We start from the raw sequence: 57671 nt of genomic DNA, 5'->3' as shown, positions 1-57671 counted from the left end.
TTTGTTGGGTTTCAACCGGCGTATCTAAAAGCGTAAAAATCTTATCGGAAGCGGCTTTGCCGTTCATCGCCACGTGGAAGAACGAACCGAGCAAACGCAGCGGAATGAAAAATTCAGAAGCCAACAAGATAAACAAAATCACGCCGAAAATGCTGATTTGTGCCTCTTTATATTGCAAAAGTGCAGTCAAAATCCCGACGGCTGCACCACCGTAAGCGAGCAAATCCATCAGCGACACGGAGTTAAGCTGCATGGTCAGCACTTTCATGGTAATGGTGCGGAATTGTTCCGCTTCGGCATCCATTTGTTTGGCTTTGTAGCCGTCATCTTGATAGATTTTTAACGTCACTAAACCTTGTAAATTATCCAAAAAGCTACTGCCTAAACCCACGTAAATCGCCCAATATTTCGCCAAAAGTTTTTTGGCAATTTTATTCACTGCGATAATGGACATGGGAATTAACGGCACGCACACAAGCAAAATTAATGCGGTTGGCGCGTTAAAAAAGACGAGAAAAAAGAATAATGTGAGCGGCGCAAGTAGGCTGTAAAACAGTTGCGGAAGGTAACGCCCGAAATAAATTTCCAACTGTTCCACCCCTTCTGAAGCCACTTGAATAATGGATGAGGTGGATTGTTGATTCACTTGATTGAGTGGCATTCCGGCCAGTTTACGATAAATCAAACTACGCAATTCGTGCTTCACGCGGGTGCTGGCAAAATAAGAGGCTTGTACTGATTTCTTGCCGGCAAAGGCACGTAAGGCAAGAGCGGCAATTAAAATCCCCCCAAAACCGACCGCACTTGGCGCTGTCAGTTCACGCAAAAACGCGGCTTGCAACACATAAGCAAACGCCACCGCACTCACGATACCGCCTACCAACGCCAGCCAATTCCATAGCACCGTGCACGCAATCCATTTTTTGCTGTCGGCAACAGTGTTGATGAGACGTTTGTCGATCATCATATTGATTACTCCTGAAATAAAAAGAAGTACGCGTTAAATGCGTACTTTTGCAAAATCATGTCATTGCAACAAAGCAGATATTACACTCTCGAAATAGCACCGCATTGAAGCAGCTTCCAATGCGGTGCTGTAACGCAAGTCTAATTAGAATCGGATTTCTATAGATGCCGAGAAATTACGACCCGGTGCATAGAAACGTTCTAAGCCTTGGTTGCCGTAGCGATAATCTACCGTATTAATCGTGCTGCGGTAGTTAATGCCGCGTAAGCTGTCCCAAGTATGGTATTTTTTATCAAAGAGGTTATATACACCGGCACGCAACGTCACATTTTTAACCGGACGGTAGTAACCAAACATATCAAAGACCCAATAGGATTTATTTAACCAACGGTATTCTCGGTGTGTTACTACTTCATCCCATCGTTCGCAAAGATCAGTGAACCAGTTATTTTGCGTACATACGCTGTCTCTTTCGGTAATTTTTGCGTCGCCGCCTTTTTTACCCCGTTGATAAGTTAAGCGGGAAAAGATCCCCCATTTTTCATTCGGTTCCTCATAATCCAAACCAAAAACTAACTTAAGCGGTTGAATAGAAAGCAGGCTGTCATTGTTTGAGAGCTTACCCTTGGCGTAACCAATCGCACCGGACAATTTAAACCCTTCCGGCAACGGTGTGACTTCATTTAAGTTCAGACTGCCTTTGACTTCCAAACCATAAATACGGGCGCTGTCTAAATTAACCATTTGTTGGAATGGTGCAGGGCTCCATTTATGGCAGTAAAGGCCATCATAAAGATCTGAACATTGAGGGTTGAAATACATATCGGTGGTTTCTTGTTCAAATAAGAAATTGCGATATTTGGTGTAATACACATTCGCATCCAGTGTACCTAGATCATGCTTAGCCTGTGTATATAAGGTGTGACTGATACTGCGTTCTGCTTTTAAATTTGGATTCGCTTTCCAGTTACCGGCCGGATTATCATAAGTGAAAAAGACTTCCGTTGCGGTCGGCACACGATAGCCTGTGCCTAATTGATAGCCTACTTTCCAAGTTGGGTTAACCTGTGCATCAAGCCCGATAAAGCCGTTCCAATTAACAAAAGTCGTGTCTTTCGGTTTGTTCCGCTCTTCCGCCCGCAAACAAGCCGGTGTACAAGGAACACCATCTTCATAAGGCTGCGGTTTTAATTTTTCATGATCGTAACGAACACCGATAAATGACGAAAAAATCTCATTCCAAAACGTATCATTTTTTAAACTAAAGCCGTATTGAGCAGTTTTTACCGGACGCTGAATCGTATAAATACGCTCGCTACTCACCGAACCGTTTGGATTTAATACCTTATCATTATTGATATTTTTAAAATCACGTTGCGCAATATAGGCTCTAAACGACAAGAGATGTTCCCCGCCAATCAGGGTAAACGGCTGCGAATCAATTCTTAATGTCGCCCGTTTATATTCGGTTTTCATGTTGCGGTTATCCACATGAAACAACGAGCCTTTCACATAATTAGGATTGCGCCATGAACCGATATTTTCATAATCTCCTTTATAATTTATCGCGCCGTTTTCAATTTTTTGATAGTCAAAATCGGTACGAACTAAACCGATGACAGGATTATTCTCCGCTTTCCATTCATAGAACAGATTACCGTTAAAGCGTCTTTCATAATCATCCGCCTCACGCCAACTAGTATTCATCGCATAAGAATACTCCCAAGTATAACGCTTTCCACGTTGGCCATTAACGGAAACACCCACTTTATGCTGCGGATTAATTTTCCAGGTTAATTTGGCTAAATAGCTGTGGTTTCGATGATTGGACGGATCCGGATAAATACGCGCTTCACCGATCTCGGCACGTCTGGCAATATCATAAGCAGAATCCCATCTGTTTCTAGGACGAAGCGTAATATCGCCACCTGCACTTTTAAATTCATGTCCACGACGATGGGAATACATTAATACCAAATCAAAATGTTCATTTGTTGCGCCAACGCCCGCCGTATTTACCCATTCACGATTTTTACCGGCGTAACCAGAACGTAACAAACCGCCCACTGAATTTCCCGGGAAAACTAAATCTTCTGCGTTCATCGTGCGATAATTCACGCCGCCACCCAAATAACCGCTCCCCATATTGACGGAATCGGAACCTTTGACAATATCAATGCTTTTCACCATTTCAGAATCAATACTCAAACGGGAATTATTGAAATTGCCGTAACGGGCATACAATGAATTTTCCTCAAAATCCGGTAACGATACGCCATCGACACTAATACCGACGCGATTGCCTTCCACACCACGCATGGAAAACCCTTTTAAACGGCGACCGTTATCCGCAATACCGACATCTGTCGTGTATTTCACCAGGTCTCTTGTGTCCCTGATCAGTTCTCGTTGAATATCCCGATTGGTTTTCCGAACGACGGAAGGTTTATCATTTTCCGGCGCAGAAGATTCAACTTTGATTTCATTTAATTGATCTTCAGCCCATGCTAAATTTACACTTGACAAACCCGTAGTTATAGCCAATAGGCTGTAGGCTGTACCCAGTAGTTTATTTTGTTTCATTACGACTTTCCTTAGATTAATTAAGCGGGCGAATTATAAAAAATTAATTTATATTAGAATAGATATAATTGAGAATTATTTTTATTTTGTGATTTTTATCAAAAAAAGACCGCACTTTAGCTCCCTAATTAGGGGTAAAGTGCGGTCATTTCTTACCATTATTTTTTTACTAAGCAAATAATGGCGAAATGGAAAAATGTTGGTTCTGTTCAACTTGCCATAAATCGTAATTATTTTGCATATTCAACCACAAATTTGGTGTTGTATTCGTTAATAACCGGCTAAAACGTAATGCCATTTCAGGTGTGATTGCCGCTTTTCCATTTAAAATACGAGAAAGCGTTACACGACTTACACCTAAACGTTTTGCCACATCTGTGATTTTATAGCCTTCAAGATATTCTTTTAATAATAAACCCGGATGCGGTGGATTGTGCATTCTCATTTCATCCTCCTAATGATAATCTTGATAATCAACAATTTCAGCATGACCATTTTCAAATTTAAAGGTTAATCGCCAATTTCCATTCACTTTTACAGACCAGTAATCCTCTAGATTTCCTTGTAATTTATGCAGATCCCAGCCTGGTACATTCATTGCAAAAGGATTCTCTGCGCTATTGAGCGTACCAAGTTGCAATCTTAATTTATTTGCATGCTTTGCTTGAATACCGGCAATAGAACCTGTTTCAAAAAATAGTTTTAATCCTTTATGTCTAAATGAAATTATCATGTTAATCTCTTTTTGTTAAGTCACACTATACAAAAAAGTCTATTTTTTGTAAATAGTAACGATACAAAAACCGCACTTTAGTTTCCCAAAGTGCGGTCATTTCTTACCCAATTCTTAGATTAAATATCTAAATTCGCTCTCAACGCATTAAGTTCGATAAACTCGCGGCGTGGTTCTACTTCATCACCCATTAAGGTGGTGAATAATTGATCGGCGGCAACGGCATCTTTGATGGACACTTTCAACATACGGCGGGCGTTTGGATCCATGGTGGTTTCCCAAAGTTGGTCAGCGTTCATTTCGCCTAATCCTTTATAACGTTGGATTTCCAAGCCGCGACGGGATTCTTTTACGAGCCATTCTACCGCTTGTTCAAAGGTGCGAACCGGCTGTACTTTTTCTCCGCGGGTGACGTATGCGCCTTCTTCCAATAAGCCGTTTAACTGCTTATTGAGTGAGACGATTTTGGCGTATTCGTTACCACTGACGAAATCAAAGTTGATGAAATAATCGTTGTCGATACCATGTTTACGCACGGTGATCACCGCTTCATGCACTTGGCGTTCTGCGTTGAATTGGGTGCGAACAGAATATTGATGCGCTTCGGTTTCTTTTGTTTCCAGTTGTTCTACAAAAGATTTTCCCCAATTTTCCACCGCACTTTGATCTTTCATCATCTCTGCCGAAAGCGGTGCTTGGTAAATTAAACCCTGCATCACCGGCGTTGGGTAATGACGGCTTAAACGACCGATCAATTTCAGCACCGCATTGAACTCCGCCACTAATTTTTCAAATACAAGGGCATTCATTGCCGGTGCGCTTTCGCTGATATGCAATTCCGCACCATCAAGAGCAAGAGTTAATTCATATTGCTCCATTTCGTCTGCATCTTTAATGTAACGCTCTTGTTTGCCTTTTTTCACTTTATAAAGCGGCGGTTGAGCAATATACACATAACCGCGCTCAATCAACTCCGGCATTTGACGATAGAAGAAGGTTAAAAGCAGCGTACGAATGTGCGAGCCGTCCACGTCCGCATCGGTCATGATGATGATGTGGTGATAACGCAATTTGTCCGGATTGTATTCGTCACGACCAATACCGCAACCCAGTGCGGTAATCAAAGTGCCCACTTCTTGCGAAGATAACATCTTGTCGAAACGTGCTTTTTCCACGTTTAAGATTTTCCCTTTCAAAGGCAAAATCGCTTGAGTTTTTCGATCTCGCCCCACTTTTGCCGAACCGCCCGCGGAGTCACCCTCCACCAAGTAAAGTTCGGAAAGTGCCGGGTCTTTTTCTTGGCAGTCGGCAAGTTTGCCCGGAAGGCCGGCAATATCCAATGCCCCTTTACGACGGGTCATTTCACGCGCCTTACGCGCCGCTTCTCGAGCACGCGCCGCCATAATAATTTGGTTTACGATGATTTTCGCGTCCGCCGGATTTTCTAATAAATATTCCTGCATCTTCTCATTCATCGCCGATTCCACCGCGCTTTTCACTTCGGAAGACACCAATTTGTCTTTGGTTTGCGAAGAGAATTTCGGATCCGGCACTTTTACCGAAATCACCGCCACCAAACCTTCGCGCGCGTCATCGCCTGAGGTGCTGACTTTTTCTTTTTTTAGCAAACCTTCGTTTTCCATATAGCTGTTTAAGCTACGGGTCAACGCACCGCGAAAGCCGGCTAAGTGCGTCCCGCCGTCGCGTTGCGGAATGTTGTTGGTGAAGCAGTAAACATTTTCGTTCACGCCGTCATTCCATTGCAACGCCACTTCCACGCCGATGCCGTCTTTTTCCGCCGAAAAATAGAACGGTTTCGGGTGAATCGGGTTTTTGTTTTTATTCAAATATTCCACGAAGGCTTGAATTCCGCCTTCATAGTGGAAATGATCTTCCGTGCCATCGCGTTTATCAACTAAACGAATGGATACGCCGGAGTTTAAGAAAGACAGTTCACGCAAGCGTTTTGCCAAAATTTTGTAATCAAAAGTGGTGATGGCAAAAATATCCGAACTTGGCCAGAAACGAACGGTAGTACCGGTTGCAGTCGTCTCGCCGATAATCGTCAGTGGCGCTTGCGGCTCACCTAAATGGTAGAACTGCTCATGCACATGACCTTGGCGACGAATCGTCAGCTGTAATTTATCGGAAAGCGCATTCACCACCGACACACCCACGCCGTGCAAACCGCCCGATACTTTATAAGAATTGTCGTCGAATTTACCGCCGGCGTGAAGCACGGTCATAATCACTTCCGCTGCAGAAACGCCTTCTTCCGGATGAATATCCACCGGAATGCCACGACCGTCGTCCTGCACGGAGACGGAATTATCGTCATGAATAGTGACGATAATATCGGAGCAATAACCTGCCAAGGCTTCATCAATGGCGTTATCCACCACCTCAAACACCATATGGTGCAAGCCGGTGCCGTCATCGGTATCGCCGATATACATGCCCGGACGTTTACGCACCGCATCAAGTCCTTTCAATACTTTAATGCTCGATGCACCATAGTTATCGTTGGTCGTTTCTGACATAAATTTTCTCGTTTTTTGTAAATAAAAATTGTGCGCGATTATAGCAAAAAATCAGCGCGGTGGCGACGGAATAAAAGCTAAGTAATATTCAGAAGGTTTATCGAACTCTCTAAATAGCACCGCATTGAAAGCGGCTCCAATGCGGTGCTATTTAGGATGTTCGATAAAGCGGAAATTATGCATAATTTTGAAAAAAAATGACCGCACCTTAACAAAAGTGCGGTCCATTTACAGCGTGTTTTTACGAATTACACATCATACGTGGTGGATGCGGTATTACCGCCGCGCCCTGTCCAGTTGGTGTGGAAGAATTCGCCACGTGGTTTGTCGGTGCGTTCGTAAGTGTGCGCGCCGAAGTAGTCACGTTGCGCTTGCAACAGATTTGCCGGTAAGCGGGCGGAAGTGTAGCCGTCTAAGAAGGTAATCGCAGACGCCATACATGGCATTGGAATGCCCACTTCGATAGATTTTGCCACCACTTTGCGCCATTCGCCCATAGCGTTTTCCAAAATGCCTTTGAAGTAGCTGTCAGAACCTAAGAAGATTAAATCCGGGTTCGCTTCATACGCATCACGAATGTTGCCTAAGAAACGGCTGCGAATAATACAGCCTTCGCGCCATAACAAGGCGGTGTTGCCGTAGTTGATGTTCCAGTTAAAGTTTTCAGACGCTTCACGAATCAACATAAAGCCTTGTGCGTAAGAAATGATTTTTGACGCCAACAAGGCTTTGCGCACTGCTTCAATCCATTCTTTTTTATCGCCTTCCACTTTTCCCACAGTTTTACCAAATAATTGGCTTGCGGCAACGCGTTGATCTTTAAAGGCGGACACGCAACGGGCGAACACAGACTCGGTGATTAAGGTCAACGGAATACCGAAATCAAGGGCATTGATCCCCGTCCATTTACCTGTGCCTTTTTGCCCTGCCGTATCTAAAATTTTATCTACTAAGCGGTTACCGTCTTCATCTTTATAGCCAAGAATATCGGCGGTGATGTCGATTAAGTAGCTGTCTAATTCGGTGTTGCGCCATGCTTTGAAAGTGGCTTCCAATTCATCGTCAGACAAGCCCACGCCTTCTTTTAAGAATTGGTAGGCTTCGCAAATTAATTGCATGTCGCCGTATTCGATGCCGTTATGCACCATTTTTACGAAATGGCCTGCGCCATCTTTGCCCACCCAATCACAGCAAGCCTCGCCTTTGTCGGTTTTGGCGGAAATTGCTTGTAATACTGGTTTCACGAATGGCCATGCTTCTTCGTTACCGCCTGGCATAATGGATGGCCCGCGGCGTGCGCCCTCTTCACCGCCGGAAACGCCGGTGCCGATAAAGCGAATGCCTTTTTCGCGTAATGCCGCCACACGACGGTTAGTGTCCGGATAGTTTGAGTTACCGCCATCAATAATGATGTCGCCTTCTTCTAAGTGCGGGAGTAATGCGTCAATGAATTGATCCACCACCTCACCCGCACGCACCATTAACATCACTTTGCGCGGTTTTTCTAATTTGCTCGCCAAATCTTCCAAAGAATAAGCGCCGATAATATTGGTGCCTTTTGCCGCCCCTTGTAAAAATTCATCTACTTTGGATGTGGTACGGTTATACGCCACCACTTTAAACCCGTGGTCGTTCATATTTAAAATGAGGTTCTGCCCCATCACGGCTAAGCCGATAACACCGATGTCGCCTTTTACTGACATTGTTTTCTCCTGTTTGTAGGGTACAAGTTGTTGTACTGATTTGAATATGTTGGTGCAACAAGTTGCACCACATGACCACACGCAAAAAGTGCGGTCGTTTTTTTAATTGTTTTTTATTGATGCTAGCGCGCGTCTCCCGACGCGTGCCTTACAAATTTAGTAAGTTATCAGCACGCGTCGGGAGACGCGCGCTATCTAAGGGTTAAAAGGAAAATTTAATTTTTTTATCTTCCGTTTCATATTTATCGTCATTCAAAGATCTGTATTCTAATTTTATATTCAGTCTTCCATTCCTAACCATATTTTCAAAAGAAGATCTACATTCAGTATAAATACCTTGATATATTTTTTGATACATATCACTATCGGAATATTTCTTTTCTATATTATAACTAATACTCTTTACTATATTAGAATTAATATATTGTGTTGGATAACTAATTAAAGCCAAATCTTCGCCATCTTTAATTGATGATTCTAAAATTGGAATATAATCGAAAGAAAAAAATAATCCACAGGCATTACCTTTATTCAACCCGATTTTTTTAAAATATTCTCTAAATACATCAGAGTTATCCCAAATTTGATTAAATGTTTCCGAATAAATCTTCAGTTCAGGTAAAAAAGTATCCCAAATATTATAATCTATATCCTTTAAATAAATCTTACTATCAGCTTTTATATAACCTCCAGTAATTATTGCTGGTCCTTTTCCTGTATTACGTATAACCAACCCAAAATGCCCATCGTTATAACTAACCCTTGATACTCCAATTTCAAGAAAAGGACGAAGATTAATTTCTCTATTTTTATTTTCAATACAATATGTAATACCCCAAGAAATAAAAGCACAAATAACACCAGTACTAAGAGTTGATAAGAATTCCTTACTGCAAAAAATATTTTTTATAGTTTTTAACATTTTATGTTCCCTCACAGTGGCACACGTTAAGAAACATGCGCTATCAGAAATCCATCTTCTTACTACCTAAATGTGCGGTCGAATTATGAGTTAAATTTTATACTATTTCTCATACTTATCTTGTGACACACTGTTTTCTTGTATTTGTTGCAATGAAAATTGGCGTTTTCCCACAATCTCTTCCACCTTATTCGCCGGCAAACCTGCTTGTAATAATTCTTGGCGTAAGCCATCAAGCGAACGTTGAAATGCTTCACGCGCATGCTGTACGCCATCCACAATAAATTGCGCGTTAAAATCATCTTTTAATTCATAGAATTGAATATTGGAGGCGCAGTGATAAAACCATTCAAAGCGCGCGGCGACCTCTTGCAATGCCAATGTGCCATGGGCTTGTTTAATGCCGACATCACTTAAATACACCGTACCTTGAATATTCGTAAAACCGTGTTTCTTTAAAATACGTTGAATATCCGTATAAGCATTACGCCAGCTTGGATTGTGATAATTTCTTTCCAAGCAGTGCGTATCCATATCAAAAACGATTAATGTACGATCCATTTTTCACCCTTATGATAGCGCACCTTCCCAACGTGTGCCTTTATCTACAAGCACAGGCTATAAGGCGTACTCTATCAGTAATCCATCTTCCTACTACACAAAAATGCGGTCACTTTTTCAAGCATTTTTTAACTCTTCGTCCACGCACTCATATGCTGCGTAAATCCAATATGCGGATAATAATCCACCGCTTGCGGAGCAGATAAAAGTACAATTTTGGCTTGTGGATATAACGCCTGTTTGGTGTGTTCAATTAACTGCACGCCGATACCTTGTTTTTGATATTGTTCGTCTACCGCCAAATCAGACAAATAACAACAATAGGCAAAATCCGTTACCGAACGGGCGACACCCACCAATAACTCACCATCCCAAGCTGTCACCAATAAATCGGCATGATGTAACATCGCCGCCACACGCTTTTCATCACCTAATGGACGACGTGCGCCTAAAGTGGTCTTATTGAGCAGTTCAATAAATTGTTCTACTGAAATAGGAAAGTTGGTTTTGTATTCGATCATATCGTGAAACCCGCTATGTCTGATATGCCATCCGTTATAGCAATTTTGCCGCCGCTTTATCCAAATACCATTCCGTCACGCCGTTTTTCGCATGAATTTTAGCTGGCGAATACGGGGGATCTTCTGCCGGAGTGGTTTAGATTTCTTTTAAGATTTCCGCTTTGCCTTCATATATTATCAAGTAGCTAATGCGTTTTTCCCGTTCTCAACGGCAATTATTACACCCGTTTAATTTCCACGTGAGATTTCTTAAACGCTAACGCAATAGTGGCAATTAACATCACACCCGCTACGGCAATATAAAGTGACTGTTTTTCCCAGCCCGCATCAAGCAACATTCCCGCAACAGTTGGAGCAAGAACCGAACCTGCACGCCCCGCACCGATTGCCCAGCCTACCCCGGTATTACGAATATCGGCATCGTAAGTCGCCGGATTAATGGTGTAAAGCCCGCTGATACAACCGTTGATTAATGCTCCGACAACTACGCCGAGCACCATTGCAACAGCTAAATTATGGCTGAGCAAAATAAACAGTACAATCGCTAGCGCAGATTTAATGGTAAATAAAATCAATACGTTACGTGCTGCCCAGCGACTTGCGATCAAACCATAAAGTAATGAGCCCGCCGCACCGCCAAGAGAAATCATCATACCCACATTAATGCTTTCCTCCACCGTCATCCCCGCTTCTTTTAACAATGCCGGCGTCCACGAACTGATAAAATAAAAACAGAACATAATGGCAAAAAACGACAGCCATAAAAGTAAGGTTGAGCGAAGATATTTGGAGCCAAACAATGCACTAATCGGTAGTTTATTTTGATTTTCCGCTCGTTTAACGACCAATTCCCATTCACCACCAAAGCCGAGTTTTTGAGCGATTCGATTTAAGCGTACGCGTGCATTTTGCGGCTGTTTGGCATTTAAATAATCAATAGATTCCGGCAACCAAAGCCATAAAATAATAAAAACCAATGCGGTCATCAGTGCGCCGGCAAAATAAACGGCATGCCAAGAATAAGTAGCTTGTAAAGATTTCGCCATCATCCCGCCGATCATTGCGCCGATTCCGAAACCTGCGGCATATACGCTAATCGCAAAACTACGCCATTTTTTAGAAGAATATTCGCTAGTGATAACATTGGTTCCCACCAAAATACCGCCTACACCTAAGCCTGTCATGACACGGGAAAAAGCCAACATTTCCGCATTGACTGAAAATCCTGAAACAGTTAAACCGATGGCGGAAAATGCAACCGAGAGTAAAAGAATCGGACGGCGACCAAACTTGTCGGCAAGCGGTGCTAATACCATCGAGCCAACAACCATACCGATTAAACCGGCGCTCACCAACATCCCAAATTCGGTTTTGCTCAAGCCGAAATCTTTGCTGATATTGGTCGCGGTAAACGCAATAGCCAACACGTCAAAACCGTCTAAAAAATTCATGACGGCCGCCATCAAAACAATCGCCCATTGGTAAATACCCATCGGGCTTTGATCGATTTTTTCTCTTAAATTCATTTAATTATGTTCTCTCTTAAAATCATATTTATGTGTTTTATTCTCGGGCAAAGCAATTATCATCTACGCTAACAATTTTGCCGCGTCTTTATCCAAATACCATTCCGTCACACCATTTTTCGCGTAAATTTTCGCAGCCGGATACGGCAGGTCTCGTGCCGGGGTGGTTTGAATTTCTTTGAGGATTTCCGCTTTGCCTTCGCCTGTCACCAAATAGGTAATGCGTTTGGCTTGTTCAATTAATTTGGCGGTTTTGGAAATGCGGAGCTGTCCGCTTTCCGGATGTTTGGCGATAACCGCAAGATTTTCATCCGCAAAATTGGTTTGATTCGGGAACAAGGAAGCTGTGTGCCCGTCTGCGCCCATGCCGAGGATAATCCAATCAAAAACGCCGTCAGAAATGACCGCACTTAATTCTTCTTCAAAGCGTTTAAGCTCTAAGTGCGGTTCATTTTCGCCACGAATTCGGTGAATGTTTTCAGCAGGCATTTGAATGTGATCGAACAAGAGTTTTTGCACTTCACCGTAATTACTTTCGGAATCAGATGGCGGCACCATGCGATCATCGCCCCACCAAAAATGGAGGTTTTTCCAGTTAATGGCATCCGCGTAAGGGGCTTGCGCCAAAGTTTTAAACAATAATTTCGGTGTAGAACCACCGGACAAGGAAATGTGTACGGGGTGATTTGCTTGGCTATAAATCACGAATTCTTGGGCAATTTTTTCCACCGCATGTTGAGCAGTAGGGAAAGTAATATAGTTCATTGTTTTTCCGTAGGGTGGGCTTTAGCCCACCCTTTTATTCTGTTAGAGGAACGGTGGGCTGAAGCCCACCCTACATGAGATTAACTAAATTAAACTTTTTTCTTCATCAAACCACTCGGTTTGCGCCATACTTTGCCTTCTTTGGCAATTAGTTTTTCCGCCGCAACAGGGCCCCAAGTGCCGGCTTCATATTCGTAAATTCGACCGCCTGCTTCTTTGTAATTCAAAATTGGTTGCACAAATTTCCATGCCGCGTGTACCGCATCAGTACGTGCAAAGAGTGTTGCATCGCCTTTCATCGCATCAAGTAATAAGCGCTCATAAGCCGTCAGGACTTGGTCATCGGCTAAATCAGCATAACGGAAATCCATTGAGACTTCTTTGGCTTCAAAGCCTGCACCTGGTTTTTTTAAGCCGAAACGCATTGAAATCGCTTCATCGGGTTGAATACGGATGATCAATTTATTCTCAGGCGCATTTTGACTGAATACCGGATGTGGTGTGGTTTTAAAGTGAATCACAATTTCCGTCACACGTGCCGGTAAGCGTTTACCGGTACGTACATAGAAAGGTACGCCCGCCCAACGCCAGTTTTCGATTTCACAACGTAAGGCCATAAAGGTTTCTGTGCGAGAGTTAGCAGGCACACCTTTTTCTTGTAGATAGCCTTTGACTTCTTTGCCATCAATTTCTGCTGCGGTGTATTGGCCAAGCACTAAGTTATGCTCAACGTCATCTTGCGTTAATGGACGTAGAGAATGCATGACTTTGGCCACTTCATCACGCATTGAGTTCGCATTGATGATTGCGGGCGGTTCCATGGCAACCATGGCTAAAACTTGTAATAAGTGGTTTTGGAACATGTCACGCATTGCACCGGAGCCATCATAATAGCCGCCACGTTCTTCTACACCAATGGCTTCAGCACCGGTAATTTCCACATAATCAATGAAATTACGATTCCAAAGTGACTCAACCCAACCATTAGAGAAGCGTAACACAAGCAAATTTTGCACGGTTTCTTTACCGAGATAATGGTCGATACGATAAATTTGGTGTTCCTTAAAGAAGCGGTGAATTTGAACGTCCAACGCTTCCGCCGTTTTGCGATCATAACCGAACGGTTTTTCCACAATGAGACGTTTCCAACCATGCTCTTCTTTGTTTAAACCATGCTCTGCCAAACATTCCGGAATCACGCCATAAAGGCTTGGCGGGGTGGATAAATAATACAGCGTATTGCCGCAAGTTTGGTGTTGGTCGTGCAATTCATCCAAACGCGGCACCAGTTTGCCGTAGTCGGAAGCATCAGAAGTATTGACGGCTTGATAATAAAGATGACGACAAAAATCCTCTAAGGTTTCCGGCGTGGTTTCTTCGGTGTTGAGTAGCGCTTCGCGCATTTTTTGACGGAAAGTTTCATCGTTCAAATCGGAGCGCGCCACTCCGAGTACACAGAAACGTTCATTCAAACGGCCGATTTTAAACAAATTGTAAAGCGCCGGAATAAGTTTGCGATGCGTTAAATCGCCGGAGGCACCAAAAATGACGATACAATTATTATCAGTTTGCATAATATTCCTTATAAATATCCGAGTAACGTGCAAAATAGTGCGCCATTCTAGCGAAAAAAACCAATCGAACCAATCAATTAAATTGAAAGACGACGCGCCAATCGCGCGATTTATCCGCCACCATCACGAAATGCGGATTAATTAGCGTTTCGCGTTGATTGTAAGTAAGCGGCGCAAAATGCGAATCAAAAATCGTGCCGCCCGTTTCAGCGAGCAACACTTCCGCACCGGCGGTATCCCACTCGCCGGTGCGGCCGAGGCGGACGTAACAATCTGCCACACCTTCCGCCACCAAGCCGCTTTTCAAACTACTGGAACCGAACACGATGAATTCGCACGGGAAATTCGGCGGTAACAGCGCACGCACTTTTTCTTGCGAAGTCGTCGCGCCGACCGCGATTTTCAAGGGTTCAATGCGGTGCTGATTTGAGGGTTCAATGCGGTGCTCATTTGAGACTTCAATGCGGTGCTGTTTTGAAAGTCCGCCGGTGAGCCTAACGACTTGTTCGCCTTGTTTTTTAAAGGCGCCGAAATCTTTCAGCGCATAATAAGTGGTGGATAAAATTGGGGCGTGGATAACGCTCAATGCCGGTTTATTTTTGCGTACCAAGGTCATTAGTACGGCGAATTGATCGGTGCGATCGATAAATTGTTGCGTGCCGTCGAGCGGATCAATCAACCAATATTCTTGCCAATATTGCCGCTCGGCAAACGGAATGCGGCAATTTTCTTCCGACAGCACCGGCACGTTGGGAAACAGTGCGCGTAATTTTTCCGTTAAGAATCGGCTGACGAATAAATCCGCTTCCGTCACCGGCGTGTTGTCTTCTTTAATGCGTACTTCAACTTGTTGCTGATAAAAACGCCGGAGGTGCTTACCCGCCTGATAAGCAATCAGTAGAACTTGGTTAAGCAGATGTTCGTTGAGCGGTAGCATAACGTTCTCCTTGAAGCGGATGGCGGGATATGCTCCCGTCAATGTGGTGCTATTTGGGCAGTACAATTCACGGTTATTTTCCTTGTACGGCAAAATTAATTTTCAACCGGTTTACGACCTATTCTTCGGCAACAACCACGGCATCACGAATAATGCGTAAAACAACATGCCGCAAACACCTAACAAACCGAGGGCTAAGCCACCTTCGCTAATCCATTGCCAAAATGTCGGTTCGTTTTCGTTAGCTACAAGCAAATAAAAATAGGACGCGAGGTTACAATAACAAATCGAAATTAATGATGTCGCCAACACAATGGATGTGATGTTATGGCGCACATAACGAAATTTGGCGGCAAACAACACGATTAAGAACGCAGGTACGGTGGCGAAAAAAAAGGCAACGATGAGATAATTGCCAAACGGTAAGGCGTTAAGATCAGCGTCTAAAAAATAGAGTAATGCGGTTGCCGATACTTGAACGATAAAAGGGAAAAGAATTAAGGCTTTTAAATAGGCTTTCATAAAAAAATAGGCTATTAGGGAAATAGCCTATTTTAAAATAATTTCACCGATTAGTCCGATTTTTTCGCGCGTAATACGCGAAAAGCGAAAATAGCAAGGCCCGCGATAAACACGATTAAACCTAACACTTCACCGATAGCGTCCCAGTTTTCAAGATTGAGCGAAAGCGGAGCCTCTGAACCTCCGGATGTCACGGAAGCGGCAATAATAAAGGCTAAAATAACTCCCATTAAGCTTTCCCCCACAATAAGTCCGGCCGAGAAAAGCGTACCGAAACGTTCAGCTTTGGCGCTAATGCGTTTATCACCGAGTTTAGCGATACGACGATTGATGAACCATGCCAAGAACGCGCCAATAATCAGCGGCATATTAATAGACGGCGGAAGATAAATACCGATTCCCACTGCAAGCACCGGTAAAGCGAACGTCTTGTCGCTGATTTTTTTCAAGAAGGCGTCGATTAAAATCAGCACCGCACCCAAGCCAACGCCGGTTAAAATATACGTCCATTCCAATTGATTGGTGAAAATACCCTGTGCAATCGTCGTCATAATAGTCGCTTGCGGTGCAGAAAGTGCTTGGCTTGGATCCATATCCGGACGAGGTAAGGCGCCACTGAAACCGTAAGCGTGATAAAGAATTTCCAGTACCGGTGCGATGACCAACGCGCCCACAAAGCAACCAATAATCAACGCGACTTGTTGACGCCATGGTGTGGCTTCTACCAATAAACCGGTTTTTAAATCCTGCAAGTTATCGTTAGAAATCGTTGCAGTCGTCAACACAATAGACGCGGTAAACAATGTTAATGCAGTTAAGAATTTTTGACCGTCCGGCGTTTCAAATAAACCGGCTGCATTTCCAATGGATACAAGCACTAATGAAATCACAATTACGGAAAGAATTCCGATACCGGAAATCGGACTGGATGAAGAACCAACCAAACCGGCCATATAACCGGAAGCCGCCGCTACGAAGAACCCGATAAATACCGCCAAGAATGTGCAAACCACCACTAATAAAATGGAAAGTTCCGGTGCAATCGGTGCCGCGGCGATGAAGTGATGTAAGGAAATTACAATCAACACGACGGTCGCGATTAAAATATAAATCATGCTTTTCGGCGAAAGGTCGATGTCAATGCGGTGCTCAGATTCGCCATGCTCCCCTTTGAGCATGCGGAAAGAGTACACCATGCCTTGTACCATCGGTTTCATTAACACTAATAATGTCCAAATCGCGGCAATTCCGATGGTTCCTACACCGATAAAGCGTACTTTGGTTTTCCACATCGCCATGGCGAAATCAACTAAACTCACTCCGACCGGCATATCTCCCGATGCAGTAAAAAACGGCACCGCTACCCCCCAAGTGAGGATTGTGCCAATTAATATTGCAATACCACCCACGATACCGATTAAATAACCCGCTCCCAATAATGCCAGAGAGAATCCCATAGGTAGCTGGAAAGCGGCCTTGCCGGCTTGAATCCAAGTGCTAGCGCTGTCGGACATAACGCGTAAACCGTTGGTTAAAAACGCGACCAGTGCGGCTAATGCGCCACCGTAAGCAATATCTTTCACGCCACTATCGCCGTTTTCATGGTTGCCGGCTTTTAAAATTTCGGCGGCTGCCACGCCTTCTGGATAAGGTAAATCGCTGTTTACCACCATGGCTCGGCGCAACGGAATGGTAAACAACACGCCCAAAGTACCGCCGGCGGCACAAATCAACATGGTTTGCCAAAACGGAAAATCATTCCAATACCCCATCATTAACAAGCCGGGTAACACGAAAATGACCGAAGAAAGCGTTCCGGCGGAAGACGCTTGGGTTTGCACCATATTGTTTTCTAAGATACTGGAGTCCTTGAAGAATTTCAGCACAGCCATGGAAATTACGGCGGCTGGAATAGAGGAGGCAAAAGTCATGCCGACTTTTAAGCCCAAATAGACGTTAGAGGCGGTAAAAATTACCGTAATCAACGCACCGAGAATAATCCCTCGAAACGTGAGCTCTTTTAGATTTGAGTGAGGCATAGTATTTCCTAGGTTTAATAAGTAAGAAAGCCGTCACCTTGTCAAAAAACTGACAGAAATTCAAGAAACCTTAAAAATTTGTTGAATTACATTAGAAAAAATTCAAAGAATGATGAAATGTTTTAGTGAAAAACTAGAGAATATCTATTTAAACGCTTAGCTAAGTGGTGGGCGATACCGGTCTCGAACCAGTGACCCCCTCCTTGTAAGGGAGGTGCTCTCCCAACTGAGCTAATCGCCCACTTAAGACAAGGCTTAAACAATAAAGAAAAAGTTTGTGCGGAAGGAACACTTTTGAAAAGTGGTGGGCGATACCGGTCTCGAACCAGTGACCCCCTCCTTGTAAGGGAGGTGCTCTCCCAACTGAGCTAATCGCCCGCTTGGTCAAACTTAACAACATTAAGATACTTTGAAAAAGTGGTGGGCGATACCGGTCTCGAACCAGTGACCCCCTCCTTGTAAGGGAGGTGCTCTCCCAACTGAGCTAATCGCCCTTAATGTTGTGGATGGGCATTATAGGGATAATGCGTATTCAGTCAATCGTTTTTTATTAAAAAAACGCTTAGTTGTTGCAAAAATAAGCATAAAATTCGCTTTTTATTTATAACCGCGCGCAGTCCTAATCGAATCGTAGTAAAATAGCGCGCAATATCTTGATTAATATATAGGTTATAAAAAATGAAATTAGATGCTCCTTTTGATTTGGATCCGAACGTGAAAGTGCGTACTCGTTTTGCACCAAGTCCGACCGGTTATTTACATGTAGGTGGCGCGCGCACTGCACTTTATTCTTGGTTATATGCCAAACATAATCACGGCGAATTCGTGTTGCGTATTGAAGATACCGATTTGGAGCGCTCTACGCCGGAAGCGACGCAAGCCATTTTAGAAGCCATGGAATGGTTGGATCTCAGCTGGGAACACGGCCCGTATTATCAAACCAAGCGTTTTGATCGTTACAATCAAGTGATTGATCAAATGATCGAACAAGGCTTGGCATACCGTTGTTACTGCACCAAAGAACGTTTAGACACATTACGTCATACACAAGAACAAAACAAAGAAAAACCACGTTATGACCGTCATTGTTTGCATGATCATGCCCATCATTCGGCTGATGAACCTCACGTGGTACGCTTTAAAAACCCGACGGAAGGTTCCGTGGTATTTGATGACGCGGTACGTGGACGCATTGAAATCAGCAACAGCGAATTGGATGATTTGATTATCCGCCGTACCGATGGTTCGCCGACCTACAATTTCTGCGTGGTAGTCGACGACTGGGACATGGGGATTACGCACGTGGTACGCGGTGAAGACCACATTAACAACACGCCGCGCCAAATTAACATCTTAAAAGCCCTCGGCGCGCCGATTCCGGTGTACGCCCACGTTTCCATGATTAACGGTGACGACGGGCAAAAACTTTCCAAACGTCACGGCGCAGTGAGTGTTATGCAATATCGCGACGAAGGCTATTTACCGGAAGCGCTTATCAATTATTTAGTGCGTTTGGGGTGGGGGCACGGTGATCAAGAAATCTTTACCCGTGAAGAAATGATCGAATTGTTTGATTTACATTCCGTCAGTAAATCCGCCAGCGCCTTCAACACCGAAAAATTATTATGGTTAAATCATCATTACATTCGTGAATTGCCGCGGGAGTATGTGGCAAAACACTTGGCGTGGCAATATCAGGATCTGGGTATTGACACCACAAACGGTCCGGCATTAACGGAAATCGTTAATATGCTAGCGGATCGTTGCAAAACCTTACGCGAAATGGCGCAGGCAAGCCGTTATTTCTTTGAAGAATTTGACACTTTCGATGAAGCTGCCGCGAAAAAACATTTCAAAGCCGGTGCCGTAGAAGCCCTAGAAAAAGTAAAAGAAAAACTGACCACACTTTCTAGCTGGGATTTGCATTCCACCCACGAAGCCATTGAGCAAACCGCCGCCGAATTGGAAGTTGGCATGGGAAAAGTAGGCATGCCGTTGCGTGTCGCCGTTACCGGTACGGGTCAATCACCGTCCATGGACGTCACCCTCGTAGGCATCGGGCGTGAACGCGTATTAAATCGCATTCAACATGCCATTGATTTTATTCAGGCGCAAAACGCTTAATATTTAATCTGATAACATTGAATTGAAAATTTAATATTGACAGACAAAGAGGCGGAATTTATCATAGCCACCACTTATGGGGATATAGCTCAGTTGGGAGAGCGCTTGAATGGCATTCAAGAGGTCGTCGGTTCGATCCCGATTATCTCCACCAATTTTACAAAGCAAGGTTAGTCGCCTTGCTTTTTTTACATTCAAATTATCCCTGCGATTTTTATGCAACAAGATTATTTAAGTCAGCAACGTTTTACCGATTTTCCTTTACACCCGATCGTGCAACAAACTTTACAAGCCAAAGGATTCGAGTTCTGTACACCAATTCAAGCGCTATCTTTACCCATCACATTGCAAGGCAAAGATGTTGCCGGTCAAGCACAAACCGGAACCGGCAAAACGATGGCGTTTTTAACCGCCACTTTCCATCATTTATTAAGCCATCAACAAGAAGATGCACATTATTCGCAACCGCGCGCATTAATTCTTGCACCGACCCGAGAATTGGCGGTGCAAATCGGCAACGATGCGGAGCCGCTTGCCAAAACCAGCGGATTGAGAACCGCATTGGCGTACGGTGGCGATGGCTACGACAAACAATTACAAGCCATTGAACGCGGTGTGGATATTTTAATCGGTACCACGGGACGCGTAATTGATTACGTAAAACAAGGTGTGATTCGTTTAGATCAAATTCAAGTCGTCGTATTGGACGAAGCGGATCGTATGTTTGACCTCGGTTTTATTCGCGATATTCGCTATCTGCTACGCAAATGTCCTTCGCCACAAAATCGCTTAACCATGCTTTTCTCCGCGACGCTTTCTTACAAAGTACGCGAGCTTGCCTTTGAAGACATGAACGCTCCGGAATATATCGAAATCGAACCGGAACAAAAAACCGGTCGCCGCATTAAAGAAGAGTTATTTTATCCGTCCAACCAAGACAAAATGGCGTTGTTGCTCACCTTAATGGAAGAGGAATGGCCGGAACGTTGTATCGTATTTGCCAACACTAAACATCGTTGTGAAGAAATTTGGGGCTACTTAGCAGCGGACGGCCATCGAGTCGGCTTGCTTACCGGCGATGTGGCGCAGAAAAAACGCCTTGCGCTACTAAAACAATTCACCGACGGTGATTTGGATATTTTAGTGGCGACGGATGTAGCGGCGCGAGGGTTACATATTCCTGCCGTAACTCACGTATTTAACTATGATTTACCGGACGATTGCGAAGATTATGTACACCGCATCGGGCGCACCGGTCGCGCCGGCGAAAGCGGCGTTTCTATCAGCTTCGCGTGCGAAGAATACGCTATGAATTTACCGGCAATTGAAGAATATATTGGCCATTCCATTCCGCTCAGCCAATACGCTCCCGACTCCTTATTAAGCTTACCGAAACCCTATCGTTTAAAACTGCGCACGAGTGATTCATCGCACACACCAACGAGAAATCGCGCTCGCCGCAGATAATTTCTAGGGTGAGATTTTTTCTCGCCCTATATTTTTTAATGAAATTCTCCTCTCTCCTCAGCACCGCATTGGAATGAAAATGCGGTTTTATCATTTGTTTTGCTTCAAGCGTAGAAAAAGAAAATGCGGTCAAAATTCATCGAATTTCAACCGCATTGAAGAGTAAAAAATAAAGGATTAAAGCGTAAATGTTAATTTCTCGTAAGCGCGATTGACTTTTTCTAACGCTTTCTCCACCGAAACGTCGCGCGCCAATAATACGCCTAAGCGACGATGGCCGTTAAGTTCACCTTTACCGAATAAACGAATATCGGTCTGCGACTCGGCGAGAACCTGGTCGAGGCAACCGAAACGAACGTTTTGCGATTTGCCTGCTACAACAACGGCTTTTGATGCCGCCGGACCAAATAAGGTTATTTCAGGAATCGGCAACCCCAAAATGGCACGGGCGTGCAAGGCGAATTCGGAGAGATCTTGAGAAATTAACGTCACCATGCCGGTATCATGCGGGCGAGGAGAAACTTCATTAAAAATTACTTCATCGCCGCATACAAACATTTCCACGCCGAAAATTCCTCTACCACCTAAAGCACCGGTAATTTTTTCCGCAACGGCTTGTGCTTTCTGCAATGCTACCTCCGACATTGCCTGCGGCTGCCAAGACTCGCGATAATCGCCGTCTTCTTGACGATGGCCGATTGGCGCAAGAAAAGCGGTGCCATTAATATGACGCACAGTTAACAGCGTGATTTCATAATCAAATTTCACGAAACCTTCTACAATCACCCGACCAGCGCCGGCGCGGCCGCCTTCTTGCGCGTAATCCCAAGCTTTTTGCAAATCGTCTTCGGATTTCAACACGCTTTGCCCATGACCGGATGAAGACATAATCGGTTTCACTACACAAGGAATACCAATTTTTGCTACCGCGCGTTGAAAATCGGCAAAGTTATCGACGAACTGATAAGGCGAAGTCGGTAAACCCAATTCTTCTGCAGCCAAACGTCGAATGCCTTCACGGTTCATAGTAAGTTGCGCGGCTTTTGCTGTCGGTACGACATTAAAACCAGCTTGCTCTAACTCCACTAAAGTTGTAGTAGCAATGGCTTCCACTTCCGGTACGATATAATCCGGTTTTTCTTGCTCCACTAGCGCTTTCAATGCGGTGCCGTCGAGCATAGACAACGTGTAAGCACGATGCGCGACTTGTTGCGCCGGCGCGTTTTCGTAACGATCTACGGCGATGACTTCTACGCCTAGGCGTTGCAGTTCAATCACCACTTCTTTGCCTAATTCGCCGGAACCCAAAATCATCACTTTGGTGGCGTTCTGGGTTAATGCGGTACCGAGAGTTGTCATATGACCTTCTTATTTTAATAATGATTCGTCTAGGGCAAGATCGGCATTTTTGTTTATGCCCACGCCGCGCGCAATGACATTTTTGGCGATTTCATGTGCTTCTTGCAAGGAATGTTCCGTGTAAGTACCGCATTGGTAAATATTAAGTTCAGGGATCGCCGCTTGATCTTTTACACCTAAAATATCGTGCATTGAAGCTAACCAAGCTTGCGCTACTTGTTGCTCGTTAGGCGTACCGATAAGCGACATATAAAAGCCGGTGCGACAACCCATCGGTGAGATATCGATAATTTCTACGCCGTCGCTATTTAAGTGATCGCGCATAAAGCCGGCGAATAAATGTTCAAGCGTGTGAATGCCTTTTGGCGGTAGAATTTCTTTGTTTGGAACACAAAAACGCAAGTCAAAAATCGTGAGGTCATCGCCTTTTGGTGTACGCATCGTTTTCGCCACGCGAACGGCCGGGGCGTTCATTTTAGTATGATCGACTTTAAAGCTATCAAGTAATGGCATAATTTTTTCCTTTTAAATCAGTGGGTTATAGAATACTTTAAAAAAATTAAAATTTTTTCTCTTTTCTTTGAACTTTCAAACTGCTGTTCGGTCTTATGGAACAAGCAACTTGCAGTTGTTTTATAAAATTGGTTCCTTAGGTTATTTGCTCCTCCTTGTTGAGGAGCTTTTTTTTGCGCGTATTTTATAATAAAAAAGGCGCACTGAGAAACAATAACGCCACATAACGAATGAATTTACCAAGAAAAATAAATAAACAACAGCGCGCCAAATCTAATCGCAGCCACCCTGCCAGTGCACAGATCAGATCGCCCAAAACAGGTAACCAACTCAACAATAATGCAACCAAACCGTAACGCCGAAGCAGCTCCTGTGCGACTTCAATGCGGTGCTGTTTAGGCTTCCAAACGGGTAACCAGCGCCCGACGGCATAGGTGGTTAAACTGCCTAAACCATTTCCAATAGTGGCGACCAAAATCAATCCGATAATATCTTCGCTAAATCCGTTTCCCGACGCCAATTTCGGTACGATGAGCGCAACAAATACGGCTTCCGAATTGCCCGGCAAAACCGTCGCACTTAATAATGCACTTGCGAACATTAACCATAAAGCATGATTTAGCCAAAAATCAGCCCAAAACCCGAAAGCAAGCCAATCCATTATCTTGCCGGAATAATTTCACGAGTGCGTACGTCGAATACATCCATTCCCGCACTCAACCCGGCCTCCACACCGAGATCGGCGTCTTCAAACACAATGCAACGGGTTGGTTCGGCCTGAATTAATGTAGCACAACGTAAAAATGTTTCCGGATGCGGTTTGTGTTCCATTACATCGTCGGCACTGACAACCGCATTAAAATAAGGCGCGATAGCGAGTTTATCCATTAACACATCAATCAAATAACGATGGGAGCCGGAACCCAGTGCAATTGGTTTTTGTTGATGAAAATGACGAACTACCTCAAAGGTCGGCAACAGCTTGGATTCGGTCGGAATTAATTGATAAGAAAGTGCACGTTTAGCCGCCACCACTTCGTCCAAACGCGCTTGCGGCATGCCGGCTTTTTGCATAATCGCTGCGGCAATGGTACGCACCGAAGCGCCGCCCAGTTGATACATAATTCGACTGTCAAACTCATAGCCAAATTGTTCGCCCACCATGCCCCACGCGCGCGCATGCACCGGCATGGTATCAATCAGCGTACCGTCCATATCAAAAATTAAGCCTTCGTAGCGATTAAACAGCGCGTTATCTATCATGTGTATTCCTTTTAAATTTTTTCTGTTTGTCACGATTTTGTGAACTTTGCTCTGTTTTACTCCGGCAAAGTACGTTAAATTGCGGAGCATATTTTAGAGGAATGGGAACCGAAATGCGACTGCTTGAGCAACTCGAACGTTGGAAGTTACGCGGCCAAATTAATCAGCCAATTATTGACATCGTGTTTATGTTACGTGAACGCCTTGAGAAACATTGGCGAGCAGATGTGCATTCGCCGTTGGTCAATATGTTGCTGTTCCACATCGCCTGCAGTTTAGGCCGCATCGGACGCGGAGGTTGCGCCTCGCCGTTGCATCAAGAAATGTTTAAAGAACTGCAAAGTGCGATTATTTTTCCAACGGTTTTTGCCATTCATCAAGATTTGCTCTCACTCATTCCTTTTGACATACCTCAAGCGGAACAAAGCTATTTCCTGGCGAACCTGTATTCGCTTTTGCTGGAACAGCCGCAAATTTCTAAATCTGACGACGGCCATCGGGTTAATTAAACAGCAACTCTAACGCCAATTCTTTTAATCCGTTACTTTCTTGACGCAATTCGTTGGAAACGAGCGGATTACGCTCCAGATAACCCGGGTCAAACGCCAGTATCCAAGCGCCTCCAATGCGGTCGTTTTTTAGAGAGAGATGTTGGATTTTCTCCGCAGCTTGACGAGATTTGTTCAAAATCACCGCAAGACGCAATAAGCGAATCAATGCCAGTACGTCTTGTTCGTCATAACGGGCGAATTTGATCAAATCGGCGGTTTTCAACGGGCCGATGTGTAGCCGTACCAATAAGGCGAGCAAGCGTTGTTGTTCGCGGTCAAAGCCCGGCAATTCCATATTTTGTAGAATGTACGCGGAATGTTTTTGCATATTTTTGTGATTAATCACGATACCCACTTCGTGTAAACGCGCTGCCCATAGCAAAATACTTTGCATTTCTTCGGCCAGTTCCGGTTTCACCCACTGATTATATTGGTGCGCCAGCAAATTCGCGCTACCGGCAATGCGGTGCGCTTGCTCGGTGTCGATATCGAACTGTTCCGTTAAACCCCAGGCAGTACGCGCGCGAATATCCGCCACTTGGAAATTTTTTTCGATGCTATAAATTACCCCTTCGCGTAACGCACCGTCGGAATAACGCATTTGATCAATATGAAACACATCGAACACCGCATTCAGAATCGCCAAACCGGGCACAAACACATCCGTGCGTTCGGGATTCAAACCGATAATATTTAATTTATCAAAATGTGATGCACATAAAGTTTGTTCGACCAAATCGTTCAAACGTGCTTTCGTGATAATGCCGTTCGGATCTAAAGTGGCCGCAATCACTTGATGCACGGTTTTTATCGTGCCGGAAGAACCTAATACCGATTGCCAACCGAGATTACGATATTCCCAACCTAAATCTTCGATTTTATTCACCGCACTTTGATAAGCTTCTTCAAAGTTTTGGCGCGAAATCACACCGTTTGGAAAATATTTCGCTGCAAAACTCACACAACCCATATGACGGCTTTCCGCCACAATCGGAGTGAAATCATCACCGATGATCATTTCCGTCGAGCCGCCGCCGATATCCACCACCAATTTTCGGCCTTTTTCCGGCTGCGTGTGGCACACGCCGGCATAGATGGTTTTAGCTTCCGTTTGACCGCTGATAATGTTAATCGGATAGGGAAACACTTTCGCCGCCTGACGCAAAAATTCATCGTTATTAACCGCTCTGCGTAAGGTATAAGTGCCGACCACGTTCACGTTTTCCGGCGCAAAACCTTGCAAACGCTCGGCAAACAACGCCAAGCAATTTACCCCGCGCGTAATCGCCTCTTGGCTTAACTGCGCATTTTCATCCAAGCCTTCGGCCAATTTCACTTTTTGTTTTAAGCGCGACAACACTTGAATGGAGCCGTTCATAATGCGCGCCACAATCATATGAAAGCTGTTCGAGCCAAGATCAATGGCAGCGATTTCACGCACATGGCTGCGCGAATGAGGCAACGCGTCCTGCTCAAAAAACGTTTCGTTATTCGTCATAAATTATTCCTAAAATTCAAACTGATAAAGTAAATCAAACACTTGATTAGTGCCGGAAACGGATTGGAAATAAAGCTGTGGCAACAAACGATAGCGCAAAGTCACCTCTGCCAAACCGTCAAATAAGCCAATGCCGTATTTAACTTGTAAGCGTTTGCCGATATTGCCACTCACCTGCACTTTGGAACTATCGCCCACACCGGCAGTGCCTAAATTTAAATCTTGAATGCCGAAGACTTCGCCGATACCGCCCACTAATTTACCGCTTTTCGCCAGGCCCATACCGAGCAATGCGGCGCCCACCGAGCCACCTGAACCGGCTTGACCAGCATCCTCAAGCGAACGACCGGTTAACAAATAAGAAAGCGCCTGATCTTGCGGCTTGCTCGGATTCGAGAAAACCGTAATTTCCGGATTGGTGGCTACCCCTACCACTTTTACGCCGGCGGTAATTTTGCTGTCTTCCATGGCTTCGGGATTACGAATTGCTTCAATATTAAGCATCGGCTGCGAAGCCAATCCGGTGAAATTAACTTGTCCTTTGCTAATTAACAAATCTTGCCCGAAAGACGCGTAACGCCCATTTTTCAAATCAATTTGACCATACAGCCCCAAACGCCCTTTTTCCTGTTTGACGGAAAGCAGGCCTTCCAAATGAGACTTAAAACCGTAAGCATCAAAATTCACATCATTGCCGATTTTAATTTTTAAATCGGAACGAATTTCCATGCCTGATTTAGTAGTAGAAGCAAATTCACGCTTGATTAATTCATCTTTACTTTTGCGCGGGCCATTTAAAATCACTTCATCTTCGCTCACCGCTTCCGCATTCTCCGGCAAAGTATCCACTTTAATGCGCGCCCAAGGAATATCGATGTTACCCGAAAGTTCTAACAATTTCGGCGTAGCTTTCGCCAACACATTGGCGGAAAAACGCAGTTTCCCCATGGAAGGCAAATCAAGCTTAAAGTTCTCGGTTTCCGCCCTCACCTCGCTGCGCCAGTCGGCGAGATTAGCCCAATCGGCACTGCCGTGAATATTCAAACGGCTGTCCTGCGTTCGGAGATGTCCTTGCAACGTAGAATGAGTGCCGTCGAAATGAAGGGTAACTGCACCGTCAGTCAGCACGAACGGTAAGCTTTTCAACTTGCTTCTTAGGTTGCGAAAATCAACATTGCCATGCAACAACGGTTTTTGTAAATTACCGCCCAAATTTAAACGTGATTGAATTTCACCCTCGACCGATTCATCGCTGCCGAACAACTGATTCGCCGGCGCTAAATTCAAGCGCTCAATGCTAAACAAGCCGTCAAGACTACGCGCACCGTTTAAATCGTTGAGTTTTAAATCCGTATTGATGCGTCCTTGATTTTGCACATGAATATTGGATTTCAAAATGAGATTATTATTTTGAATGTCCGCATTCAAGGTGAATTTCGGAATATCGAGTTTAAACGTACGGTAATCCAATTGTTGCGCAATGGCGATATTATCGCCGTTCAAGGCAAGATTTAACATAAACGGCTTATCACTGAACCACGCCGCCCGACCTTCGCTACGAAGCTGTCCTTTTAAGGTTTCTTGTTGGATAAATTTATTTAGCAAATTTAAATTCAAGCGTTTCAGATTGAAAGGAATGTCGCCGTTCATACCGACGGTGAAAGTTTGCGGAAAACACAAATCCACGTCCGCATTTTGCCAGCAATGCGCGCTGACGGTAGCTTGCGTTTTATTGTTGTCGTAAGCGACGGCAACGGTTTGATTCGGTTTGATTCCGCCGATCGGCGTATCGATATTCACTTGGCTCAAACTGCCTTTCCACTGCTGCAAAGTGCGATCAAAAATTCCGGAGATTTTAAAATCTGCCGCCAGCGGCTCGCCTTGCGAACTGAGCATGATTTGATGATTTTGCTCGTCGCCGGAAATATTCAACGCGAATTGATGCAACTGCACATTATTGGCATAACGAAATAGCACCGCATTGAAATCAAGCCGCCCCTTCACTGTCGGCTCGCTCAAGATATCCGCTTGTAGCGTTCCTTTAGCAAGCTCAATATCTTGCATGTGAAAATTTTGCACTTGTATATCCGCCGTTAAACTCGGCGCGGTTAATTTTCCTTTAATACCGAGATTGCCCGTCACGGCGCCCGACAAATCGCCGTATAACCCGCGCAAATTCGGTGCCTGAATAGTTAATGCAAAATCCGATGCCTCACCCAATACGCCTTTGGCTTGAATGCGGTTATCGCCATAATTCAACAATAAAGCGGGAACCTTCAACAAGGTTTGATCGCTTAATAAAACGCTTCCTTGCAAACTTAACGGGCGGCTGGAAAGCACGCCGGTTAAATCAAGGGTCGGCAAATTTACCTTCCAACTATCGTCCGTCACGCTGCCGGAATTGATTAATTCACCCGATAATATTGCTGGGAAATCCGGCAAATAAGAACGAAGGTTGAGTTTATTTAAGTTCGCTTGCACCTGCCATTGCACGCCGTTTTTCCAATCGGCCGAACCAATAAGCGTTGCGCTTCCCCCCTGCGCCGCAAGGCTGAGTCGATTAATGTTGACTTGATATAATTTGCCGTCAGCATCGAGTTCCAAATGGGTGTGCGGAATATGCGCCATGCCTTCCGCGCCACCCACCAGTTGCGCGTGATAATCCAGTAAATCGCCGCTTAATTTGAGCGACACATCATTAATTTTTAACGGCGGTAAAGTCGGCGCAAAGGCATATTGCCCTTTTGATGCGGTCAAATCGAGATGAAACGGCATTTTGTCTTCAGCCGGTTTGACCTCACCGTTGAGCACCGCATTGAACGCACCTTGTGTACGCAACGCAAGCACAACGGTATTTTTCAACGCGCCGGAAAGCGTCAGATCCGCTTGGCTTTTCGGTAATATTTCTTGGCCTTGAAATTTCAACGGATTGAGCGCGGAAGTCAGGCTTAAATCAATGGCAAAATCGCCGTTTAATTGCAACGTTCCTTGCGCATTCAACGTACCTAAGGAACTGTCGATCGCCAATTTTTGTAGTTGCAGCGCGTGCCCCGTCGCATCAGCTTGAAACAGCCAAGAAGACAGCGTGATACGTTGCCATTCCTCACCCCGTTCGTTTTGCACGACATATTGCCAATCTTGTGCCGAAAGGCTCGGTAGGTGAATATCAAACGGCAAATTCACTGCTTGTATATCGCCTAAAAATGCCGGCGTAAGGCTTTTTTCAAGCGCCGTCCAATCGACCGGTTTAGAGGCTTGAGTTCGGCTTGCTTTTTCTGTTGTTTGAGCCTGTCGAACAGTTTTCACCGTCAGTTTTTTCAATTCCGTTGGCGCTAAAGTTAAGCCCGATACCTTATTCAACCCGATTGCGGTTTGAAAGCCATCAAAGGTTAATTCGGTTTGATCCAATTGAAAACGCAAATTATCCAGCGCTGTATTTTTCACCTCGATATCAACGGGCAAACTCAATTTTTCCGTCGGACCGCTCGGTTTTTCTTCTTTCTCTACAGACGGCGGAAGTTGCGCAGTATCAATTAAAATCGTTGGTGAATGCACGGATAAATCTTCCACGCAAATTTTACCTGTAAGCAAACAGCCGAAATCCCATTGCAACCGAGTGCGGGCAATTCGGATATCAATTCCCGCACTTTGATAACGCACATTATCCAACACCAAACCTTGCTGCAAACCACCTTCGATTTGCTCGATGGAAAGTGCGTCCGACCATTTATCGGCAAGCCGAATCAAACCGCGTTGCCCCGCATCAAAAGAAAGCACGCCGAGTAATCCAAAAACCAACAAAAGAACTGTCACCGTTGCGATGCAAAAAGCTTTGTGTAGGCAAGTTTTTTTCTTTTTAGGCGCGGTTCGTTCGTCCTGAGTGCGGTCCGATTTTTTTAATTCCTGTGCTGACATAATCCACCTAAATTTCGCTGCCCAAGCCAATGTAAAATTGGATATTTTTGCTGCTATCCTTGTCGCGAATCGGCGTGGCGATATCAAATTTAATGGCGCCTACCGGCGACGCCCAACGCACGCCCACACCGGCGCCGTAACGCAATTCTCGCTTACTGAAACGGTTCGCCGCCAAACCGGCATCCACAAAGACAGCGCTCCACCAAGAAGGATAAACTTGATATTGGTATTCAAAAGAACCGCTAAACAAACGCGAGCCGCCGATTAATTTGTTATTGCGGTCGCGCGGCGAAATTTTCTTATAGCCATAACCGCGCACGCTACGATCGCCACCGGCGAAAAAACGCAATGCCGGCGGGATTTTATGAATATCTTTGGTGTGTAAGTAACCGATTTCGGCACGCGTGACAATGCGGTGCTTATCCGCATAAGTGCGCACCCAACCGCTGGAAGCCTGCAGTTTGAAGAAACTCACTTCTGATAATGCGCCTTTATGCGCGACATCAACGGTAATTTTTTGCGCATCGCCCCAACTCGGGAAGATTCCGCCGCGCAAACGGGTACGAGTAAAACCGCCCGTCGGATAAACCAACAGGGTTTTATCTTCAATGCCCGCTTGAGTAAATTTGTCGTAACGCGCCCGCATACCGGCAAAATACTGCCAACCTTCGGCGTTGTTCCAATAACGCAAACCGGCCAGCGTGGCTGCGGTGGTTTTAGTATCATTATCGTTTTCATTTTCTAAGCCGGTAGAAAATTCGTAGTAATAATTTAGCGGATTTTTCAACAACGGCATTTTATAAGTGGCTTCCCAAGTCTGTTTCGGTGAAGAAAGATACAAATTTGTGCGGAAGCTGTGGCCGCGATCATTAATCCAAGGCTTCCGCCAGCCAATTTGTAAATGCGGGCCGGTATCCGTCGCAAAACCGACACCCAGTTCCATCGCATTTTTCTTGCGCGGGTAGAGCAATATGTCGAGATCCACCTGCTTATTTTTTTCATCAATATGCGGTTGCAATAACACGGAAGTGAACCAGTTGGTAGAAGAAAAATCGTTCGATAATGCGGAAAGTTGATTCACCAAATAGGGTTCGCCCGATTTGATTTGCAACATATTCTGTAAATAATCCCGGCGGATTTGTGCATGGCTAAATTTGATAACACCGTAGTGATAACGCACGCCGCTGTCAAATCGCATACGCCACCAAGCTTGGTGGGTTTCCGGGCTGATTTCCAGACGGGAAACGGCAAATTCCCCGTCTAAATAGCCGCGCGCCAAGGCAAGAGCGGAAATACTGTTTTTATAATCTTCATATTTTTGATGTTCGACCAATTCGCCGTCTTTCGGCAAATTTTTACGCAACGCTTCAAAAGCCTCGTCCTGAGCCGCCTCTCCCTCGATTTGCACGTCACTACCGGCAATGCGCGTTGGTTCGCCCGGCGTAACGTGCGCGATTAACAAATTGCGCTTGCCTTTGCGTACCTTCAATTCAAACGTTACCGACGAACTGTAATAACCGAATACACGCAAGCCTTTATCCACCGCTTCCGTCACCAATTGCTTACAACGCTCGGAACCGTCCATTTCTTGGATGTCTATCAGTTCGACGTTGAGTTCGGTATTACGCACGGCGCGTTCGCCTTTAATCCCGCGAATTTCAATATCGACGGTTTGCTCGGCAAACGCAGAAAACGCCACAAAAGAAAGTAAAAGCGCGGTAAATTTGAAAGAGATTTTTTTCATTTTTCGCTCAACCCGAAATCAAAACCGCCTTAGTTTACCGATAAAACCAGGCGCTTTGAACGTTTTTTAGAAATTTTTAATGAATTAACAAACGGATACAAAAATGCGTTTGCAAACGCGAAATGATTCAACGCCGATGTGAAGCCCAAATTACACTCAGAAAATAGCACCGCATTGAAAGCGGTTTCAATGCGGTGCTATTTTGGTAGTACGCAGCCGAGCTAAAATCTCAGGAGCGTTTTCTTTAGCGATGATTTGTATATTGCGAAACGCCACAAATCAATGGCGGTTTGGTCATCGTTAATTAGTAAACTTCACTTCTTGCACGATACGTTTTGCCGCAGCAACCGGTAATTGCCCGATAAAGGTAATTTCTTTATCGCCGATTATTTCACTATAGAAGGTAAATTCACCCTGCTTCCAAGTTTGCTCTTGATTCGGCTGCGAACCTTGCGCTTGCGTAACGTAAAGTGTGAAAGTGAACAAGCCGTCGCTAAACAAGGCGCTATCGATGACTTCACCTTCAAATAAATCTTGACTACGGCGCACGCTTTCAAATCCTTGCGGTAACCAACCGGCATGCCAGTTTAACGATGGTGGCGTATTTTTCACTTCATTTAATAACGGGGGCATCGAGACTTTGTTGAGATAATCGGTTAGACCTTTTAGGCGATCGTCGATATAAAGGGTAACCACCCGAAATTGGTCGAGCAATTTTCCTTCGCGATCCAGCATATCGCCGCGTAATAAAAGTCCGTTTTCTTCATCTACGAAAACTAAATATTGATAACGAAAATCGTCTTTCGGCACAATGCGGATACCGTCCGCATAACGCCCGGCAATGCGGTTCTTGCCAAGGGGGATAAAATCATAATTTTGCGCTAATTTATCGAAATCACTCCGAATAATCGCCGGCAATGCATCGACAATGTTGCCGCTATTTAGCGTAAATGCGCGGGAGTTCGGCTGAAAATAGCTGACTAAATTATCGCGCTGAATAATTTCTTGTTGTTCGCCGTCAAGCGTCACCAATTGCGCGTAAGTTTTATTATCACGTTTAATATGGCGATAGCGGAAGGAATCCATATTAGAGGGAGAAGTCTGTACGAAAGCAATTTCATAATTAAGCTCGTTCACTGCGTGCGCCATTTTTTCGAGGGTTTGTTTAGCGTTGAAATCATCCGCAAAGGCAGAAAAACCCAGGAAAGGAAAAAGCCAAAGCGCAATTATTTTTAAAGAAATTTTTTTCATAGTCTATCCATAAAAAAAATTCACCACCCATCGCGGGGATCGGTGGTGAATGATTTGCTCTTATCGGAGAATTATTATTTTGCTTGGTTTGCATCAACGTTTAACGTATCTGCATGAATGCGACGTTGCAATTCGTAATTTTGTAACATTGCGCCGATGCGACGACTTTTTTGTTCCAATTGGTCGCTAGTCGCTACATCTTTGGTCGGAGCATTGTAGCTAACTTCTTGCACCGCACTATTAAACGGAAGCGTTTGTAAAACCGGCGTTTCAGGCGGGTTACTAACATCGGTTTTCGCGTTAAACGATTGAACGCCAAGCACTGCCGCTAAACATACGCTTGCTGCTACTGCAATTTGCGCTACCGGTGCGAAGAAAGATTTAAACTTACGCATAAATGGTAAACGTTGCGCCTCTTTGACAGTCGGTTGAGATTCGGTGAGCGCAACTTTTTCGATTTCTTCGTTTTCGATTAATGCTTCCATTCTCGTGGTGAAATCAGCCCCTAAAATGACTTCGCTTTCTTTACGAATCACGGCACGCGCCACATGGTAAGTTGCCCAAGATTGACGCAAGGATTCATCATTACACAATACTTTTGTGAACGCCGCATCCACTTGCTCGCCATCCATATAGGCTGAAAGTAACTCTTTTTGCATTTTTAAACTCCGACTTTTTTAACGTTGCATAAGCGGTTGTATTTTGTTTTCAATAATTTCACGCGCACGAAAAATTCGAGAACGCACGGTACCTACCGGGCAACCCATAACTTCCGCAATGTCTTCATAACTTAAACCTTCAAGTTCACGAAGAGTAATCGCGTTTTTTAAATCTTCCGGCATGCTGTTAATCGTATCAAATACGACTTTCTTCAACTCTCCGGACAATATTTCATTCTCCGGGGTATCCACATCGCGGAGATGAATTCCCGCATCATAATTTTCGGCATCTTCCGCCAAAATATCTTCGCTAGGCGGACGGCGCCCCTGTGCCGCTAAATAATTTTTCGCCGTATTCACGGCAATTCGATATAGCCAAGTGTAGAACGCACTATCACCGCGGAAAGATTCAATGGAACGATAGGCTTTTATAAAGGATTCCTGCGCAACATCGGGAATATCATTGCGCGAAACGTAACGAGTAAGCAATCCGGCCACTTTATTTTGATAACGTGAAACCAATAAGTTAAAAGCTTTTTTGTCGCCTTGCTGTACCCTTTCTACCAAAGCTTGATCCGTTAGCTGTTCAGCCATGTTTCTCCTAATGCTATGTCTAACATGCCTTCATCTTCAAGACAGCAAACTCTCAATGCTTCGTCTGACATAGTGAGTTTTAGAAAGTTCAAAGATTAATCATTAAATTTAAACAGTCGTTATTTTTTGCGCAGTTTGAATATATTCCACCATATTTTGCAGCTCAAAATCGTCCGATTTGCCGCGGTTAAAGAACCAAGAAAACAATTGCAAATCTGTGCTGGCAAGTAAACGAATGAAAATATCTTTCTGGCTATCGGTAAGCTCATCAAAATGAGCTTGATAAAACGGCATAATAATTTTATCCAACTCCAACATACCGCGACGACAGTCCCATTCAATACGTAATTTATTATATTTATCCATCTTGATTCCTTAATCCAAGGTGCGGTCGATTTTTAAAAATATTTAACATTAACCGCACTTTTTTATTAAATTAACGCAAATTATTCCGCTGTCGCTTTCGGTTTAATCATCGCATAAATCACACCTGTCAATAAGCCTCCGAGCGCAATCGCGCCTAAATAAAGCAACGGTTCGGAGACAAACGGAATCACAAATAAACCGCCGTGAGGCGCTTGTAAGCTGATATTTAGCGTCATAGAAATTGCACCGGCGCTCGCACCGCCAATCACCGAGCTAATAATCACGCGAATCGGATCCGCCGCCACAAATGGTAATGCCCCTTCGGAAATAAAGCATAAGCCAAGCACGAAAGAAGCTTTGCCCGCATCGCGTTGATTGGCGGTAAATTTACTGCGCGCTATCCAAGTGGCAATCGCCATACCGATTGGCGGCACCATACCGGCCGCCATTGCCGCGGCCATTGGTGTATAAACACCGGAAGCAATCATGCCCACGGAGAAAGTGTACGCCGCTTTGTTAACCGGTCCGCCCATATCGATACACATCATCGCGCCGATTAGGGTTCCCAATACCATCGCATTCACTTCACCCATGGATTTTAACCATTCGCTCAATGCAGCCATGATTTGCGAAACCGGCGGATTGATCAGATAAATCATCGCCAAGCCCACAATTAACGAGCCTAACAATGGCAAAATTAAAATCGGTTTTAAGGAAGTCAAACTTGCCGGTAATTTAATCGCCGCATTTAAACCTTTTACCACATAACCCGCAAGGAAACCGGCGACGATACCACCTAAAATCCCCGCACCGGCGGTCGTTGCCAACATACCGCCGATAAGGCCGACCGCAAGCCCCGGACGATCGGCGATGGAAAACGCCACATAACCGGCAAATACCGCAATCATCAAATGAAACGCAGCGCCTCCACCAATATCCATTAAGGCTTTCGGCAAGCCATAAAAAATGGTTTCGTCTTTAAACGCCTCAATACCAAACATAAAGGAAACGGCGATTAATAAACCACCTGCCACGACTAACGGCAACATATGCGACACACCGGTCATCAAGTGTTTATATACGCCTTTTTTCTCGCCGCTTTCTTCCGTTTTCGCCGCTTTCGTATTGCCGCCGTCAAAAATTTTCGCTTCTTTAAAAGCTTTATCAAATTCCTGTGCGGTTTTCTTCAACGCAAGTCCGGTTGAAGTGCGGTACATCGGCTTGCCTTTAAATTTATCTAATGGAACATCAATATCCGCCGCCACAAACACCAAGTCTGCCGCCGCCACTTCTTCCGGCGTAATTTCATTGCCGGCACCCACTTGTCCACGGGTTTCCACCTTAACTTTCCAGCCTTGTTTTTTTGCATAGGTTTCAATCGCTTCGGCGGACATAAAAGTATGCGCTACGCCGGTTGGACAAGCAGTCACCGCCACAATATTTTTCACGCCATCGGTAATATTGCTAAAACCAACCGCTGTTTTAGACGCCGCGTACGGCACCGCATTGACTTGCGCGACGGCAAGAATAGCTTCGGGCCCGTTCATTACCGCCTCTTCAGGCGCGAAAAAGACTTTTTTACCTTCCAATGCGGTGCTATTTGGCAATGTCGAACCGAATACAATGACGACGTCTGCCTCGGCGACATTTTCAACGATGGTGATATTGGCTTTTTGCGCCGCAACACGTAACACTTCGCGTAATAAATAGGCTTTTGCGCCGCCAATGTCGGCGGATGGGGTTAATAATAACTTCATTCGATTATCCTTCAATCACAGTGATCTTCACTTGGTTTAAAATCGGTTCAAGGAGGGCAGGATCGCTCACGCCGACGTTACTTTGCGACACCGCAAAAGCGGATACGGCGCTGGCAAAGGCTAAAGTTTCCGCTTTGGAGAAACCTTTTGCAAAGCCGTAAATTAACCCCGCCACCATCGAATCGCCAGCGCCCACGGTGCTCACCACATTTTTGCATTTTGGCGGCTGCGCTTTAATGATGCCTTCGCGGTTAATCCATAAAGCCCCTTCCGCGCCCATGGAAACAATCACATTTTCAATACCTTGCGCTTTTAATTGTTGCGCCGCTGCAACGATTTCTTCAATACTGTTTAATGAGCGACCAATCCATGCCTCAAGTTCTCGGTGATTCGGTTTCACCAGCCAAGGATGCGCTTTCAAACCTGCCGTAAGCGCCGCATTACTGCTATCGAGCAACACTTTTACGCCCGCTTGGTGCAATTGATTTAACCAAGTAGCAAACAATTCCGGCGTAACCCCACGCGGAAGACTGCCGCACACCGCCACAATGTCGTAATCCAAGCAATAAACCAAAGAATCGGCGGTAAATTGTTGCCAAGCTTGTTGGCTGATTTGATAACCGAGAAAATTTAGGTCGGTAACATCCGCTTCAGTTTCGGTGATTTTCACGTTAATTCGGGTTTTGCCGGCAACTCGCTGGAATTTATCGTGCAAACCTTGTTTTTTGAACATTTGCTCGAAATCGCCCGCATTGTCTTCGCCCAAGAAGCCGCCCACGCTAACGTCCACGCCTAAATCTTTTAACACTTTCGCTACATTGATGCCTTTACCGGCAGGGAAAAGTCCGAGAGTTTCCACGGTATTCACTTCGCCCAATTCGATGCGTTTTAAACGCCCGACCAAATCGTAAGCGGTGTTTAAGGTGATAGTTGCAACTTTTACCATGATTATTCTCCTTTGCCTTCACCAAGACCGGATTCAATCGCCATGCGAATACCTTCTATTGCTTCTTTAGCTTGTTCGCCGCTCGCCACGAAACGCAAACGTGAGCCTTTCACCACGCCTAACGCAACGATTTTCATCAAGCTTTTTGCGCTAACTAATTGAGAATCACGATCGAGATTTTGTACCGCAACGGAGGCGTTATATTTTTTCACTTCGTTCACCAGCACCGCACTCGGACGCGCATGCAAGCCGTGCTCATTGTTGATCACAAATACCGCCTCGATGGCATTGGAAGGCAAGCTATTATCTTCGCGCACGGCCGGTGCGTGTACTTGTTTGCCCATCACTTCAATGCAATCCGGTTCTGCCGGTGGTACGGCGGAAACGTTTTCGCCCAACCCTTCGGCAATCGCTTTGCCTAATGCTTCGATGGCTTGTTTAGCGTCTTCGCCTTCCGCAATAAAACGTAAACGTTGGCCTTGCGTCACACCCAATGCGACGATTTTCATTAAACTTTTCGCGCTAACCGGTTCGCTATCGCGGGTAAGATTTTGCACAGTAATTTTGGACGTAAATTTTTTCACCTCGTTCACCAGCACCGCACTCGGGCGCGCATGCAAGCCGTGTTCGTTACGAATAGTAAAGGTGCCCGTCACAGTGCCAGTTACCGGTTGTGGTGCTTGTGACGCTTGCGTGGCTTGAGCCGCTGCCGCAACGACGACTTCATCGCCTAAAAGCGCGCTCAAGATTTCTTGAGAATTTCCGCTCAATAATACATTTTGCGTGTTTTCATCTAACAAGCGGGCAAGCGTCGGATTGATGCGATCATCCACAGCCGCAACGGTAAGCACGCCTTTCACCGCTTTGCCGTTGTGCTCAAATATGGTTTTCGCGCGACTAAAAGCCAGAGCGTTTTTCACATTGCCGGTAACCGCATCGGTTACCCACAACCCTTTGCCTAACGGCAACGCGGCATTACTGACCACTTCGGCGACGAAGCTATTTAGCACCGCATTGGAGGCCTGTAATTGACCCGCATTCATCGCCACTAACGTGAGCAAACTTTGAGTATCGACGTCCAAACGAATATTTTCCGGCGGAATAGTGAATGCTTCCGTCGATTCACCCATTAAAATCGCGCGGAATTTTTCCACATCGTTTAATGCCGCCAATTTTGCCGCAGTATCTTCATCGCCAAGCACATGGGTTAATTGACGCAATAACGCCAAATGCTCGTCGGAACGCGCGGCGATACCGATTACAATATGAGCAATATTGCCTTCACCCCATTCGATTCCTTGTGGGAATTGGAACACTTGCACGCCGGTTTTTTTCACCATATTGCGGGTTTCTAACGTGCCGTGAGGAATCGCGATGCCGTTACCTAAGAAGGTCGAAGTTTGTTGCTCACGACCGAGCATGCCTTGCAAATAGCCACTTTCTACATTGCCTGCTTGCTCTAACGCTTGCGCCGCCATTTCAATGGCTTGTCGTTTGGTTTGCGCCAAAGCGTTTAAATGAATGTTGCTTGCCGAAAGTTCTAACATTCTTACTCCTTAAAGGTTTATTAATTTTTTAAATCTATTGATATTTAGAAAAAAGAAAACTGCTGACAGAAGATTCCATCAACAGTTTTTTAATTTGATTATTTTGCGCTACAAGCTTTTAATAATTCGTCACTACCTTTTACCATATATTCATCGTTTTCATCGCGTTCCTCACCGTTTTTTAGATCGCGCATCGCATCGTAAATCCCTTGCGTCACGCTTGGAGAATCCAATTTGTTCCAGCAATCGGGAGCTAAACGATTAAAGTTATTTTGTAACGCTTCGGCGTGTAATACGCCGCTGTAATAGGCATACACGTCAGAGTCGTGCCCGCCGACGTAAAGTTTGTCTTGAATTTGTTTAATCGGTACTAAGATGCGGCCTAAATACCAGTCGTTTGCGCCACTGGCAAAGTTATCCACATAGAAATTTTCATTTACACGGCCTTTGTAAGTCGCTACGGTCGCTTCATAAGCCGAGGCATAAGATTTTTGATCGATTTTATCTTTATCCAAATCAATCACCTTAACGGAAGAACATGCCGCCAATGCAATGGAAAACAGCAATACCAAGATTTTTTTTAACATAGTCATTCCTATTTTGAAGATAAAATAATCGTCGCAATTATACTGGCTGTAGGCGATTAAGCAAGAAAGTGCAGGTTTCACTCATTATCTTTCACTAACGATACCAAAATTTGATCGATCTTGAAGTTTTCCGTATCGATGACTTCAAATTTATATTTGCCGTAAATCAGCGAATCGGTTTTCTTCGGAATTTTACGCAGCATGTACATCATAAATCCGCTAATGGTTTCATAATTTTCCGCATCAGGGAAAGATTCGATATCCAGTGCGCGCATTACGTCTTCCAACGGAGTAGCACCATCGATTAGCCAAGAATGTTCATCGCGGCTGACAATATATTCTTCCTCATTGGAAACCAGTTCACCCATAACGATACTCATCACATCGTTAAGCGTCATAATTCCCACCACTAAAGCGTATTCGTTCACAATAATGGCGAAATCTTCACCGGTGGATTTAAATAATTCCAACACTTCATACAGGGAAAGGGTATCCGGTATAAACAACGCTTTCCGCAATAATTTCGGATCGGTCAGCACCACATTTTCATTTTGCAAATACATGGTGAGTAAGGTGTGTGATTCCACATACCCTAAAATCTTATCCAAACCATTATCGCAAATCACGATTTTAGAATGGGAATCGCGCGAGAGCGTATCCACGACTTCCTGACGACTAAAAGTACGATCCAAATACACGATGTTCTCACGTGTGGTCATGGTGGACGTCACGGTACGTTGCTGCATATCGAAAATATTTTCGATGAGATAATGTTCTTGCGTTTTTAACACGCCTGCTTCTGCACCCGCTTCAACTACGGCGAAAATATCTTCCGACGTCATACCGTCTTCGCGCACCGTTGAAATGCGAAATAAGCGGAAAAAACCGTTGGCCAAGGTATCGAAAAACCAAACTAACGGCTTAAACACAAACATACTGAAATTCATAATGCCGACGATGCGAATCGCCACCGCTTCGGGATAAGTGATCGCTAGGCGTTTCGGAATTAAATCGGCAAATAAAATAAATAGGCAAGTCACCAATGCAAAAGCTATGGCGGAGGACGCCGAGACAATCCAATCACCTTCAAAGGAACGGCTTAGCAGGTTGGCGATGTAAGGACTAAGCGCGCTTTCGCCAATCCCGCCGCCCAAAATAGCGACCATATTCAAGCCAATTTGCACCACGGTAATAAAACGCCCCGGATGTTCTTGCAGTTTTAACACTTGCAACGCGCGCCCATCACCTTCATTAGATAGGGCTTGTAGCTTTAATTTGCGCGAGCCCGCAAGGGAAATTTCCGCAGAGGAAACCACGGCACTGATGAGAATCAAGCCGACAATCGCTAAAATAGTATGAAAAAGTTCCATGATTATTTACTCAAAAAACAAGTCGAAACGACCGCATCTCGCGGCCGTTTGAAATTGAATTACTTTTCGCTGTCGAACCAGCCGCGTACGAATTGAATCGACAAGAATAAGGTGACGAGTAGAAAAGCATAAAACAGCCACGATAAAATCGGATAGCTCGGCGTCGCATCGCCGTCGATCTCCTTCACCGACACCGCATTGCGAAACTCATCAAACATCGTCAAACGCCAGCCGTAATATTTAATTTGCACTAATTTGTTTTCATTCCCCATGGCTTGCGCTTGTGCCTGTAAATTGGCCGAACCAAATTTAAAATAGAACGGAAAACTCCAGCGCGTATCTTCATTGCGGTACACCATAATTTTACCGTCGTCATTTTGCGTATTAATGTAATACACATCGCGCGTCGGGCCATCTGCCGGATTGGCTTTGGTAATCGGGCCGTCTTTATCTACGCGTTTAACTTCCACACCGGTCACACGCGTCACGTCATAATGCGGAAATACGTAATTGACGACCGAAAACATAAAGCCGTGAAACACAAACAGCACGACAAATAAGAAATATTTGAAAAATTTACGCATTGTTTTTCCTCAAAAAATTGTTCATTTATTCTACACGAATTTTAAATAAACGCTCAAAGTTTCGCGTCGTAATCTCGGCGAAAGACGCCGTAGAAAGCCCTTTTAAAGTCGCCACATATTCGCATACTTCGCGCGTATAAGCCGGTTGATTTTCTTTCCCGCGATACGGCACTGGCGCCAAATATGGCGAATCGGTTTCCACCAACAGGCGATCGACCGGCACATAACGAATCGCTTCACGAATACTTTCCGCATTTTTAAAAGTAACAATGCCGGAACAAGAAATGTAAAAACCTAAATCCAACACCTTTTTCGCAAATTCCAAGGTTTCCGTAAAACAATGAATCACGCCACCGCACTTTTCCGCATGGTTTTCGCGCAGCAAAGCGAGCGTATCGTTGGCCGCCGAACGCGTGTGGATAATTACCGGCTTGGCAAGGCGATTGGCAATGTCAATTTGGCTGGCAAACACCGCTTGTTGCTCGGTTTTATTATCCGCACTGTAATAATAATCCAAGCCGATTTCGCCGATGGCAATCACTTTTTTATCTTGCGCCAAACGCAGCAAACGGTCTGCGTCGTAAGGTTCTTCTTCAAAATCCAGCGGATGCACGCCACACGCCAAGGAAATATTTTCAAATTCGCATAACGAGGCGTACGCTTGCTCAAAACGGCTTAGCGTCACGCCAATAGCGAGCAAATGTTTTACGTCGCGCGCACGGGCTTTTTCCACCACGTCAGTAATGTTTTTGTGTAAATTTTGGTAATCCAAGGCATCCAAATGGCAATGAGAATCCACGATAAACATATTTATTTTTCCTTTATTTATTAAGTGCCGAGAAGCGATTTGAGCACCGCATTGAACGCTTGTCCTACGCGGCTTCAATGCGGTGCTAATTTGAAAGGTCACGGCAACTCTTGGTTTCAAACCAAGAAATCGAAAGTTAATTTTCGAATACTTCTGTGATCAGTTTCGTCAAGCCGTCCAACAACATTAATTCCACATTCACGCCGTTAATTAAGAGCAAATCCGAGCGTACTTGTTGCATGATTCGAACGGCTTGCAGCAGCCCCTGCGGGCTTTGTTCCCGGCTAAATTGTTGAATGCCGCGCGTTAAATCAGCCACTTGGCGATGACTGTCGATTCCCAGTTTGTGTTTAAGGCTGTCGGCGAGAAATGCCAAAATCCAATCCACTTGTTGCACATAACCTTCTTTATCGAACCAAGGCAGCAATTCCAACGGTGAACGGCGACGGTAAAAAAGCCAAAATTGACGAAGAAAAGTTTTTCGTTTTTCAATGAGGCCTTGTTGAAGCACTTCCAATGCGCTCAACGGGCGACCTGAACTCATCGCCAACGCCGTTGTGATATCCTCAAATAGCACCGCATTGGAACCGCTTTCGACGGTATTTTGTAGCCATTGTTGCGCCATTTCCCGGTTCGGCATGGGCAGATTCCACACTTGACAACGGCTGTAAATGGTAGCCAATAAATTTGCCGAACTCTCCGCCTGCAGTAAGAAATAAGTGTTTGGGCGAGGCTCCTCCAGGGTTTTCAGCACCGCATTGGCGGCCGCTTCAGTCAAACGTTGCGCGCCTTGCACATACACCACTTTATTGCCGTTTTGCTGTGCGTGTTGTGCAACGATTTCATTTATTTCACGCACTTGATCAACGCCGATATCTTTGCCTTCGATGGATTGCAGTAGATGATAATCGGGATGACTGCGCGCCGCCATTAAATGACAAGAATGACATTGACCGCAAGCTTCGTTGCCTTGCGGGTTCGCACACATAATACGGCGGGCAAGTGCATCAAATAAAAGTTCCGCACCTAAACCAGAATCCGCTTTGATTAAGATAGCGTGATGCCCCACTCCCTCAGAAAAGGTTTGTGCGATTTGATGGTAAGTCGGCACGAGCCAAGGATAAAGAGCGCTCATTTTTCGCTGCGTTTCCACCAATTTTTCAGCGCATGTTCAATATCAATACGAACTTGCTCGATACTTTGCTCGGCGTTAATAAGCACCGCTTTCGGATTGTCTTTCACTAATTCTAAATAACGCTCTCGAGTGCGATGGAAAAAATCCAAGTTCATTTGTTCGATGCGATCCAGTTCGCCGCGTCCGCGTGCACGGGCAAGGCCGATGGTCGGTTCGATATCCAAATAGATCGTGAGATCCGGTTCAAAATCGCCAAGCACGGCTTCTTTTAAGGTACGCATAAAATCTGCATCAAGCCGACGACCGCCACCTTGATAGGCTTGCGACGACATATCATGGCGATCGCCTACGACCCATTTGCCTTGCGCCAATGCGGGTTTGATGACGTTTTCCACCAACTGAATGCGCGCCGCGTAAAGCATCAATAATTCCGCTTTGTCGGTGATTGGTTCTTCCGTTTCGTGCTTAATCAATGCACGTAATTTTTCCGCCAAGGGCGTACCGCCGGGCTCACGCGTAAATATCACGTTGTTCACGCCCAATTCGTTTAATAGCTGCACGACGAATTGATGCGCGGTACTTTTACCCGCACCTTCCAAACCTTCAATAGCGATAAATTTTCCGTTCATACTTTTCTTTGTTCCTATTTCGCCGTTTTTTGACTGCGGTACCAACGTAAATATTCTTGCACCGCTTTGTTATGTTCGTTCAAATTGCGAGTAAATTTATGTCCACCAGCGCCGTCCGCCACAAAATAATAGAAATCGGTCTTTTCTGGATGCGCCACGGCTTGCAATGCGCTTTCACTCACCATGGCGATCGGTGTCGGCGGCAGGCCGTCAATCACATAAGTATTGTAAGGCGTCGGAGTTTCCAAATCGGTTTTACGAATATTGCCGTCGTAGTTTTCGCCCATGCCATAAATTACCGTCGGATCGGTCTGCAATTTCATTTTCGCATTTAAACGGTTAATAAATACCGACGCCACTTTCGCGCGTTCCGCCGCGATACCAGTTTCTTTTTCTACGATGGAAGCGAGAATTAACATCTCGTGAGGATTGGCTAACGGCAGATTTTCATCGCGTTCTTGCCAAGCTTTGTCTAACGCCTTTTTCAGACGTTCGGCCGAACGCCGTAGCAATTCTAAATCGGTAGAATTTGGGGTGTAATTGTAAGTATCAGGATATAGCCAACCATCTAAATTTCGCCATTCATAAACGGCTTTATCGTAATCAGGGATGGCTAACAATTCAAAAATTTCTTTATCGCTTTTCGCTTGCAACGTTTGCGTTAAATGCGGTGCGTTTACGAGGCCTTTGCGCCATTCTTTAAAGGTTTTGCCTTCGATAAATTGCACGTTAAATTGCGCTTCTTTGCCGGAATTAAGCAGATTAAGCAGGTCTTGCACGGTTTTCACGCCGTTTAAGGAATAAGTCCCCGCTTTAATTTTATTAAGTTCCGGTTTTAATTTAAGCAAATAAGGAAGAAGTTGCGCATTATCAAGCAACTTTTCTTGCTCGAAAAGTGCAGCCAATTTTTGGCCCGTCGTACCACGTTCAACGGTTAAAAGCTGTTCAGGTTGCGCATTGATGGCTTGAGTTTGGAAGGCATTAAGTTTTTGATAACCCCAAAAAACTGCTCCGGTACCAATTAAAAGAAGAATAATTAAATAACTAAAAAATTTTTTCATAGAAAAGGGAATGAAATAGAAATAACAAAAGGGGCGAAGCGCCCCTCTTATGCTAAATATCGGTTTATTTATTAAAATATTGAATATCTGCCGTCTTGCGAAGAGCTTTTACCCAATCTTTTGTGGCGTCTTGTAATTGGCTGTTGACGATTTTTTCATAAGCTTTTTGGCGGTAAGCCTCTTCAGTGCGGTCCCCTTCACGAGTTCCAGTAACTTCTAAAATATGCCAACCGAACTCAGATTTAAACGGAGCGGAAATTACGCCCGGTTTAGTGTTTCGTACCACTTCTGCAAAAGGCCCAACATAAGCTTCAGGGAAAGCGTAACCTAAACTACCTCCATTAGCGCCAGATAAATAATCTTTAGAATATTTTAAGGCCGCATCGGCAAAACTAATTTTGCCTGATTGAATATCAGAACGGATTCGTGTTAACTCAGCTTTGGCTTGAGCATCATTCATCAATGGATTAAGTTTAATTAAAATATGACGAACTTCGTATTCTTTACCGGTTACTTTTTGCTCGGTGCCGTTTGTTTTGGCTTCTTTTAACATTTTTTGCGCGAGCGCTTCCACTTCTTCGCGCGTGACTTGTACGCTATTACTGATTGCATGATCACGCACGCCGGACATAATCATTTGATTCACAATTTGTTGGCGAAAATCATCAAGAGAAATGCCTTGATAATCCAATGCATCCAAAAATTGGCCATAAGTTAAACCGTTTCTTGCTGCGGTATCCTCAATAATAAAATCAATTTCTTCCGGGTTTATTTGTATACCGGATTCTTGAATCGCTTTTTGTACTAAAATATCATCAATGATCTTATCCAAAGCGGCTTGTTGGTTACCTTTTTTCCCCATTGCCGCACGTACTTGGCTTTCTAATACGGGAATACCGTCAACAGTGGCAACTACTCGCTCTTCAGCATAAACGGAAGAAAAAGCAAATAAACCTAATATGGCGAACATCCATGATTTTACTACTAATTTTTTCATATTTATCTTTCTTTAATAAGCCAATAACGGTGGTTAGAGTATCAATTTTAAACAAGGTTCACAATAGCTTGGGATTATTTTGACAATAACGCAACTTCGTAACAACCATCATATTTTTTCGTTCTAACCTGCACTTTTTCGTCACGACTGGTCGGAACATTTTTGCCCACATAATCAGCACGAATCGGTAGTTCACGGTGTCCACGATCAACAAAAATGACTAACTCGATCTTTGCCGCACGACCAAAATCCGTTAGTGCATCCATTGCTGCACGAACAGTTCGACCGGTAAACAAGACATCATCAATTAAAATTACTTCTTTATTTTGAATATTCATATAATTTGATGCGCCGCTATATACCGGTGTTGGGTTTTCCGATTCTCTATGTTGCAAATCATCACGATAAAACGTGATATCCAATTCTATGGAAGGCAATTCGATTTGAATTAAATCTACAATTTTATTTTTTATAAGTTCGGCTATTTCCGCACCACGGCGTTTAATCCCGACGATAACCACATTATTCAAATTTGAATGTTTCTCAATAATTTCGTGGGAAATACGAGAGACCGTACGCTGGAACTGATTTTCATCAATAATTATCTTTTGCATAACTGATCCGATTTAATAGTGAAAGCGGTGGTAAAATACCATAAAAGAATGAGAAATTTAATGGCTTTTAATGAACTGTCCATTAACATTCTTTTAAATACAAACGCTCAATTCAATACATCATTCAAACAGCACCGCATTGAAAGTGAATAGAGAACCGCATTAAAGCAAACTAAGCGAATAATGAAACGTAAGATTATAAGAGCTGGATGACGGATTCAAAACAAAATGAAAAAGGCTGAATCCCAAACAACATGGAACTCAGCCCTTAAATTAAATACATTCGCTTTCTTAAAAGCAAATCAAAACGACTTTATTTTTTATTATCGTCTTGATTTAACAAGTTTTTCCGTTAATTCGTATGCCCGAAGTTTCGCTAACTCTTTAGAAAGCTTCGCTACAAGTAAATCATGATCCACATCGGCAACATGTGCCACAATATTTTCTTCGGCTTTGCGTTTTGCTTCACGAATACGATCCGCATCTAACTCGTCACCACGAATCGCTACATCCGCAAGTACGGTGACAACTGTTGGTTGTACTTCCAAGAAACCGCCGGAAACATAAATCACTTCTTCGCTATCGTTTTCTAATGTCAGTTTTACGATACCTGGTTTGATTGCGGTCAGTAACGGGGCGTGCCCCGGTAAAACACCGAGCTCACCTTCTATACCGGTTGCCTGAACACTTTTCACATTGCCAGAAAAGATTTGATGTTCTGCACTTACTACTGTTAAGTTAAATGTTGCCATGTTTTTCTCCTTCAAGTTTGATATGCATCAGCTTGAAGTGATTACATATTTTTGGCTTTTTCTAGCGCTTCGTCGATTGAACCGACCATGTAGAACGCTTGTTCCGGAATATGGTCATATTCACCGCTTAAAATACCTTTAAAGCCACGAATGGTTTCTTTTAACGGAACGTATTTACCCGGTGTACCGTTGAAAACTTCAGCAACGAAGAATGGTTGTGATAGGAAACGTTCGATCTTACGTGCACGTGCTACCACTAATTTATCTTCTTCAGATAATTCGTCCATACCAAGAATTGCGATAATATCTTTTAATTCTTTATAACGTTGTAAGATACCTTGTACGCCACGAGCAATATCATAGTGTTCTTGACCAACAACTAATGGGTCTAATTGACGAGATGTAGAATCTAATGGGTCAACCGCAGGGTAAATACCTAAAGACGCAATTTGACGGCTCAATACAACGGTTGAGTCTAAGTGCGCGAAAGTTGTTGCCGGAGATGGGTCAGTCAAGTCATCTGCAGGCACGTAAACCGCTTGTACGGACGTGATAGAACCTGTTTTAGTTGAAGTAATACGCTCTTGTAATACACCCATTTCCTCAGCAAGGGTCGGTTGGTAACCTACCGCTGATGGCATACGGCCTAAAAGCGCAGATACCTCAGTACCAGCAAGAGTATAACGATAGATGTTATCTACAAAGAATAATACATCACGACCTTCATCACGGAATTTTTCCGCCATGGTTAAACCGGTTAACGCGACACGTAAACGGTTACCCGGTGGCTCGTTCATTTGACCATAAACCAAAGATACTTTATCCAATACGTTGGAATCTTTCATTTCGTGGTAGAAGTCATTACCTTCACGGGTACGTTCACCTACACCGGCAAATACAGAATAACCAGAGTGTTCAATCGCGATATTACGGATTAATTCCATCATATTTACGGTTTTACCTACACCCGCACCACCGAACAAACCAACTTTACCCCCTTTCGCAAACGGGCAAATTAAGTCGATAACTTTAATACCGGTTTCTAATAATTCAGTACTGTTTGATTGTTCTTCGTAGCTTGGTGCTGCACGGTGTATTGACCAACGTTCTTCTTCACCGATTGGACCTTGTTCATCAATAGGTTCACCCAATACGTTCATAATCCGTCCAAGGGTTTTTGTTCCTACTGGTACTTGAATCGGATTATTAGTATTTTCTACTTTCAAACCACGTTTTAAACCGTCGGAAGCACCCAATGCAATACAACGTACCACACCATCGCCTAATTGTTGTTGAACTTCAAGGGTTAAACCTGTTTCAACCTTTAATGCATCATAAACTTTTGGTACTGCATCTTGTGGAAATTCGACGTCAATCACCGCACCGATGATTTGTACAATTTTACCTGTCGCCATTACCGTTCCTCTTCTATTAAATCGCAGCCGCACCGGCAACGATTTCATTTAATTCATTTGTGATACTTGCTTGACGAGCTTTGTTATACACCAACCGCAAGTCATTGATTAAATTACCTGCATTATCTGTTGCTGCTTTCATCGCTACCATTCGAGCCGCTTGTTCTGAAGCTAAATTATCTACAACCGCTTGATAAACCTGAGATTCTAAATAACGAACCAAAAGACTATCTAACAAAATTTTCGGGTCAGGTTCATAAATATAATCCCATGACTGTTGTCTTTCGCCTAAGTAATCGTTTTCTAATTCCGGTAAAGGAACTAATTGTTGCACAACCGGTTTTTGTGACATCGTATTAACGAATTTATTATATGCAATATAAATTGCATCAATTTCACCATTACGATATGCATCAAACATGGTATTTGCCACACCAATAAGTTCTTCTAAAGCCGGATTATCGCCCAAGCCGGAAAGTTGACCTTTCACCTTAAAACCAAGGGAACGGAAAAAACCAATCCCTTTCGATCCGATTAAACCAACTTCTGTTGTAATATTTTGCTCTTTCCAACCTTTAATTTGGCTAAGTGCGACTTTAAACAAATTCACGTTTAAACCGCCACACATTCCTCGATCGGTAGAAATAACCAAAATACCAACTTTTTTCACATCACGTTCAACCAAAAACGGATGTTTATAACCGATACTTGCTTTAGACACATGGCTGATAACATTACGGATAGTTTCAGAATACGGACGAGATGCCGCCATTCGATCCTGCGTTTTACGCATTTTCGAGGTTGCAACCATTTCCATTGCCTTGGTAATTTTTTGCGTACTTTGCACGCTGGCAATTTTGGTTTTTATCTCTTTTGCACCTGCCATCTTGTTTCTCCGTTACTACCAAGCACTGTTCGCTTTGAAACTATCTAAAATACCTTTTAATGTATCTTTAATTTCATCGTTATAGTTACCGGTTTTAGTAAGCTCTTGCATAAACTCAGCATTATTATGATTTGCATAATCTAAAAGTGCAGCCTCAAAACTTGCAATTTTTGATAGTGCCACATCATCCAAATAACCAAATTCAACAGCAAATAAAACTACAGCTTGTTCTGCAACCGAAAGTGGCGCAAATTGTTTTTGTTTTAGCAATTCGGTAACTTTTTCACCGTGAGAAAGCTGTTTGCGAGTTGCGTCATCAAGATCTGAAGCAAACTGAGCAAATGCTGCTAATTCTCGATACTGTGCTAGTGCGGTACGAATACCACCCGCTAATTTTTTAATTACTTTCGTTTGCGCCGAACCACCCACACGGGAAACTGAAATACCTGGGTTTACCGCCGGACGGATACCTGAGTTAAACAGATTAGATTCTAAGAAAATCTGACCGTCGGTAATAGAAATTACATTGGTTGGAACGAATGCGGAAACGTCACCGGCTTGAGTTTCAATAATAGGAAGTGCGGTTAAAGAACCTGTTTTTCCTTTTACTTCACCTTTAGTGAATTTTTCTACGTATTCTTCATTTACACGAGAAGCACGTTCAAGCAAACGTGAGTGTAAGTAAAACACGTCTCCAGGATAAGCTTCACGACCAGGTGGACGACGTAATAACAAGGAAATTTGACGATAAGCAACCGCTTGTTTGGAAAGATCATCGTAAACGATTAAAGCATCTTCACCGCGATCACGGAAATATTCACCCATTGCGCAACCAGCATAAGGAGCAAGGTATTGTAACGCGGCAGATTCAGAGGCAGAGGCGGCAACCACTATAGTATTAGCCAATGCACCATGTTCTTCTAATTTGCGTACAACGTTAGCAATAGTTGATGCTTTTTGACCGATTGCCACATAAATACATTTAATACCTGAATTACGTTGATTAATAATAGCGTCAATCGCTAATGCGGTTTTCCCAGTTTGACGGTCACCGATAATCAATTCACGTTGACCACGACCGATTGGTACCATGGAGTCAACCGCTTTATAACCGGTTTGTACCGGCTGATCTACGGATTTACGTTCAATTACGCCCGGCGCAATAACTTCAACTGGAGAAAAACCATCATTTTCTATTTCACCCTTACCATCAATCGGTTGACCAAGGGTGTTTACCACTCGTCCCAACAAACCACGGCCTACCGGTACCTCAAGAATACGACCGGTACATTGTACTTCCATTCCTTCCGCTAAATCCGCGTAAGGCCCCATAACAACCGCACCCACTGAGTCGCGCTCAAGGTTAAGTGCCATTGCATAGCGATTTCCAGGTAATGCAATCATTTCCCCTTGCATTACATCGCTTAAACCGTGAATACGAATAATACCGTCGCTTACGGAAACGATCGTCCCAGTGTTGCGAGCTTCGCTCACCACATTAAATTGGGCGATGCGTTTTTTAATCAATTCACTAATTTCAGTAGAATTTAGTTGCATCTTTTATTCCTCTTTTATTGCAACTCATTTGCGAGACGATTGAGCTGTCCACGGCTACTTCCGTCAATCACAAAATCATCTGTACGAATGATAACCCCAGCAATCAATGAGGTATCAACGTTGCAATTTAACTTAATCTTACGGGCTAATTTCTTTTCCATTGCGGCAGCAACTTTTTCTTGTTGTGCGATACTTAATGGTTGAGCTGAGGTGACTTGAACTTCCGCAATTGCATTATATTCTTCAACATAATGCTGAAACTCTTTGAATACTATCGGAAGGACAGTTAAACGCTTATTTTCAGCCATTAACCGAATCAAATTTTGTCCATATTGATCTACTTGCTCACCACAAATTGAGATCACCGTATCTGCCAATTTTTCTGCAGAAAAAGAACTTGTTAAAAAATCCTTCATGGTGTCATTTTCAACAACCTCTGCTAGAAAACCTAACATCTCTTCCCATTTTTTAACCGTACTCTTGTCGATTGATCTTTGTTCTATGGCAAAATCAAATACTGCTTTTGCATAAGGACGAGCTATGGTAGTTAATTCTGACATAAGCTCAACCTTCTATAGTTCTGCAACTAATTTATCAATAATGTCATTGTTTGCCGCCTCATCAATAGAACGACCTACAATTTTTTCTGCACCAGCAACCGCCAAAGACGCCACCTTAACACGCAATTCTTCTTGAACGCGTTTACGTTCAGCTTCAACTTCCGCATAACCTTGTTCAATGATTTTAGCTTTAAGTTCTTCAGCTTCGGTTTTAACTTCGTCTAATACTTCGTTACGACGTTTATTGGCAGCATCTAAAATTTCCTGTGCTTGAATTTTTGCTTTAGAAATTTCTTCTTCAACAAGAGCTTTGGTATCCGCTTGTTCTTTTTTTGCTGCTTCCGCTGAGGCTAAAGCATTTGCAATCTGGCTCTGACGCGTTTCAATTGCCTTAATAATCGGCGGCCAAACGAACTTCATACAGAACCATACGAATAGTCCGAATGAAATGAGCTGACCAATTAATGTTGCATTTAAATTCACAACGTCCTCCTTAATCTGCTTGTTTTACGTTGATAAGCAAATAAGGTAATTATTGTAATAAACCGATAAATGGGTTTGCAAAAATGAAAAGTAAAGAAATACCAACTGCAATCATTGCAATCGCATCCAAAAGGCCTGCTACGATAAACATTTTAGTTTGCAGGCTTGAAGCAAGCTCTGGCTGACGGGCTGATGATTCTAAGAATTTACCGCCTAAAATCGCAAAACCGATTGCCGTACCTAATGCAGCAAATGCAAGAAGGATTGATGCACCAATAATTGTAGCTGTAATTACAGTTTCCATAATGTTCTCCAATAGAAGTTAAGTTTAGCCCTAGAGCCGGTTAATAAAATTAATGCTCTGCCTTGTTATAAGCAATGCTCAAATAAACCACCGTCAACATCATAAAGATGAATGCCTGTAGCGTAATTACCAAAATATGGAAAATAGCCCAAGCCAGGTGTAATGGGATTCCCAATGCTGCAATCGCCATATTAGCGGAATACATTACAGCAATAAGAATAAAGATCAGCTCGCCTGCATACATGTTACCGAATAAGCGGAAACCGAGAGAAATAGGTTTAGCGAGCAATGTTACAGTTTCAAGAATAAAGTTGACGGGAATAAACGCCCAGTGATTAAACGGATGTAATGTATATTCCTTAACTAAACCACTAACACCTTTAGATTTCACCGTATAGAAAAGAATCAGGAAAAAGACACAAATAGACATTCCCAAAGTGGCGCTAATATCTGCCGTAGGAACAGCTCTCAAATAATGAATACCAAATAATCCGGCAAGTTGCGGAAGAAAATCGACAGGGATTAAATCAATGGCGTTCATAATAAACACCCAACAGAAAATAGTAAGGGCAATTGGTGCAACCACATCACGCGGACCATGGAAATTTTCTTTAACGATACCATTAACCCAACCGACCAGTATTTCAACTAAGCATTGTAATTTGCCAGGTACGTTTGGCGTTGCTTTTTGAGCTACCCGACGAAAGATAAACAGAAAGACAACGGCAGAGAGAATAGAGAAAAATAAGGTATCAACATGAATATTCCAGAAACCGTCTCCCGTTTTAAGGAAAGACAAGTGGTGACCGATATATTCTGAAGTTGTTTGTTCAGACATAGTTAACCCTTTGTAAAATAAAACTTAAGACTTATTTAGCAAAAATGGAATTATATTATTAAGCATCAATGCTACAAAAAAACCTGTAAAAAAAACAATAAAATACGTTACCAAAAGCCATTTAAAGGCCATAATAATCAGTAAAATCGTCAGCACAAACTTAATGGCTTCACCACGATAAAGTGCGGTTAGTTTTTTTGATAAATTTTGATTGCAGTAAAAAACTACATACACAAAGACACAAAAAGGTATGAAGGCGGAAAAAAATCCTAAGCAAAAATCAACCGCACTTTGAGTATCGGATAACAACGCAATAACAGAACCTAAAACAACCACAAAAAAAAGTTCAATTAAAATGGCTTTTTTATATTTAGCTCTGGCTTGCGCTAAAACTCTGGACATAACTTTTTAAACCTTAAAACGCGACAATTATACCTTTGAAAAAATCAGATTCAACTCAAAAGCGCTTAAAAAAACGTTAAACGAATCACAATTTCAAAAAATAATTAACAAAATATTTACTTTTTAGTTAAAAGTACTAAATGTCGTTCACCAACAAGCGTCGGTACATCAAGAGAAACCACTTTTTCAACGGTAAATATATCGTTTAAATTTTGTACTTCTTCCTGATGATAAATCCCCTTCAAGGCATAAAATAATCCATCAGATGACAGTAAGTGATGGCACCATTCAGTCATATCCTTCAACGAAGCAAACGCTCGACTCAACACGCCATCGAATTTTTCTTCCGGCTGATATTCTTCCACGCGACTTAACACCGGCGTAACATTAGTGAGTCTTAATTTGAGCACCGCATTGCGAATAAAACTAACCCGCTTGCCAAGGCTATCTAACAACACAAATTGTTTATCCGGATTAATTATCGCCAATGGTAACCCCGGCAAGCCCGGACCGGTACCCACATCAATAAAACGATCACCCTGTAAATAAGGGCTTACTACAAGGCTATCCAAGATATGCTTCACCAACATTTCTTGCGGATCGCGCACGGAAGTTAAATTATAGGCTTTGTTCCATTTATTGAGTAAATTAACAAGCTCGATCAACTGATCTTTTTGTTGCTCGCTCACTTGAATATTCGCTTGTGCAAGAAGACTGTCTAATTTTGCTTTCATTTTTGTATCTCTTTGAAAAATGGCATTATTCTACTGGAAAGTGTAATTGCTTCCAATTCTTATAGTGTCTTCGTTAACATAGATTCACTCACACTATCAATAGATCGGCACAGTTCGCTAAAACGCTTGGTGCCGAAATATAAACTCACCAATACTAACGCCTCCCTACCGTAAAATTCCTTACCAATGAACACGTCGAAACCGAAAGGCTTCAGTGCGGTGCTAAAACAATATGGCAATGACGTAAAAATACTTATCTGAATCAAAACATAAATTCAACTAACAAAATAGCACCGCATTGGAGGCGGTTCCAATGCGGTGCTATTTTAGAGGTTCAATAAACCGAGAATTATTCGCCGCGCTTTAACATCCCTTGTTTTTTCAAATTGACCAAAATAATGGAAATTGCCGCCGGTGTGATGCCGGAAATGCGGCTTGCCTGTCCGATGGAGACCGGGCGATGTTGTTCTAACTTCGCGCGCACTTCGTTAGAAAGGCCGGACACTTTGGAATAATCAAATTTTGCCGGAATTTCGGTGTTTTCATGGCGTTTTTGTTTTTCGATTTCTTCTTCTTGATGCTCGATATAGCCTTGATATTTAATCGCAATTTCCACTTGTTCGACGGCTTCTTTATCTTCCATTGCCGGTTGGTAAGGCGTCAATGCGGTTAAGATTTCATAGTTCATTTCCGGGCGGCGCAATAAATCTTCGCCATTCGCTTCGCGCACTAACGGGCTGCCAAGCACTTTATTGGCTTCTTCCAAATATTCCGAACGCGGATGCAACCAAATACTGCGTAAGCGTTGGCGTTCCTGTTCAATATTTTCCATTTTTTGATTAAATCGCGCCCAACGTGCTTCGTCAATTAAACCGAGTTCGTGCGCAATTGGGGTTAAACGAATATCGGCATTGTCTTCACGAAGTAATAAACGATATTCCGCACGGGAAGTAAACACGCGGTACGGCTCTTTGGTGCCCAATGTACAGAGATCATCCACCAATACGCCGGTATAAGCCTGATCTCGACGTGGAAACCAAGGTTCTTTTTCTTGCACGTAAAGCCCTGCGTTAATCCCGGCAAGTAAGCCTTGTGCTGCGGCTTCTTCATAACCGGTGGTGCCGTTAATCTGACCAGCGAAGAATAAACCAGAAATTGATTTAGTTTCTAAAGTGGGTTTTAAGTCACGCGGATCGAAATAATCATATTCAATGGCATAACCAGGTTTGATGATGCGAGCTTTTTCTAAACCTTTCATGGAATTCACAATGCCCATTTGCACGTCAAACGGCAAACTGGTAGAAATTCCGTTTGGATAGACTTCATTGCTGGTTAAGCCTTCCGGTTCTAAATAGATTTGATGAGAATTGCGATCGGCAAAACGCATCACTTTATCTTCAATAGAGGGGCAATAACGTGGGCCAATCCCTTCTATCACGCCGGTGTACATTGGACTACGATCCAAATTATTGCGGATCACCTCATGAGTTTGTTCGTTTGTGTGTGTGATGTAGCAGGGAATTTGTTGCGGGTGATCGGAAACCGATCCCATAAAAGAAAATACCGGCAGCACCGCATCGCCGTGTTGTTTTGCCAGTATGTCAAAATTGATCGTGCGCGCATCAATACGTGGCGGCGTACCGGTTTTTAGGCGATCTACGCGCAAACCCAGCTCACGTAAACGATGGGAAAGATTCACAGAAGCCGGATCCCCTGCGCGACCACCTTCATAATTTTGAAGGCCAATATGGATCTTACCGGCTAGAAACGTACCGGCAGTTAAAATTACAGATTTTGCACGGAAAGTTAAGCCCATTTTAGTCGCCACACCAGTGGCGCGATCCTGTTCAATCAGAATATCCGTTGCTTCTTGTTGGAAAATATCTAAATTCGGTTGGTTTTCAAGAGCAATGCGTACGGCCTGACGATATAACACGCGATCCGCTTGCGCACGGGTGGCGCGTACAGCCGGGCCTTTACTGCTGTTTAATGTACGGAATTGGATCCCCGCTTTGTCTGCTGCGTGCGCCATTAAACCACCCATGGCATCAATTTCTTTGACTAAATGACCTTTACCGATCCCACCAATCGCCGGGTTGCAAGACATTTGCCCTAAGGTATCGACATTATGCGTTAACAAAAGGGTTTTTAAGCCCATACGTGCCGGTGCAAGGGCGGCTTCAGTTCCGGCATGACCGCCGCCGATGACGATCACATCATAAGTTTCGGTATAAAACATCGTTTTCTCTATATATTCGAAGCTAAAAAATGGGCGCTATTTTACAGAAATTCGATTTTTCTTGAAAGCAAGAATTGATTTGGTTGAAATGGAAAAGGATCTAAATATCGTGGGCTAATAGATCTATGATCTTTTTTTATAAAGAAAGATCTTATTATTGTTATTATTAGGATCCTTCGAGCTTGTGAGTAAGCTCTTTTTTCTTTTAAAAATGAAGAGGTTAGAGGATATCGGATAATGTTGATCTGAAGGGAAAAGGAACTAAATTT

Annotated in this window: 52 protein-coding genes, 4 tRNA genes and 2 pseudogenes (1 of these 58 running past the window's edge); 4 read left to right on the top strand and 54 right to left on the bottom strand. The window is 43.8% G+C overall.

Features of this window, described 5'->3' with window-relative positions; all coding sequences use genetic code 11:
- The 19 genes and pseudogenes from AB3F25_RS00290 to AB3F25_RS00200 all read right to left on the bottom strand — a co-directional run.
- Positions 1-967 carry the 5' portion of an ABC transporter ATP-binding protein/permease gene (locus AB3F25_RS00290; RefSeq protein WP_373603551.1) on the bottom strand. It extends 779 nt beyond the left edge of the window, so the window shows 967 of its 1746 coding nt (coding positions 1-967); the start codon lies at positions 965-967; its stop codon lies off the left edge, out of view.
- A gap of 144 nt (positions 968-1111) precedes the next feature.
- Positions 1112-3550: a TonB-dependent hemoglobin/transferrin/lactoferrin family receptor gene (locus AB3F25_RS00285; RefSeq protein ID WP_373603550.1), complete on the bottom strand. Its 2439-nt coding sequence runs from the start codon at positions 3548-3550 to the stop codon at positions 1112-1114.
- Between the two features lie 169 nt (positions 3551-3719).
- Positions 3720-3995 carry a HigA family addiction module antitoxin gene (locus tag AB3F25_RS00280; protein ID WP_373603549.1) on the bottom strand — a complete coding sequence of 92 codons (276 nt, stop codon included), beginning with the start codon at positions 3993-3995 and terminating at the stop codon, positions 3720-3722.
- Positions 3996-4004: 9 nt separating this feature from the next.
- Positions 4005-4283, bottom strand: coding sequence for a type II toxin-antitoxin system RelE/ParE family toxin (locus tag AB3F25_RS00275; protein WP_373603548.1), 279 nt, complete (start codon positions 4281-4283; stop codon positions 4005-4007).
- A gap of 119 nt (positions 4284-4402) precedes the next feature.
- Positions 4403-6823, bottom strand: coding sequence for a DNA topoisomerase (ATP-hydrolyzing) subunit B (gene gyrB, locus AB3F25_RS00270; RefSeq protein WP_373603547.1), 2421 nt, complete (start codon positions 6821-6823; stop codon positions 4403-4405).
- A gap of 248 nt (positions 6824-7071) precedes the next feature.
- Positions 7072-8526: a decarboxylating NADP(+)-dependent phosphogluconate dehydrogenase gene (gene gnd, locus AB3F25_RS00265; protein WP_373603546.1), complete on the bottom strand. Its 1455-nt coding sequence runs from the start codon at positions 8524-8526 to the stop codon at positions 7072-7074.
- Positions 8527-8728: 202 nt separating this feature from the next.
- On the bottom strand, positions 8729-9448 hold the full coding sequence (locus AB3F25_RS00260) for a hypothetical protein (RefSeq protein WP_373603545.1): 720 nt from the start codon (positions 9446-9448) through the stop codon (positions 8729-8731).
- A gap of 102 nt (positions 9449-9550) precedes the next feature.
- Complete coding sequence (locus AB3F25_RS00255) at positions 9551-10009, bottom strand: virulence factor (RefSeq protein ID WP_373603544.1); 459 nt, start codon at positions 10007-10009, stop codon at positions 9551-9553.
- Between the two features lie 128 nt (positions 10010-10137).
- A complete protein-coding gene (locus AB3F25_RS00250; RefSeq protein ID WP_373603543.1) occupies positions 10138-10530 on the bottom strand; it encodes a GNAT family N-acetyltransferase in 393 nt (130 codons plus the stop codon).
- 34 nt (positions 10531-10564) lie between these two features.
- A pseudogene (locus AB3F25_RS00245) lies at positions 10565-10735 on the bottom strand (6-phosphogluconolactonase); the annotation flags it as partial.
- Positions 10736-10748: 13 nt separating this feature from the next.
- On the bottom strand, positions 10749-12056 hold the full coding sequence (locus AB3F25_RS00240; RefSeq protein ID WP_373603542.1) for an MFS transporter: 1308 nt from the start codon (positions 12054-12056) through the stop codon (positions 10749-10751).
- A 63-nt stretch (positions 12057-12119) separates the two neighbouring features.
- On the bottom strand, positions 12120-12821 hold the full coding sequence (gene pgl, locus AB3F25_RS00235; protein WP_373603541.1) for a 6-phosphogluconolactonase: 702 nt from the start codon (positions 12819-12821) through the stop codon (positions 12120-12122).
- Positions 12822-12910: 89 nt separating this feature from the next.
- Positions 12911-14395: a glucose-6-phosphate dehydrogenase gene (gene zwf, locus AB3F25_RS00230; protein WP_373603540.1), complete on the bottom strand. Its 1485-nt coding sequence runs from the start codon at positions 14393-14395 to the stop codon at positions 12911-12913.
- A 73-nt stretch (positions 14396-14468) separates the two neighbouring features.
- Positions 14469-15332, bottom strand: a complete 864-nt coding sequence (gene cysQ / locus AB3F25_RS00225; RefSeq protein ID WP_373603539.1) for a 3'(2'),5'-bisphosphate nucleotidase CysQ — start codon at positions 15330-15332, stop codon at positions 14469-14471.
- Positions 15333-15443: 111 nt separating this feature from the next.
- Positions 15444-15854 carry a hypothetical protein gene (locus AB3F25_RS00220; protein WP_373603538.1) on the bottom strand — a complete coding sequence of 137 codons (411 nt, stop codon included), beginning with the start codon at positions 15852-15854 and terminating at the stop codon, positions 15444-15446.
- 50 nt (positions 15855-15904) lie between these two features.
- Positions 15905-17893 (bottom strand): OPT family oligopeptide transporter, encoded by a 1989-nt coding sequence (locus tag AB3F25_RS00215; RefSeq protein WP_373603537.1) that lies wholly within the window; start codon positions 17891-17893, stop codon positions 15905-15907.
- A gap of 165 nt (positions 17894-18058) precedes the next feature.
- Positions 18059-18134 (bottom strand) — tRNA-Val (locus AB3F25_RS00210).
- 61 nt (positions 18135-18195) lie between these two features.
- Positions 18196-18271 (bottom strand) — tRNA-Val (locus AB3F25_RS00205).
- 40 nt (positions 18272-18311) lie between these two features.
- Positions 18312-18387, bottom strand: a tRNA-Val gene (locus tag AB3F25_RS00200).
- Positions 18388-18571: 184 nt separating this feature from the next.
- Here AB3F25_RS00200 and gltX point away from each other — a divergent pair.
- The 3 genes from gltX (at position 18572) to rhlB (ending at position 21484) form a co-directional block, all read left to right on the top strand.
- Entirely contained in the window at positions 18572-20017 is a 1446-nt protein-coding gene (gene gltX, locus AB3F25_RS00195) for a glutamate--tRNA ligase (RefSeq protein WP_373603536.1), read from the top strand.
- 78 nt (positions 20018-20095) lie between these two features.
- Positions 20096-20171: transfer RNA gene (locus tag AB3F25_RS00190), tRNA-Ala, on the top strand.
- 62 nt (positions 20172-20233) lie between these two features.
- Positions 20234-21484 (top strand): ATP-dependent RNA helicase RhlB, encoded by a 1251-nt coding sequence (gene rhlB, locus AB3F25_RS00185; protein ID WP_373603535.1) that lies wholly within the window; start codon positions 20234-20236, stop codon positions 21482-21484.
- Positions 21485-21661: 177 nt separating this feature from the next.
- Here the strand turns inward: rhlB and purT are convergent, their stop codons facing one another.
- The 4 genes from purT to AB3F25_RS00165 form a co-directional block, all read right to left on the bottom strand.
- Complete coding sequence (gene purT, locus AB3F25_RS00180; protein ID WP_373603534.1) at positions 21662-22843, bottom strand: formate-dependent phosphoribosylglycinamide formyltransferase; 1182 nt, start codon at positions 22841-22843, stop codon at positions 21662-21664.
- Between the two features lie 9 nt (positions 22844-22852).
- Positions 22853-23356 (bottom strand): S-ribosylhomocysteine lyase, encoded by a 504-nt coding sequence (luxS, locus tag AB3F25_RS00175; protein ID WP_373603533.1) that lies wholly within the window; start codon positions 23354-23356, stop codon positions 22853-22855.
- Between the two features lie 184 nt (positions 23357-23540).
- Positions 23541-24017, bottom strand: coding sequence for a YqaA family protein (locus AB3F25_RS00170; RefSeq protein ID WP_373603532.1), 477 nt, complete (start codon positions 24015-24017; stop codon positions 23541-23543).
- Positions 24017-24619 (bottom strand): beta-phosphoglucomutase family hydrolase, encoded by a 603-nt coding sequence (locus tag AB3F25_RS00165; protein WP_373603531.1) that lies wholly within the window; start codon positions 24617-24619, stop codon positions 24017-24019. The genes AB3F25_RS00170 and AB3F25_RS00165 overlap by 1 nt, the downstream gene beginning before the upstream one ends.
- A gap of 113 nt (positions 24620-24732) precedes the next feature.
- Here AB3F25_RS00165 and AB3F25_RS00160 point away from each other — a divergent pair, with 113 nt between their 5' ends.
- Positions 24733-25128 carry a hypothetical protein gene (locus tag AB3F25_RS00160; RefSeq protein WP_373604366.1) on the top strand — a complete coding sequence of 132 codons (396 nt, stop codon included), beginning with the start codon at positions 24733-24735 and terminating at the stop codon, positions 25126-25128.
- Here the strand turns inward: AB3F25_RS00160 and ppx are convergent.
- The 31 genes and pseudogenes from ppx to mnmG form a co-directional block, all read right to left on the bottom strand.
- Positions 25121-26668, bottom strand: coding sequence for an exopolyphosphatase (gene ppx, locus AB3F25_RS00155; protein ID WP_373603530.1), 1548 nt, complete (start codon positions 26666-26668; stop codon positions 25121-25123). The genes AB3F25_RS00160 and ppx overlap by 8 nt on opposite strands.
- A 9-nt stretch (positions 26669-26677) precedes the next feature.
- Positions 26678-30583 carry a translocation/assembly module TamB domain-containing protein gene (locus tag AB3F25_RS00150; RefSeq protein WP_373603529.1) on the bottom strand — a complete coding sequence of 1302 codons (3906 nt, stop codon included), beginning with the start codon at positions 30581-30583 and terminating at the stop codon, positions 26678-26680.
- A gap of 7 nt (positions 30584-30590) precedes the next feature.
- The gene (locus tag AB3F25_RS00145; RefSeq protein WP_373603528.1) at positions 30591-32327 is read right to left on the bottom strand and encodes an autotransporter assembly complex family protein; all 1737 of its coding nucleotides are present in this window, start codon (positions 32325-32327) and stop codon (positions 30591-30593) included.
- A 300-nt stretch (positions 32328-32627) separates the two neighbouring features.
- Positions 32628-33578, bottom strand: a complete 951-nt coding sequence (gene rseB, locus AB3F25_RS00140) for a sigma-E factor regulatory protein RseB (RefSeq protein ID WP_373603527.1) — start codon at positions 33576-33578, stop codon at positions 32628-32630.
- A 74-nt stretch (positions 33579-33652) separates the two neighbouring features.
- Positions 33653-34237: an RseA family anti-sigma factor gene (locus AB3F25_RS00135; RefSeq protein WP_373603526.1), complete on the bottom strand. Its 585-nt coding sequence runs from the start codon at positions 34235-34237 to the stop codon at positions 33653-33655.
- A gap of 18 nt (positions 34238-34255) precedes the next feature.
- Positions 34256-34831 carry an RNA polymerase sigma factor RpoE gene (rpoE, locus tag AB3F25_RS00130; protein ID WP_373603525.1) on the bottom strand — a complete coding sequence of 192 codons (576 nt, stop codon included), beginning with the start codon at positions 34829-34831 and terminating at the stop codon, positions 34256-34258.
- A gap of 108 nt (positions 34832-34939) precedes the next feature.
- Positions 34940-35197, bottom strand: coding sequence for a succinate dehydrogenase assembly factor 2 (locus tag AB3F25_RS00125; protein ID WP_373603524.1), 258 nt, complete (start codon positions 35195-35197; stop codon positions 34940-34942).
- An 80-nt stretch (positions 35198-35277) separates the two neighbouring features.
- Complete coding sequence (locus AB3F25_RS00120; RefSeq protein ID WP_373603523.1) at positions 35278-36954, bottom strand: fructose-specific PTS transporter subunit EIIC; 1677 nt, start codon at positions 36952-36954, stop codon at positions 35278-35280.
- A 4-nt stretch (positions 36955-36958) separates the two neighbouring features.
- A complete protein-coding gene (gene fruK, locus AB3F25_RS00115) occupies positions 36959-37900 on the bottom strand; it encodes a 1-phosphofructokinase (protein ID WP_373603522.1) in 942 nt (313 codons plus the stop codon).
- Positions 37901-37902: 2 nt separating this feature from the next.
- Positions 37903-39447: a fused PTS fructose transporter subunit IIA/HPr protein gene (gene fruB, locus AB3F25_RS00110; RefSeq protein ID WP_373603521.1), complete on the bottom strand. Its 1545-nt coding sequence runs from the start codon at positions 39445-39447 to the stop codon at positions 37903-37905.
- A 98-nt stretch (positions 39448-39545) separates the two neighbouring features.
- Positions 39546-40034: a hypothetical protein gene (locus AB3F25_RS00105; RefSeq protein ID WP_373603520.1), complete on the bottom strand. Its 489-nt coding sequence runs from the start codon at positions 40032-40034 to the stop codon at positions 39546-39548.
- A 77-nt stretch (positions 40035-40111) separates the two neighbouring features.
- Positions 40112-41404 (bottom strand): hemolysin family protein, encoded by a 1293-nt coding sequence (locus AB3F25_RS00100; RefSeq protein ID WP_373603519.1) that lies wholly within the window; start codon positions 41402-41404, stop codon positions 40112-40114.
- Positions 41405-41463: 59 nt separating this feature from the next.
- Positions 41464-41988 carry a DUF1523 family protein gene (locus tag AB3F25_RS00095; RefSeq protein ID WP_373603518.1) on the bottom strand — a complete coding sequence of 175 codons (525 nt, stop codon included), beginning with the start codon at positions 41986-41988 and terminating at the stop codon, positions 41464-41466.
- A 25-nt stretch (positions 41989-42013) separates the two neighbouring features.
- On the bottom strand, positions 42014-42796 hold the full coding sequence (locus tag AB3F25_RS00090) for a YchF/TatD family DNA exonuclease (protein ID WP_373603517.1): 783 nt from the start codon (positions 42794-42796) through the stop codon (positions 42014-42016).
- Positions 42797-42932: 136 nt separating this feature from the next.
- Complete coding sequence (locus AB3F25_RS00085; protein ID WP_373603516.1) at positions 42933-43931, bottom strand: DNA polymerase III subunit delta'; 999 nt, start codon at positions 43929-43931, stop codon at positions 42933-42935.
- Positions 43928-44560 (bottom strand): dTMP kinase, encoded by a 633-nt coding sequence (gene tmk / locus AB3F25_RS00080; RefSeq protein ID WP_373603515.1) that lies wholly within the window; start codon positions 44558-44560, stop codon positions 43928-43930. The genes AB3F25_RS00085 and tmk overlap by 4 nt, the downstream gene beginning before the upstream one ends.
- A 14-nt stretch (positions 44561-44574) precedes the next feature.
- Positions 44575-45621, bottom strand: a complete 1047-nt coding sequence (gene mltG / locus AB3F25_RS00075) for an endolytic transglycosylase MltG (protein ID WP_373603514.1) — start codon at positions 45619-45621, stop codon at positions 44575-44577.
- A gap of 64 nt (positions 45622-45685) precedes the next feature.
- Positions 45686-46618, bottom strand: a complete 933-nt coding sequence (locus AB3F25_RS00070) for a peptidylprolyl isomerase (protein ID WP_373603513.1) — start codon at positions 46616-46618, stop codon at positions 45686-45688.
- A gap of 74 nt (positions 46619-46692) precedes the next feature.
- A complete protein-coding gene (gene pyrR / locus AB3F25_RS00065; protein ID WP_373603512.1) occupies positions 46693-47232 on the bottom strand; it encodes a bifunctional pyr operon transcriptional regulator/uracil phosphoribosyltransferase PyrR in 540 nt (179 codons plus the stop codon).
- Between the two features lie 323 nt (positions 47233-47555).
- A complete protein-coding gene (locus AB3F25_RS00060; protein WP_373603511.1) occupies positions 47556-47984 on the bottom strand; it encodes a F0F1 ATP synthase subunit epsilon in 429 nt (142 codons plus the stop codon).
- 41 nt (positions 47985-48025) lie between these two features.
- Complete coding sequence (atpD, locus tag AB3F25_RS00055) at positions 48026-49399, bottom strand: F0F1 ATP synthase subunit beta (RefSeq protein WP_373603510.1); 1374 nt, start codon at positions 49397-49399, stop codon at positions 48026-48028.
- A gap of 16 nt (positions 49400-49415) precedes the next feature.
- On the bottom strand, positions 49416-50285 hold the full coding sequence (atpG, locus tag AB3F25_RS00050) for a F0F1 ATP synthase subunit gamma (RefSeq protein WP_373603509.1): 870 nt from the start codon (positions 50283-50285) through the stop codon (positions 49416-49418).
- A gap of 15 nt (positions 50286-50300) precedes the next feature.
- Positions 50301-51842, bottom strand: coding sequence for a F0F1 ATP synthase subunit alpha (atpA, locus tag AB3F25_RS00045; RefSeq protein ID WP_373603508.1), 1542 nt, complete (start codon positions 51840-51842; stop codon positions 50301-50303).
- Between the two features lie 14 nt (positions 51843-51856).
- Positions 51857-52402 (bottom strand): F0F1 ATP synthase subunit delta, encoded by a 546-nt coding sequence (gene atpH, locus AB3F25_RS00040; RefSeq protein ID WP_373603507.1) that lies wholly within the window; start codon positions 52400-52402, stop codon positions 51857-51859.
- 12 nt (positions 52403-52414) lie between these two features.
- A complete protein-coding gene (atpF, locus tag AB3F25_RS00035) occupies positions 52415-52885 on the bottom strand; it encodes a F0F1 ATP synthase subunit B (protein WP_109078312.1) in 471 nt (156 codons plus the stop codon).
- Between the two features lie 49 nt (positions 52886-52934).
- A complete protein-coding gene (gene atpE / locus AB3F25_RS00030; RefSeq protein ID WP_005539567.1) occupies positions 52935-53189 on the bottom strand; it encodes a F0F1 ATP synthase subunit C in 255 nt (84 codons plus the stop codon).
- Between the two features lie 49 nt (positions 53190-53238).
- On the bottom strand, positions 53239-54027 hold the full coding sequence (atpB, locus tag AB3F25_RS00025) for a F0F1 ATP synthase subunit A (RefSeq protein WP_373603506.1): 789 nt from the start codon (positions 54025-54027) through the stop codon (positions 53239-53241).
- Between the two features lie 24 nt (positions 54028-54051).
- Positions 54052-54429: an ATP synthase subunit I gene (locus AB3F25_RS00020; RefSeq protein WP_373603505.1), complete on the bottom strand. Its 378-nt coding sequence runs from the start codon at positions 54427-54429 to the stop codon at positions 54052-54054.
- A 116-nt stretch (positions 54430-54545) separates the two neighbouring features.
- The gene (rsmG, locus tag AB3F25_RS00015; RefSeq protein ID WP_373603504.1) at positions 54546-55163 is read right to left on the bottom strand and encodes a 16S rRNA (guanine(527)-N(7))-methyltransferase RsmG; all 618 of its coding nucleotides are present in this window, start codon (positions 55161-55163) and stop codon (positions 54546-54548) included.
- Positions 55164-55225: 62 nt separating this feature from the next.
- A pseudogene (locus AB3F25_RS00010) lies at positions 55226-55378 on the bottom strand (winged helix-turn-helix transcriptional regulator); the annotation flags it as partial.
- 134 nt (positions 55379-55512) lie between these two features.
- Positions 55513-57402, bottom strand: a complete 1890-nt coding sequence (mnmG, locus tag AB3F25_RS00005) for a tRNA uridine-5-carboxymethylaminomethyl(34) synthesis enzyme MnmG (RefSeq protein WP_373603503.1) — start codon at positions 57400-57402, stop codon at positions 55513-55515.
- Positions 57403-57671 lie beyond the last annotated feature (269 nt).

This window comes from Aggregatibacter sp. HMT-949 (genome assembly GCF_041734645.1).
In the GTDB taxonomy this organism is placed as follows: Bacteria; Pseudomonadota; Gammaproteobacteria; order Enterobacterales; family Pasteurellaceae; genus Rodentibacter.
The sequence above is the reverse complement of the archived record's forward strand: the minus strand, read 5'-3'. Positions and strand labels throughout refer to the sequence as shown.

Coding starts and splice junctions, on each gene's coding strand:
- AB3F25_RS00125 (WP_373603524.1), bottom strand. CDS start 35,197: ATGGATAAATATAATAAATTACGTATTGAATGGGACTGTCGTCGCGGT.
- AB3F25_RS00105 (WP_373603520.1), bottom strand. CDS start 40,034: ATGTTAAAAAAAATCTTGGTATTGCTGTTTTCCATTGCATTGGCGGCA.
- atpH (WP_373603507.1), bottom strand. CDS start 52,402: ATGTCAGAATTAACTACCATAGCTCGTCCTTATGCAAAAGCAGTATTT.
- fruK (WP_373603522.1), bottom strand. CDS start 37,900: ATGGTAAAAGTTGCAACTATCACCTTAAACACCGCTTACGATTTGGTC.
- AB3F25_RS00060 (WP_373603511.1), bottom strand. CDS start 47,984: ATGGCAACATTTAACTTAACAGTAGTAAGTGCAGAACATCAAATCTTT.
- AB3F25_RS00215 (WP_373603537.1), bottom strand. CDS start 17,893: ATGCCTCACTCAAATCTAAAAGAGCTCACGTTTCGAGGGATTATTCTC.
- zwf (WP_373603540.1), bottom strand. CDS start 14,395: ATGCAAACTGATAATAATTGTATCGTCATTTTTGGTGCCTCCGGCGAT.
- AB3F25_RS00020 (WP_373603505.1), bottom strand. CDS start 54,429: ATGTCCAGAGTTTTAGCGCAAGCCAGAGCTAAATATAAAAAAGCCATT.
- rseB (WP_373603527.1), bottom strand. CDS start 33,578: ATGAAAAAAATTTCTTTAAAAATAATTGCGCTTTGGCTTTTTCCTTTC.
- AB3F25_RS00135 (WP_373603526.1), bottom strand. CDS start 34,237: ATGCAAAAAGAGTTACTTTCAGCCTATATGGATGGCGAGCAAGTGGAT.
- AB3F25_RS00095 (WP_373603518.1), bottom strand. CDS start 41,988: ATGCGTAAATTTTTCAAATATTTCTTATTTGTCGTGCTGTTTGTGTTT.
- AB3F25_RS00085 (WP_373603516.1), bottom strand. CDS start 43,931: ATGAGCGCTCTTTATCCTTGGCTCGTGCCGACTTACCATCAAATCGCA.
- tmk (WP_373603515.1), bottom strand. CDS start 44,560: ATGAACGGAAAATTTATCGCTATTGAAGGTTTGGAAGGTGCGGGTAAA.
- AB3F25_RS00100 (WP_373603519.1), bottom strand. CDS start 41,404: ATGGAACTTTTTCATACTATTTTAGCGATTGTCGGCTTGATTCTCATC.
- AB3F25_RS00070 (WP_373603513.1), bottom strand. CDS start 46,618: ATGAAAAAATTAGTAGTAAAATCATGGATGTTCGCCATATTAGGTTTA.
- rpoE (WP_373603525.1), bottom strand. CDS start 34,831: ATGGCTGAACAGCTAACGGATCAAGCTTTGGTAGAAAGGGTACAGCAA.
- AB3F25_RS00160 (WP_373604366.1), top strand. CDS start 24,733: ATGCGACTGCTTGAGCAACTCGAACGTTGGAAGTTACGCGGCCAAATT.
- AB3F25_RS00150 (WP_373603529.1), bottom strand. CDS start 30,583: ATGTCAGCACAGGAATTAAAAAAATCGGACCGCACTCAGGACGAACGA.
- atpA (WP_373603508.1), bottom strand. CDS start 51,842: ATGCAACTAAATTCTACTGAAATTAGTGAATTGATTAAAAAACGCATC.
- purT (WP_373603534.1), bottom strand. CDS start 22,843: ATGACAACTCTCGGTACCGCATTAACCCAGAACGCCACCAAAGTGATG.
- AB3F25_RS00090 (WP_373603517.1), bottom strand. CDS start 42,796: ATGTTTATCGTGGATTCTCATTGCCATTTGGATGCCTTGGATTACCAA.
- gyrB (WP_373603547.1), bottom strand. CDS start 6,823: ATGTCAGAAACGACCAACGATAACTATGGTGCATCGAGCATTAAAGTA.
- atpG (WP_373603509.1), bottom strand. CDS start 50,285: ATGGCAGGTGCAAAAGAGATAAAAACCAAAATTGCCAGCGTGCAAAGT.
- AB3F25_RS00255 (WP_373603544.1), bottom strand. CDS start 10,009: ATGGATCGTACATTAATCGTTTTTGATATGGATACGCACTGCTTGGAA.
- AB3F25_RS00170 (WP_373603532.1), bottom strand. CDS start 24,017: ATGGATTGGCTTGCTTTCGGGTTTTGGGCTGATTTTTGGCTAAATCAT.
- gltX (WP_373603536.1), top strand. CDS start 18,572: ATGAAATTAGATGCTCCTTTTGATTTGGATCCGAACGTGAAAGTGCGT.
- AB3F25_RS00285 (WP_373603550.1), bottom strand. CDS start 3,550: ATGAAACAAAATAAACTACTGGGTACAGCCTACAGCCTATTGGCTATA.
- rhlB (WP_373603535.1), top strand. CDS start 20,234: ATGCAACAAGATTATTTAAGTCAGCAACGTTTTACCGATTTTCCTTTA.
- pyrR (WP_373603512.1), bottom strand. CDS start 47,232: ATGCAAAAGATAATTATTGATGAAAATCAGTTCCAGCGTACGGTCTCT.
- AB3F25_RS00165 (WP_373603531.1), bottom strand. CDS start 24,619: ATGATAGATAACGCGCTGTTTAATCGCTACGAAGGCTTAATTTTTGAT.
- mnmG (WP_373603503.1), bottom strand. CDS start 57,402: ATGTTTTATACCGAAACTTATGATGTGATCGTCATCGGCGGCGGTCAT.
- AB3F25_RS00120 (WP_373603523.1), bottom strand. CDS start 36,954: ATGAAGTTATTATTAACCCCATCCGCCGACATTGGCGGCGCAAAAGCC.
- fruB (WP_373603521.1), bottom strand. CDS start 39,447: ATGTTAGAACTTTCGGCAAGCAACATTCATTTAAACGCTTTGGCGCAA.
- AB3F25_RS00275 (WP_373603548.1), bottom strand. CDS start 4,283: ATGATAATTTCATTTAGACATAAAGGATTAAAACTATTTTTTGAAACA.
- AB3F25_RS00240 (WP_373603542.1), bottom strand. CDS start 12,056: ATGAATTTAAGAGAAAAAATCGATCAAAGCCCGATGGGTATTTACCAA.
- AB3F25_RS00145 (WP_373603528.1), bottom strand. CDS start 32,327: ATGAAAAAAATCTCTTTCAAATTTACCGCGCTTTTACTTTCTTTTGTG.
- AB3F25_RS00280 (WP_373603549.1), bottom strand. CDS start 3,995: ATGAGAATGCACAATCCACCGCATCCGGGTTTATTATTAAAAGAATAT.
- mltG (WP_373603514.1), bottom strand. CDS start 45,621: ATGAAAAAATTTTTTAGTTATTTAATTATTCTTCTTTTAATTGGTACC.
- pgl (WP_373603541.1), bottom strand. CDS start 12,821: ATGAACTATATTACTTTCCCTACTGCTCAACATGCGGTGGAAAAAATT.
- ppx (WP_373603530.1), bottom strand. CDS start 26,668: ATGACGAATAACGAAACGTTTTTTGAGCAGGACGCGTTGCCTCATTCG.
- AB3F25_RS00250 (WP_373603543.1), bottom strand. CDS start 10,530: ATGATCGAATACAAAACCAACTTTCCTATTTCAGTAGAACAATTTATT.
- rsmG (WP_373603504.1), bottom strand. CDS start 55,163: ATGAAAGCAAAATTAGACAGTCTTCTTGCACAAGCGAATATTCAAGTG.
- gnd (WP_373603546.1), bottom strand. CDS start 8,526: ATGTCAGTAAAAGGCGACATCGGTGTTATCGGCTTAGCCGTGATGGGG.
- AB3F25_RS00220 (WP_373603538.1), bottom strand. CDS start 15,854: ATGAAAGCCTATTTAAAAGCCTTAATTCTTTTCCCTTTTATCGTTCAA.
- atpB (WP_373603506.1), bottom strand. CDS start 54,027: ATGTCTGAACAAACAACTTCAGAATATATCGGTCACCACTTGTCTTTC.
- atpD (WP_373603510.1), bottom strand. CDS start 49,399: ATGGCGACAGGTAAAATTGTACAAATCATCGGTGCGGTGATTGACGTC.
- luxS (WP_373603533.1), bottom strand. CDS start 23,356: ATGCCATTACTTGATAGCTTTAAAGTCGATCATACTAAAATGAACGCC.
- AB3F25_RS00260 (WP_373603545.1), bottom strand. CDS start 9,448: ATGTTAAAAACTATAAAAAATATTTTTTGCAGTAAGGAATTCTTATCA.
- atpE (WP_005539567.1), bottom strand. CDS start 53,189: ATGGAAACTGTAATTACAGCTACAATTATTGGTGCATCAATCCTTCTT.
- cysQ (WP_373603539.1), bottom strand. CDS start 15,332: ATGCTACCGCTCAACGAACATCTGCTTAACCAAGTTCTACTGATTGCT.